The organism is Micromonospora xinjiangensis, from assembly GCF_056150165.1.
The window spans coordinates 114,875-172,545 of the sequence record NZ_JAXCFO010000004.1 but is presented as its reverse complement, the minus strand read 5'-3'; the positions used below and the strand labels follow the sequence as shown (position 1 = coordinate 172,545).

The following is a 57,671-nucleotide window of genomic DNA, read 5'->3' as shown; positions in this document are numbered from 1 at the left end:
AGGTCCCCGGCGAGGACGGTGAAGACGCCCTGGTTGTTGGCGACCGCGATGCTCATGGGGTGGTCGTCGCCCAGTGCGGCCTGCAGAGCCGTCGCCGTCGTCGTCACCAGTTCCCGGGCCGACGCCACCTCGCCCGCGTCCCACCTCGCCACGCCGAGGTTGTTGCGGCAGACCAGCAGGTACGGGTGCCCCTCGCCGAAGACCTCGCGGAGCTGCTCCTCCGTCTCCACCAGCTCGACGCGCGCGCGTTCCTGGTCGCCCTGGAGCATCAGGTTCGCGGCCCGGCTCAGCCGGGCGAGCAGCGTGTCCGGGTTCGTCGGGCCGAACCCGGCGAGCAGGTGCAGGTAGGCGTCGTCGAGCAACCGCGACGCCTCACCGATCTCGCCGGCGCCGCGCAGCGACGCCGCGAGGTTGGTCTCTGCCGTGAGCACGTTGCGGGACTGGTCGCCGTAGAGGTCGCGGTAGCCGGCCACCACCGTCTGCAGCAGCGTCACCGAGGCCTCGTAGTCACCGGCCTCCCGCAGGTCCCGGGCCAGGTTGTTGGCGGTGAGCAGGGTCCGCGGGTGCTCGGGACCGAGCACCACGCGCAGCCGCCGGTAGGTGTTCTCGCCGACGTCGAGGGCCCGCCGGAAGTCACCCATCAGCCGGTACGACGCGGCGAGGTTGTTGGCGGCGGTCAGCGTGCGGCGGTGGTCCTCGCCGAACACCTCCACCGAGGCGGCGTAGGTGCGCAGGTCCCGCTCCAGCGCCTCCTGGTAGCGGCCGATGGCGCGCAGGTCGCCGCCGTAGCCGCCAGCGGTCATCAGCGAGTACGGGTGGGTCGCGCCGATCAGCTTCTCCTGCGCGGCCAGCGTCTCCTCGTCCAGGCGCAGCGCGTCCTCGAATCGGCCGAGGCTGCGCAGCAGGTTGGCCCGGTTGAACCGCAGGTGCAGCAGCTGCACCTGCAGCGCCCGGTGCTCGGGGCTGTCCGCGGGCAACTGCCCGAGCAGCCGCGACCACGCCACGTCCGCCTGCTCGGCGTAGCGGTGGCCCTGGGCGTAGCCGCCGTTGAGGTAGATGTAGCGGACCCGGTCGATGATCAGCTGCCGGACGTCGTCGTCGGGCGAGGAGAGCGCGTCGGCCCCGTCGAGGTGCGGCCAGAGCAGCCGCAGCCGCCGCTCGATGGCCGGGTCCTCGACCTCGCCCGGCGGCCGCGCCCCGGCGAGGATCCGGTGCACGTCGTGCCGGATGCCCGCCAGCTCCTCCTCCGACATGCGGGCCCGCAGCGCCGCCTGGAGCAGCCGGTGCACCTGCACCTGCTGGGAGTGCAGGTCCACCTTCACCAGCGCCAGCCGGTTGATGCGCTGCACCAGGGCGGCAGCGATGTCCCGCTCGGAGACGCGGTCGGCCACCCGCGCCGCCACCACCGGGTCGTGGTCGGCGATGACCTTCGCCACCTCGTCGTTGTAGAGCAGCTCCAACGCGATCTCCGGTGCGAGCACGGAGGCGAGCTGCAGCAGGCGGTAGGCGCCGGCCGAACCCTCCTTCAGCCGCTCCAGGGAGATGTCCCAGATGTGCTCGCTCGGGCCGCTGCGCTCCAGCCCGGCCAGGTAGTCCGGGACGGGCGTGCCGGTGTCCGCCAACCAGGCGCCCGCCATCGCGACGAAGATCGGCACGTCCACCACGGCCTCGGCGACCTGCTCCGCCTCGGCCACCGTGATCGACTGCTCGCCGATGCGGGCCCGCAGGTGCGCCACGCTCTCCGCCCGCTGGAACGCCTCCACGTCCAGCGCCCGGGCCAGGTCCCCCCAGTCCGGGTTGCGGGTCGTGACCAGCACGTGCCCGTTGCCCTGCGGCAGGTAGTCCCGCACGTGCTCGTACTGGTCGACGTTGTCGAAGACGATGAGCCACTGCTCGGGCGCGCCCGTGTCGGGCCGCCGCTCCGGGCGGCTCAACCGCTGCCGCACCGCACGGGTCATCTCGGGGATCGTGGGCTGGCGGGGAAGGCCGAGTTCGGCGCCGAGGTCGGCGATGCGCACGTCCACGAACTGCGGCGGGTCGGCCTGCACCCACCACACGACGTCGTACGCGCCGCGGAACCGGTGGGCGTACTCGATGGCCAGCTGCGTCTTGCCGATGCCGGGACCACCGCGCAACGCCACCGGGATCCCGTCCGCGGCGCCGGCCTTGAGCTCCTCGCGCAGCTGCCGCAGCAGGTGCTCCCGGCCGGTGAACCGGATGTTGCGGCTCGGCGGGTTGAACACGGTGGCCCACGTCCCGGGGAACCGTGCGGCCCGCACCGGGGGCAGCACCCCGCCCGGCATGGCGACGCCGAGCAGCTGCACCAACCGCTGCGCCGCCTCCTCAGCGGACAGCTCGTGCAGCGACACCCACGCCCCGGCCGGCACGTCAGGGGCGGGGGTGGTGGCGTCCACGTAGACCGTCAACGCGTTGCCGGCCCCGGACCGGCGCACGTCCGCGTGCTCGCCGTGCGCGGCCCGGTAGGAGCGGGACACGAGCGTGAGGTCGCGGGTCACGGTGCCCTGCCGCACCTGTGCCGGGGCGTCCACCGCGGCGATCACGACCCGCAGGTCGACCTCGGTCAGCACCGCCTGCACCCACTCCGCCCAGGCCTGGTCCTCCGGCACGTGGCGCAGCACGATCACCTCGTCGGCCACGGCCGGCTTCCGCTCGAACCGGGCGACGGTCTTGCGGCGCAGCGCCTCGTCGATGCGGGGCAGCGCGGTGATCCGGCCGCCGGTGATGTGCCCGGTCAGCGTCTCGTACGCCGACAGCAGCGTGGTGCGGCTGCCCGGCACGTCGCCGAACGTCGCCAGGGTCTCCTCGTACGCGTAGTAAGCCCGGTACGGCACCTCGACGGTGAGCCAGTACTCCCGCCGCTCGGCGTCCGTCATGCCGCCCGGCAGCCCCGCGAACCGCTGCATGGCGAGGGCGCGGCCGGCGTCGGCCTTGCCCTTCTCCCCCTCGTCGACCCGCATCGGCACCGGCAGCACCCGCCGCGCCCGCCGCCCCTCGTAGCTGCGTACCCGGCCGGCCACCGTGGCGGCTCCCTCGATGCCCTGGTCGCTGAGGGTGAAGCAGTCGACCAGCACGTCCGGCAGGTGGATGGTGCAGATCTCGGCGACGTCGCTGATCCCGGTGCGGCTGTCGATCAGCGTGTAGTCGTAGTGCCGCTTCATGTCCTCGCGCAGGGCGTCGAAGAAGAGCGCCCCGCCGAGCCGGTTGTAGAAGTTGTCCCAGTTCAGCCCGGTCACGCTGGTGGCGTAGTCGGGGTTGTTCCGCCCGGCGAGCAGCAGGTCGAGGCTGCCGCCGCCGGGGAACTCCCAGTTCACCGAGAAGGCGTACTTCTGCACCTTGGCCAGGTGGCGGTGCCAGTCGCCGGGCCGGGTCTCCGCGGGCTCCGCCTGCCCCGCCTCCCGGGCCTCGCGGCGGCGTTTGAGGTTGGCCCACTCGTACTCGAGGATCAGGTCCATCACGCCGCCGGTGGAGGCCACCTGCTCCGGGTCCAGGAACGGCGTGAGGAACCGGTGCAGCCCGGGTGACTCCAGGTCCCAGTCGGCCACCAGCACGCGCTGGCCGTTGGCCGCCAGGATCCACGCCGTGTTGGCCAGGGCCATCGTGCGTCCGGTGCCACCCTTGTACGAGTAGAAGGTGACGACCTGACCGTCTCGCTGCTGTGTCATCGGTCCTCTTCCCGTGGTCGCCGGAGATCGGATGCGTCGGTGGGCCGCAGGCTCGGCCTCGGCGTGCCCGGGCCGTCCTGCGGATAGAGCGGGCCGTGCCGCAGGAACTGCTTGCGGGCCTCGATCACCAGCAACGGCGCGCTCTGCTCGAACTCGTCGACCCCCCGCACCGGGCGCACGTCGGGGAACCGCGCCGCGCGCAGGGCCGCGCCGATCTCCTCCGCGGCGTCGACGTCCGGCCCGGCCACCACGAGCGGCACCACCCAGCGGGGCAACCCGGCCACCGCCTCCCGCACGGCCGCGGTGCCCAGCCCCGCGTCGACCAGGAGCACGGTGGGGCTCTCCGGGGCGCGCTCGCGGGCGCCCGCGAACTCGACGACCCGGGTGGGCAGCCCCAGCCGCTGGGCGGTGGCGGCCACGTAGTCGGCGATGGTCAGCGCGTGCTGCCCGGCGAAGGGCCGCCACCGGCGCCCGTCGGCCGTGCTGAGCGCCGCGACGACCAGCGCCGCCTCGTCCGGGTCCGCCACCGGCGCGCTGGTGAGGGGGGCGGCCCGGGAGCGGCGCAGCGGCGCGGTCTCGGTCACCGCGATGATGCGCTCGGCCAGCGCGGCGAGGACGTCCTGGTACTGCCGCCGGTAGGCGCTGAGCTTGCACAGCGCCCGCAGCCCGTTCTCGGCGTACTCGGGGGACGCGCCCACCAGCTCCAGCGCCTCGGCCATCTCCGGCCGATCGTCCCACGGCGGAAACGGGATCCACAGCACCGGCAGGACGTGCCGGTGCGCGTCGCGCGGGGGCAGCCGGTCCAGCCGGGAGCGGAACGACGCCCGCTCCCCGACCGCCCAGGCGTTGCTGAAGTAGTTGGGCGAGTAGAGGGGCACGAACACGTGCGCGAGGCTGAGCGCGTCGGTGAGGGCCTGCCGCAGGTCGGCGCCGGGGTCGACGAGCCCGTCGAAGAAGCCGATGTCGAGGTCCCCGGCGCGGCGGGCGCCCCGCTGCACGGCGGCGTTCAGGTCCTGGAAGAAGCGGGTGACCCAGTAGTCGGTGTCCGGCCGTTCGGTCGCGGACAGGGGCACGGAGTGGGCGTAGCTCAGGAAGAAGTACGTCTCCCGCCCGGGCACGGTCGGCGCGGTGTCAGTCCAGCTCATCGCCGACCTCCTCGAACCCGTCGCCGAGCTCCTCGATCTCCGACACGTACGGCGCCACCCAGTGCGTGTCCACCGCGCGGACCACCCGCTGCGCCAACCGCCACACCACCGCGTCGTAGGCGTCCTTGCCGTTGCGGCCGAGGCTGAGCAGGCCGTAGATGCCCTCCTGCTCGTACTGCGGCGCGATGTCGGGCGGCAGCCCCGTCGGGGTGAACATCTGCGGCCGCCGGACCGCCTCGGGCAGCTGCCGCCGGCGCACCACCGACCAGTTCACCGGGATGATCGGCCGCTCCCCCGGTGTCGCCCGCGCGTCCGGCCGGCGGGTCTGCCGGCGGCGGACGAAGGCGTTCCACTCCCGCGCGCACCACTGGCTGCGCAGGTACTGCGGTGAGATCAGCGGGATGAAGACCTGACAGTGACCGGCGGCGAAGGCCAGGTCGTCGGCCCACATCTGCCCGCCGTCGAGGACCCGGTCCATGAATCCGGCGCTGCTGCCAGCCGGCAGCCCCAGCAGCTCGGCGACGTGGTCGGACAGGTCGACGTAGAGCTGGAAGACCTTCTGGTTCGTGTCCCGGGGCGGCTCCGCCGGCCGGCGCTTGGCCCGGGCGTAGCTGAGGAAGAACACGGGGGCACGCGGGTCCACCCGGTATTCATCCTCGGTCACCCGCCGCTCCCGTCCGATGGGGACACCTGCTCCGCACCACAGTATCGGCAGCGGCAAACCCCCGGCGGCCCTCGACGCTCGGCGCGGTGCAGGCTCATCCACGTGCCGGCGAAGTCGACGGCAGGGCGGATCCGGAACGTGCGGCCGGCGCCGTTGCCCACGGGCCCGCGCGCCACGACCGGCTCGTCGTCCAGCGCCGCCCCGATGCGCGGGAAGTCGCTGTCGTCGAGGTCGAGGGCGAGGAAGTCGCGGCGGACGCGCCGGCCGGTCGCGTCACGGACGTAGCAGCGGTACGCCCGCCGCGCGGGCGGGCGGGCGAGGTGGTACTCGGCGAGGTGGAACGCCGTGCAGGCGGCGTAGCCGACGCCGAGCAGCAGCACGACCGCGTCGGCCGCGTGCAGCGCGCCGATCGGGGACCGGTCCCCGAGGTGGCAGTCCAGGTCGTGCACGGCGGTCAGCCGCGCCGCGGCCGGGCCGAGCGCGGCGAACGAGGTCTGCGGGTGCGCGCTGCGGACCGCCCCGGGGTGCCGCCGGACGTGCTCGGCGAGCACTCCCATCCCCTCGCACGGGCTGCGCCGCGGGTCGTACGGCGCGATCGCGGCCTCGACCCGCGCCGCCTCCCGCGCGCTCAGGCCGGCCGTGGCGGCGCGGAAGGCGGGTGACGTGACGGAGTTGCCGGCGGTGTGGGTGGGCACCACCACCGTGCCGGATGGGCCCAGCACGTCGCGCAGCGCGGCCAGTACGGTCGCCGGGCCGCCCCGCACCGGCCCGATCCGGGACAGCGAGGAGTGCACCAGCACGGTGTCACCGGGGGCGAGCCCCAGCGCCCGCAGGTCCGCGGCGAGCCGCGCACGCCCGACCGGCCGCGCGGTCACGACCAGCTGTCCACCGTCGCCCGCATCCGACGCGCGAAGCGCTCACCCACCGGGGTGAGCACGCCCAGGTCGAGCAGCGTGTCGAGGGCGCCGTCGGTCCAGTCGCGGTAGCGCCGGTAGTGCGCCGCGTCGGCCACACCCACGCGGCGGCGCCACACGTCCGCCACGCCGAGGTGGGCGTACGTGCCGTGGAGCACCCCCTCGACCGGGCGCGGATCCTCCCGCCACGGCACCCGCACCAGCCGGGAGTCCCCGCGGTCGACCAGGTCGCACACGTCGAGCACGCCGTCGAGCTTGAGGTGCTGCACCTCGTGCACCAGCAGCACCGCGAGCGCGGATTCGTCCTGCGGCGGCGTGACGGCCACGGCGCCGAACGCGCTGGCCGCGGCGGCGCTGCGCTGGCGACCGGCGCGGTCGGGGCGCAGCGGGACCACGGCACGCAGGAGCGCGCGGACGCCGGGGTCGTACTCGCCGGCCTCGGCGGCGATCCGCCGCACCGCCCCGGCCACCGTGCGGACCCAGCCGGCGGCCCGCTCGTCGGAGAGCCGGGGCGTCACCGGGAGGTCCTGGTAGGCGTCCCGATAGGGGTCGGTGTCCTCGATCAGCAGCGGCCGGTCGCCGAACGGCACGCCGCGCACCGGCCGCCAGCCCGGCGGCTGACCAGCCGTGTCGGGGCGCACCGTCACGGTGGTGTCGCCGGTGCGGACCCGGAAGGCGCCCGCCGCGGTGGAGAGGGTGGCGACGGCGTCGGGGGTCGGCAGGTGGAGCGCGCCCAGGGTCGGGAGGCTCAGGACGCCGTCGCGGACCGGCACGGCGATGTCGACGGTGACACCGGCGTGCAGGGCGGCGGACGCCGCGACGGCGGCCAGGTGATCCAGGTCGGCCGGGAACGGGCGGTCGTGGCACCGGTGCGCCCAGCGGCGCACGAACGGGTGGGCCAGCACCTCCCGCACCGCCTGCGGCGCGGCGACGTCGAGCTCGACCAGCAGGTCCCAGCCGGCCGCGGCGACCGGCGACCCGGCGGCGGCCGGGCTGAGCGCGACCAGCAGCGCGCGGGTCTTCGCCAGGTGGACGGCGGCGAGTTGGCCGACCGACACGTCGGTGCCGTGGCCGGTGCCCAGGTCGTCGAGGACCGTGGGGGCCAGCGAGTCGGCGGCCGGGGACGCCTCGGCGGGCCGGCGCGGCGCGGGCACGACCGTCGGCGCCGGGACCACCGGGACCGCCATCGAGCGGATCAGCTGCGCCAGGTCGACGCAGTAGGCCGACGGGTTGTCGAAGCCGGTGCCGGGGCGGTAGCGGTGGGCGAAGAGGCCACCGCCGCACTGCGCGACCACGGGGCAGGCCCGGCAGGTGTCGCAGAGCCCGTCGAGCCCCGCCTGCCGCACGGCGATCATCGGGTGCGCGGCCACCTCGTCGATGCGGTGGGTGAAGACGTCGAGGCCGGTGGCGGGGGCGCCGTCGAAGGCGGACTTGAGCGAGTCGACCTGCTCGTAGCTGCCGTCGGTCTCGATCACCGCGAGGTCGGCGGCGGCGAGGCCCACCGCCTCCGTCCCGCTGGTGCCGCCGGCCGCCGTAGCGAGCAGCGAGTCGAGCAACCGGACGGGCACCGGTCGGCCGTCCGCCGTCCAGGCCTGGTGCACCGCGAGCAGCCAGTCGGCGTAGGGGGTGGGGACGCCGGCCGGGCGCGGCGGGGGGCGTTCCCAGTTGGCGTGCGGCAGGAGGAAGTCGATGTGCGGCGGGTCCTCGGCCAGCAGCGCGCGGTAGACCCGGACCGGGTCGTTGGCGAGGTCGACGGTGCACAGCAGGCCGGCGTAGGCGGGCCGGTATTCGGGGCGGCGCAGCAGCGCGAGCGCCCGCAACACCTGCTTGTGGCTGCTCGCGCCGTTGGCGTAGCGCCGGTGCCGGTCGTTGGCCGCGCGGTCGCCGTCGAGGGAGATGCCGACCGTCACGCCGTGGCCGACCAGCACCTCGGCGATCTCCTCGGTCAGGAGCACCCCGTTGGACTGCATGCGCAGGTCGAGTCGGGTCACGGGGTCGATCTGCCGGCGCAGCTCGGCGGCGGTGGCGGCCAGCCCGGCCGCTCCGGCGAGCAGCGGCTCGCCTCCGTGCAGGACCACCCGGACGGCGTCGAGCCGGTGGGCGGCGGCGTGCTCGGCGATGCGGTGTGCGGCCGCCGTCACGGTCGCCGGCGCCATGGTGCGCGGCTGTCGACGCCAGGTCTGGTCGGGGTGTTCGTAGACGTAGCAGTGGTCGCAGGAGAGGTCGCACCGGCTGACGATCTTGAGAACGTACTGGCTCAGAGCGCCGGCCGGTGCGGACCTCCCGGGAGCCGCTAGCTGGCCAGGATCAGATGGACGAGCCGAAGGCTGCGACATCGAGGCGGGTCGGCCGGTCCGTGGCACGGGTGTCGGACAGCGCCACGTTGCGGGCGCGGCTGAGCGGGATCTTGCCGAGCGGAGTGTGCCGAAGGTCGTCCAGCGGAGCGGTGGTCGGAGTCGACTGGCCTGGGTTGCGATCCACGTGGGTCCCCCCATCGGACTTGGTGGGTCAACGAGAGCCGCCTCCGACGGCGGCCCAGACAATTGTCGATGAGTCTACCGCACTGTGCGTAGTGTCAGCGGCGCGGAACGCCATCTTCTTCAAGGGTTCTGGCCATCCATGCCTCATTGGACAGTGAGATGATCCGCTCCACCTCGCCCACGAACGCGTCGTCGTCCGTCCAGCCCAGGCCGTCCCGCCGCAGGCGCGCCAACCGGGACAGCTGGTCGGCCGTACGGGCGTACTCCAGCTGGTGGTGCTCGAACTGCTGGGCCGCCCCGTAGCCGACCAGCGCCGTCGTCACCGTGGCGACCACGCCGACCCAGGCGGTCAACCCGAGGCCGTCGCCCAGCACCCCGACCACCGCGGAGAGCACCGCCCCGACGGCGGTCAGCGCGGTGGTCACCACCCGGATCCGGGTCGCCCGTCGGGCCATCAGCCGGGCCCCGGGCAGGTAGTACCGCTCGACCTGCGGTTGCAGCCGGTGGGTCAGGTACGAGTCCACGTCACCGACCGCCGGCAACGGCCGCGGGGTCGGTGTCACGTCCAGGGTCAGCCCGACCAGGTCACCCGCGTCGTCCACCAGGGCGTCGAGCCGGCGCAGCAGCACGGCGTCGCGTTCCGGCCCGGCGAAGGGGCCCACCCGGGCCAGGTAGGAGTAGATCTCGGCCTTCAACGCCTCGGAGACCGACCGCAGCCGCGTCCACACCTGCACGGCCTCCCGCGCGGTCGCCCGGGCGGCGAGCGGGACCAGCGCCAGCGCGGCACCGGCGAGCACCGCGAGCACGCGGCCGGCCACGTCGTGCACCGACTGGAGCTGGGCGGCGGCCGTGCCGGCCACGGCGGCGACGACGGTCAGCGCGGCGACCGCCCGCCGGGCCCGCACGATCCGCCGCTTCGCCACGCCCGCCGCCGCCGACCAGACCGCCTGCTGCCGCCAGACCGCCTCGGCCGCGGTCGACGCATCGACATCCGCCACGCCCGCATGGTAGGTCACCGGCGCCGCCCGCCGGACCACCCGCGAACGCCGCGCCGGCCGGCGGGTCAGCCCGCGGCGAGGTGGGTGCGCCGGGCCTTGCGGCCCGTCTCGTAGTCGGCCCGGGCGGCCTGCGCCGCCGCCGTGCGGGACACCTCGGCGACCGGCACGTCCCACCAGGCGCCGCCGTCCGGGCCGGCCTCCCACCGGTCGGTCGCCACGTGGATGACCGTGGTGCGCTCGGCCGCCCGCGCGGCCGCCAGGGCCTCGCGCAGCTGTGCCGTGGTGGCGACCCGGATCAGGTCCGCGCCGAAGCTCGCCGCGTTGGCGCCCAGGTCGACCGGGAGCGGATCGCCGGCGCGGTCGGTGTAGGCGGTGCCCAGCCGCTGCGCCCCGACGCTCTCCGACAGCCGGCCGATCGAGGCGAACCCCTGGTTGTCGACGAGCACCACGATCAGCTTCACCCCGTCGGCCACCGCCGTCACCAGCTCACTCGGCAGCATCAGGTACGAGCCGTCACCCACCAGCACGAACACCTCGCGGTCCGGGGCGGCCAGCTTCACCCCTATCCCGCCGGCGATCTCGTAGCCCATGCACGAGTAGCCGTACTCGACGTGGTAGCTCTTCGGGTCGGCGCTGCGCCAGAGCCGGTGCAGGTCACCCGGCATCGACCCGGCCGCGCAGACCACCACGTCGCGCGGGCCGGCGGCCTCGTTGACGGCGCCGATGACGGCGGTCTGGGTGGGCCGCGCCGCCGGCGCCGACGACCGGGCGGCGTCGGCGACCTCCGTCCACCGCGCGGTCAGCTCCCGCACGCGAGCGCGGTACGCCGCGTCGGTGGCCCAGCCCGCGCACGCCTCGTCGAGCGCGGCGAGGCTCTCCCGCGCGTCCCCGACCACCTGCACCCCGGAGAGCTTCGCCGCGTCGAAACCGGTGACGTTGAGGTTGACGAAGCGGACGCCGTCGCGGAAGAGGGTGCCCGAGGCGGTGGTGAAGTCGCTGTAGCGGGTGCCCACCCCGAGCACCAGGTCCGCGTCGGCGGCGACGGCGTTCGCCGCGGTGGTGCCGGTGACCCCGACGGCGCCCAGCGACAGCGGGTGGTCGTAGGGCAGCGCGCCCTTGCCCGCCTGCGTCTCCGCGACCGGCACCCCGTGCGTCTCGGCGAAGCGGCGCAGCGCGTCACCGGCGCCGCTGTAGATGACCCCGCCACCGGCGACGAGCAGCGGCCGGCGCGCCCGCGTCACCACCCGGGCGGCCCGCGCGACCGCCGCGGCGTCCGGGCGGGGCCGAGGCACGTGCCAGACCCGATCGGCGAAGAGGTCCGCCGGCCAGTCGTACGCCTCGGCCTGCACGTCCTGCGGGAGGGCGAGGGTGACGGCACCGGTCTCCACCGGGTCGGTCAGCACCCGCATCGCGGCCAGCAGCGCCGCGGGCAGCTGCTGCGGGCGGTTGATCCGGTCCCAGTAGCGGGAGACCGGGCGCAGGGCGTCGGTGACGCTCACGTCGTACGAGCGGGGATCCTCCAGCTCCTGCAGCACCGGGTTGGCCACCCGGGTGGCGAAGATGTCGCCGGGGAGCAGCAGCACCGGCAGCCGGTTGATGGTGGCCCCGGCGGCGCCGGTCACCAGGTTCGTCGCGCCCGGGCCGATCGAGGTGGTGCAGGCCAGGGTGCTCAGGCGGTCGGTCATCCGGGCGTACGCGGCGGCGGTGTGCACCATGCCCTGCTCGGTGCGGCACAGGTGGTACGGCAGGTCGACGTCGGCGCCGGCCAGCGCCTCGCCGAGCCCGGCGACGTTGCCATGCCCGAAGATCCCGAAGCAGGCCGGGACGAGCCGGCGGCGCACCCCGTCGCGTTCGGACCACTGCCGGGCGAGGAAGGTCACCACGGCCTGGGCCACCGTCAGTCTCGGCATCACGCCTCCCGTGTCGTCGGGCCGGTCAACGGCAGCCGCGGGTCGACCGGCTGGCCGGCCCAGCTGTCCCGGATCCAGCCGTGCCGCGGGTCGTCCACGCTGGCCATGGTCCGGGTCGGGCCGGGACCGGCCAGCACGTTGAGGTAGTAGAGGTGGTAGCCGGGTGCGGCCATCGACGGGCCGTGGTAGCCGTGGGGCACCAGCACCACGTCGCCGCCGCGCACCTCGGCGAGCACGTCGATCGGGCGCTGGTCGGTGCCGTAGACCCGCTGGTAGCCGACCGGTCCGGCCGGGTCGCCGGGCTCGCCGCCGGCCACCTCGAAGTAGTAGATCTCCTCCAGCTCCGCCTCGGTGTGCCCGTCGTCGTGGACCCGGTCGTCCTCGTGCTTGTGGGGCGGGTAGGACGACCAGTTGCCGGCGGGGGTGAGCACCTCGACGGCGACCAGGCGGTCGCACGCGAAGGCGTCCGGGGCGCAGAAGTTGTTGACCTGCCGGCTCGCCGGGCCGGCACCGCGCAGCTCCACCGACACGTCTCGCGCGGCGCCGTAGCGGGGCGACAGCCGCCGGGTGGCCCGCGCCGAGGGCAGCGCGAACCGCCCCTGCCCCGAGACCGTGACCGTCGCGTCCCGGGGGACGTAGGCGAAGTCGGTGACCGCGGCGAAGACGGACGTCCGGCCGGCCAGGGCGAACCTCGCGCCGTCGCAGTGGACGGTGGCGGCGCCGGCGAGCGGCAGCACCAGCATCTCCTCCCCGCCGGTGTCGAAGGTGACCGTGCCGCCCGGTGGGAGCGTGAGCACCCGCAGGCCGCTGTAGCGCCAGCCGGCCCGTTCGGGGGTGACCTCCAGCGCCCACGGCGTGCGGGCCGTGCCGCCCCAGGGCAGGTGCGCGTCGGCGGTCCTCACGCGTCCTGCCCGGTGGGGAGCAGAGAGCCGGCCAGGTCCACCGCGGCGGCCACGTCGTCGTCCGGTGGGTAGAGCAGCGCCCGGCCCACGACCAGCCCCCGCACGCCGGGCAGGCGCAGCGCCCGCTCCCAGCGGGCGTACACCACGTCGGGCGCCTCCACCGGATCGCCGCCGAGCAGCAGCACCGGCAATGTGGTCGCGGCCATCACCTGCTCCATCTCGTCGATGGCGGGCAGCTTCAACCAGGTGTACGCGCTGGTGGACCCGAGCGCCTGGCCGACGCTGACCCCCTTGACGACCGCCTCGGGCCGCAGGTCGGCGTGGACCCGGCCGTCGGTGCGCGCCACCCACAGCGGCTCGACCAGCGCCACCGTGCGGTGGGCGGCGAGGGCGGTGACCGCCCGGGCGCACGCGTGCAGGGTGGAGGCGGTCGCCGGGTCGTCCGGGTCGATGCGGCAGAGCATCTTGCCGCCGTCGTACCGCATGGCGGCGATGCTCTCGGCGTCGTACGCGGTGAACCGGTCGTCGAGCTCGAACCGGGCGCCGGAGAGGCCGCCACGGTTCATCGACCCGATGGCCAGCCGGTTCTCCAGCGCGCCGAGCAGCAGCAGGTCCTCCAGGACGTCCGGTGTGCCGAGCACCCCGTCGACGCCGGGTCGGGACAGCGCCAGGCGCAGCCGGTCGAGCAGGTCGGCGCGGCCGGCCATGGCCATCGGACGGTCCCGGACCCCGAGGGCGCCCCGGGCCGGATGGTCGGCCGCGATGATGAACAACGGCCGCGGCGGCTCGGGCCAGGGCCGGCGGGTACGCCGGGCGGCCGCCTCGGCGATCGCGTGTGGACGGTGGGCGCGGGTGTGGGTCAGGGCTTGGTACTCGGTGCTCACCGGTCTTCTCCTCCTCCGGCGGCGGGCGACGACGCCGGTCGCGGTGGGGCGGCGTGCAGCAATGCCAGGGTCTCGGCGTGGTCCGGCATGGCCGAGGAGCACGCCAGGCGGGAGGCGACGATCGCGCCGGCGGCGTTGGCGAAGCGCAGCGTCCGCTCCAGCGGCCAGCCGCGCAGCAGCCCCAGGCAGAGCGCCCCGCCGAACGCGTCGCCGGCACCCAACCCGTTGACGATCCGCACCGGCACCGGCGGCACGCGGACGGTCTCGGCGGCGGTGCGGGCCAGCACGCCGTCCGGGCCGAGCTTCACCACGGCCAGCGTCGGCCCACGCTCCAGCAGCAGCCCGGCGGCCCGTTCCGGGTCGCGCGTGCCGACCGCGACCTCCACCTCGTCGAGGTTGCCGACGGTCACGGTGACGTGCGGCAGCACGTCGGCGACGGCCGCGGTCGCGGTGGCCGGGTCCGGCCAGAACATCGGCCGGTAGTCGAGGTCGAGGACGGTGTGCTCCCGCCGGCCGCGCACGGCGAGTGCGGCGGCGTGCGCCGCGCGGCTGGGTTGCTGGCACAGGCCGGTGCCGGTGAGCCAGAAGATCCGGGCCGACGCGATCGCCTCCGCGTCCAGCTCCTCGGCACGGATCTGCAGGTCGGGGGCGGTCGGGGTGCGGTAGAACCAGAGCGGGAAATGGTCCGGCGGGAAGATCTCGCAGAAGGTCACCGGGGTGGGCAGCCCCTCGACGGGGCGGACCTGGCTGTCGTCGACGCCGAACTCGCGCAGCGCGCGGTGCACGTAGCCGGCGAACGCGTCGGCGCCGGTGCGCGTGATCACGCCGGCCCGCAGACCCTGCCGGCTCGCCGCCACCGCCACGTTGGTGGGGCTGCCGCCGAGGAACCTGCCGAACGTCTCCACCTCGGCCAGCGGCGTGCCGATCTGCAGCGGGTAGATGTCCACCCCGACGCGGCCGATGGTGAGCACATCCAGCATGCGGCGTCCTCCGTCCCGGCCGGCGAGGGCGCGCCCGCCAGCGCTGTCCCTGATTGGTAACAGCGCTAGTGGGTTGTGTCAATGTGTTGTCCTGACATCCGCCCTCTGCGCTCGGTGACCACTTCGGTACAGTGACGCTCGTCGTCGCACCCCGAGAATCCGCGTGGCCCCAGCGAGGAGGTGCCGTGAGCAGCCCCGAGATCGCGGTCGACCGGAGCAGCCCGGTCCCGCTCTACTTCCAGGTCGCCGAGCAGTTCGCCGCCGCCATCCAGCGCGGCGAGCTGGCGCCGGGCGACCGGTTGGACAGCGAGCTGCAGCTCGCCGACCGGCTCGGGCTGTCCCGGCCAACCGTCCGCCAGGCGATCCAGCACCTGGTCGACAAGGGGCTCATCGTGCGCCGGCGCGGTGTCGGCACCCAGGTGGTCCGCGGTGAGGTGCGCCGCTCGGTGGAGCTGACCAGCCTGCACGACGACCTCGTGCGCGCCGGCCAGCGACCGTCCACGTCGGTGCTGGAGCTGGCCACCGTGCCCTGCCCGACCGCGGTCGCCGCGGCACTGGACGTGCCGCCGGGAAGCGAGGTGTGGCACCTGCGCCGGCTGCGGTTCTCCGACGGCGACCCGCTCGCCGTGATGGAGAACTGGCTCCCGGCCGGCCTGGTGCGGCTCAACCTGGACGCGCTGCAGGCCAACGGCCTGTACGCGATCCTGCGCGCCGGGGGGATGCGGATCCGGGGCGCGCACCAGCGCATCGGGGCGCGCGCCGCGACCGCGGCCGAGGCGCAGATGCTCGGCGAGCGGCGCGGCGCGCCGCTGCTCACCATGACCCGCACCGCGTACGACGACCAGGGGCGCTACGTGGAGCACGGCGCGCACATCTACCGGGGCACCCGCTACTCGCTGGAGGTGACCGTCGCGGAACGGTGACCGTGGATGTGTTTCGGGCTCATTTCAGTGACAGGTATTTACGTCGTCAGGCTGTCATGACATTGTGGCCGCTAAGCACCGCCGGTTCGTGACCTGCGGCCGGCGGGCGACCCGCGAGTCTCTTCGAAGTCTCTCCTTGCGAAGGGAAGCAGCCCATGTCAGCCAAGCCGAGACACGCCGCGGGCGTGCTCGCCGCATTCACCGCCGTCGCCCTCGCCGCCACGGCCTGCGGTGACTCGTCCGAGCCCGCCGGCAAGGACGCCAAGAACATCACCCTCACCATCGCCGCCAACTCCATCGTCGGCGGCAAGAGCTCCGCCGGTGCCGAGTGGATCGAGAAGTGGGTCATCCCCCGGTTCGTCGAGGCCCAGAAGGCCAAGGGGGTCACCGCCAAGGTGACCTTCGTGCCCAGCGGCGTCGACGACGAGCAGTACAAGACCAAGCAGGCCCTCGACCTGCGCTCCAAGGGCGGCGCCGACGTCATCGCCCTCGACGGCATCTGGGTCGGTGAGTTCGTCCAGGCCGGCTACCTCAAGCCGCTGTCCGACGTGGCCGGCGCCGAGGTCGACTCGTGGGAGGGCTGGTCGCAGATCCCGGAGACCGTGCAGGGCCTCGGTTCGTTCGAGGGCAAGCGGTACGGCATCCCGCTCGGCACCGACGGGCGGGTCCTCTACTACAACAAGAAGCTCTTCGCCCAGGCCGGCCTGCCGGCCGAGTGGCAGCCGACGAGCTGGCAGGAGATCCTCGACGCCGGCGCCAAGCTCAAGGCGCTGCCCGGGGTGACCCCGATCCAGATCAACGCCGGCACCGCGATGGGCGAGGCCACCACCATGCAGGGCGCCCTGCCGCTCCTGGCCGGCGCGGGCGGGGAGATCTACGCCGACGGCAAGTGGGCCGGCGCGACGCAGCCGGTCAAGGACGTGCTCGACTTCTACACCAAGGTGTACGGCGGCGGCCTCGGCGACCCGAAGCTCCAGCAGGAGGCGAAGGGGCGCGACAAGTCCTTCGCGGAGTTCGCCGCCGGCAAGATCGGCATTCTCGCCGAGGGCGACTACTTCTGGCGCAGCGTCGTCAACCCGAGCGTCGGCATCGCCAAGATGGCCGACCGGGACACCACCGTCGGGTTCGCCATGATCCCCGCGAAGCAGCCGGGCGCGGGCATCCGCGGGCAGGACTTCGTGAGCATGTCCGGCGGCGGGGTGCGGGTGCTCAACCCGAACTCCAAGTTCCCGTCCCAGGCGTGGGAGCTGCTGTCCTTCATGCACTCGGCGGAGGCGGTCAAGGCCGAGCTCGCCGGCGAGAAGCGGATCACCGCGCGCACGGACGTCAACAAGGAGGTCCTCGCGGGCGACCCGATGCTGAGCTTCATCACCGAGAAGGTGCTGCCGATCACCGCGTACCGGCCGCCGCTGGCGGTCTACCCGCAGGTGTCGGTGGCGCTGCAGGAGGCGACCGCGGACGCGGCGTCCGGCAAGAGCGCCGACGAGGCGGCCTCCGCGTACCAGAAGAAGGTCGAAGGGATCGTCGGTGGCCCAGGCAACGTCACCTCCTGACCAGGTCGTGAAGGGGAGGCGCCCGGACTCGGGCGCCTCCCCCGCCCCCGACGCCGCCGGGCTCGGCCGGGGCCGGGCCGCCGGGTTCCTCGTGCCCAGCATGGTGCTCATCCTGCTCTTCCTCGTGGTCCCCGCCGCCTGGACGATCTACCTCGGCGTCACCAACTACCGCCTCACCGGCCTGGCCGCCGCCAACCCCGAGATCGTCGGCCTGGACAACTACACCCGGGCGCTCGGCGACGAGCGGTTCCGCACCTCGCTGCTGCTGACCCTGCAGTTCGTGCTCGGCTCGGCCGTCATCGGCCAGGCCTGCCTCGGCTTCGCCATCGCGTACGCCCTGCGTGACCGCCGCGGCCCCCTGCGCCGGCTGGTCGAGGGCTTCGTCCTGCTCTCCTGGATCCTGCCCAGCTCGGTCGTGGCCTTCCTCTGGATCGCCCTGCTCGACCGCGACGGCGGCACCCTCAACGCGTTGCTCGGCATTCCGGGCACCGCGTGGCTGCTCGACCATCCGATGCTGTCGATCATCGTCTTCAACACGTGGCGTGGCACCGCGTTCTCGATGATGCTCTACGCCGCGGCGCTGGAGAACGTGCCGCGCTCGCATCTGGAGACCGCCCGCCTGGCCGGGGCCTCCACCTGGCAGCAGCTGCGCGACGTGGTGTTCCCCCGCATCCGGGGGCACGTGCTGACCAACCTGCTGCTGATCAGCCTGTGGACGTTCAACGACTTCGCCCCGTTCCTCATCACCGCCGGCGGCCCCGAGCAGCGCTCCGAGATCCTGCCCGTCTACGTCTACAAGGTGGCGCTCTCCGGCGGGGAACTCGGCTTCGGCGCCGCCATCTCGTTCGTCATGCTGCTGATCAACCTGGTCATCGCCCTGGTCTACCTGCGCATGCTGGGCCGGCGGAAGGAGACGGCGTGAGCACCGCGACCACCACCGCCCCCGCGCCCGCGAGCGGCGGCCCGGCCGGCGACGGCGGGCGCGTGGCCGTACGGCACGTGCTGGCCCGCATCGGGCGCTACGTCTTCCTCTGCGCCGTACTCGGGTTCTTCGCCCTACCGCTGCTCTGGCTGGCCACGGCCCCGTTCGACGACAACCCGACGATCACGGCGTCGCTGCCCCGGTTCACGCTGGACAACTTCCGCGCCCTGCTCGACAACCCGTACGCGCTCAGCTCACTGCTCAACTCCGTCTACCTGGCCGCCGGCACCGCGGCGCTGGTGGTGACGTTCGCGGCGTTGGCCGCGTACGCGCTGAGCCGGGTGCGGGTCCCCGGCCGGGACGCGCTGCTCTACGGGCTGCTGCTGCTCTCCTCGATCGTCACCGGCACCGCGACCATGGTGCCCCTGTTCGAGCTGGCCTTCCGGCTCAACCTGATCGACTCCCGCCTCGGCGTCATCCTCATCCTCAGCGGCGGCCTGCTGCCCGCGGCGATCTTCATCCTCAAGGACTTCATGGACGCCACACCGACGTCCTACGAGGAGTCCGCGCGGGTGTTCGGCGCGAGCCCCCTCCAGATCATGCGGCACATCGTCGTGCCGATGGTCCGCCCCGGCCTCGCCACCGTCGGCGTGTGGGCGGTGGCCAACGTCTGGGGCAACTTCCTGGTGCCGTTCCTGCTGCTGCGCGGGCCGGACAAGGCTCCCGCCGCCGTGATCATGTACACCCTCTACACCGAGGGCGGCCAGGCCGACCTGCGGCTGCTCTCCACGTTCTCCCTGCTCTACTCGCTGCCGGTGGCGCTCATGTTCGTCTTCGTCAGCAGCCGGTACGGGTTCCGCTTCCACGGAGGGATCAAGCGCTGATGTCCGCCATCACCATGCGCGAGCTGACCAAGGTCTACCCCAACGGGGTACGCGCGCTGGACGCCCTCGACCTGGAGATCGCCGACGGTGAGTTCTTCGCCCTGCTCGGCCCCTCCGGCTGCGGCAAGACCACGCTGCTGCGCACCATCGCCGGCCTGGAGGTCGCCTCCGGCGGCAGCGTGCGCATCGGCGCGCACGACGTCACGAACCTGCCGCCCGGGAAGCGCGACGTGGCGATGGTCTTCCAGGACTACGCCCTCTTCCCGCACATGACGGTGCAGGACAACATCGCGTACCCGCTGCGGATCAAGAAGGTCGACCGCCGGTCCCGCGCCGGCAAGGCCGCCGAGACCGCCGAGGAGCTGGGGCTGGAGAACCTGCTGCGGCGGCGCCCCGGGCAGCTCTCCGGCGGCCAGCAGCAGCGCGTCGCCCTCGCCCGGGCGATGGCCTGCCACCCGCGGGTCTTCCTCCTCGACGAGCCGCTGTCCAACCTGGACGCCCGGCTGCGGCTGGAGGCCCGCACCTTCCTCAAGCGCCTGCAACGCGAACTCGGCGTCACCACCGTGTTCGTCACCCACGACCAGGCCGAGGCGCTCGCCCTCGCCGACCGGATCGCCGTCATGGAGGGCGGCCGGATCCGGCAGGTCGGCACCCCCACCGAGGTCTTCCGCCGCCCCGCCAACACCTTCGTGGCCGGCTTCATCGGCTCCACCCCCATGAACCTCGTCGACGCCGAGGTACGCGACGGCCGCCTCGTGGTGGCCGGCACGCCCCTGCCGGTGCCGGACGGCACCCCCGTGACGGCCGGCGAGAAGCTCGTCTACGGCGTACGCCCCGAGTACCTCGACTACACCGCCGAGGCGGCGCCGGACGCCCTGCACGGGCGGGTGGTCGTCGTGGAGAACCTGGGCAGCTTCTCGCTGGTCTCCCTCGACCTGACCGGCGACGCCGACGCCGCCACCATCCAGGTCGTGGTGCCCGAGGGGCGAGAGCCGCAGCCCGGCGACAGCGGATGGGTGGTGCCCCGGCCCGGCCGGTCCCTGCTCTACCGGGACGGTGAACTCGTCACCCCCGCCACCGCCCCGGCCGTGCCCGCCGCCCGCGCCGCGGCCGCCGCGGAGCAGTGACCGTGACCGTGCACCGGGGCCGGTGGACGCTCGCCGACCGCGCCGACGCCGTCCTGCGCACCCTCCCGGTCACCGTGCCGCCGGGCACCGCCGCGCTCACCGTGCGGCTCGCGTACCCGCGTGAGGCCGGGGTGCTCGACCTCGGCTGCCTCGGCCCCGACGGCTTCCGCGGCTGGTCCGGGGGCGCCCGCGACGGGTACACGATCACCGCCGGCTGGGCCACCCCCGGTTACCTGCCGGGAGAGCTGGAACCCGGCGAATGGCGGGTGCTGCTGCGGCTGCACCGGATCCCGCCCGACGGTCTCCCGTACGAGGTGACCGCCGCGACCGCCACCACCCCGCCGCCCGCGCCTCCGGCATCGCCGGCACCACCCCGCCCGCAGCGGCCGCCCCGCCGCGCCCTGCCCGGCCTGGACGGCCGGCAGTGGCTCGCCGGTGACCTCCACGCGCACACCGTGCACAGCGACGGCGCGAGCACCATCGACGAGTTGGCCGCCCTCGCGGCCGGCCGGGGCCTGGACTTCCTGGCCGTCACCGACCACAACACGGTGAGCCACCACCCCTGGCTGCCGGCCGCGTCGGCCCGCTACGGCACCGCCCTCGTGCCCGGGCAGGAGGTCACCACCGACCGCGGCCACGCCAACGTGTTCGGCCCGGTCGGCTGGGTCGACTTCCGCGAGCCTCCCGACGAGTGGCTCGCCACGGCGGAACGGGCCGGCGGGCTGATGTCCGTCAACCACCCGCTCGGCGGCGACTGCGCCTGGCGCCAGCCGCTCACCACCCGCACCCGGCTGGCCGAGGTGTGGCACTCCGGCTGGTGGGACCGCACCTGGGGCGCACCCCTCGCGTGGGCCCGCGCCTGGCGGCCGGACGTGGTGCCGGTCGGCGGCAGCGACTTCCACCGCCCCGGCGACGACGCCCCACCCGGCTCGCCCACGACCTGGGTGCTGGCCGACACCGACCGGCCGGTCGAGGTCGCGGTGCTGGACGCGCTGCGCGCCGGGCGTACCGCCGTGTCGGCCGGCCCGGACGCGCCGCTGCTGGTCCGCCTCGGTGACGACCTGCTGGCCCTCGACGCGGACGGCGCGCTGCTCGGCTACCCCGACGGACGCCACCGCGTGGTCCACGGCGACCGGTGCCGGTTCCCCGCCGGCGACGGCCTGCACGTCCTGGAGTCCCACCGCATGGAGGTGATCGCACTGTGCAGCTGACCGGACGCACCCGGGTGGCGGGCGCACCCGTCAACCACGGCATCTACCAGCCCGACGAGCCGGAGTTCCACGCCGAGGATCTGCTGGCGTCCCTGGCCCGGGACGGGTACGACGGCATCGACTCCGGGCCGATCGGCTACCTCGGCACCGGCGATACCCTGGCCCGCCGCCTGTCCACTGCGGGTCTCGGGCTCGCCGGCGGCTGGGTCGACCTGCGTTACGACGACCCGGACGGGTTCGCGGCCGACCTCGTGGGGCTCGACGCGGCGCTCGACGCGTTCACCGCCGTACCCGTCGACGATTCCCGCTTCGCGCCCCGGCCGACCCTCGCCTGCCCCGGCGATCCGGACCGGATGGCCCGGCCGGGCGTCCCCCGCGACCACGGCTCCGGCCTGCCGGCCGACGCCTGGCCGGGCTTCGCCGCCCGCGTCCAGCGGGCCGCCGACCGCTGCCGGGAACGCGGCCTGGAACCCGTCTTCCACTACCACCTCGGCACCGTCGTCGAGAGCGAGGCGGAAGCCGACCAGCTGCTCGACCTCACCGACATCGCCGTCTGCCTGGACACCGGGCACCTCCTGCTGGCCGGCGGCGACCCGGTGTCGGCCGCCCGTCGCTGGGCCGGGCGGATCGGCCAGGTGCACCTCAAGGACGCCGACCTCGCGGTCCACGAACGCGTCCGGGCGGCCGGCGGCGGGCTCACCGAGATCGTTGCCGCCGGCGGGTTCTGCCCCCTGGGCGCCGGCGACGTCGACTTCCCGGCCGTCCTCGCCGCCCTGGACGAGACCGGCTACACCGGCTGGCTGGTCATCGAACAGGACGCGCCGGCGCGGGGCCGCGACCTCGACCGTACCCGCGCCGACCAGGCCGCCAACCGCCGCTGGCTCGACGGGGTACGGCGATGACCGAGGCGGGCAAGCGCATCCGGATCGCGGTGGCCGGGCTGGGTGTCATCAGCCGTACGGTGCACCTGCCGCTGCTGCAACGCCGCGGCGACCTGTTCGAGGTCGTCGCCCTCTGCGACCTCTCCCCCAGCCGGGCCGGCGAGCTGGGCGGCCGGTATGGAGTGGAGCCCGCCCGCCGGTACACCGACGCGTCGGCCATGCTCGCCGACGGCGGGTACGACGCGGTGCTGCTCGCGACCTCCGGCTCCCACGGCGAACTGGCCGCGCAGGCCCTGCGCGCCGGCCTGCCGGTGCTGTGCGAGAAGCCGCTCGCCTACACCCGGGCCGAGGCGCACCGGCTGGCCGACCTGGCCGGCGGTGCGCCCGCGCTGATGGTCGGCTACATGAAGCAGTACGACCCGGCGGTCGCCGAGGCGGCCCGGCTGCTCGACGACCTGGGCGGGCCGGAGCGGGTGCACGCGGTCGAGGTGACCGTGCTGCACTCCGGCAGCGACCGGCAACTGGCCTTCGCCAACCTGCCGGCGGCCCCCGCGGACGTGCCGGCCGGCGAGGCGGCCCGGCTGCGGGCCGGCGACGCCGCGCTGCTCGACGCGGCGGTCGGGGACCATCCCGGCGCCCGCACCCTCTACCAGATCCTGATCAACAGCATCTGCCACGACCTGTCCCTGCTGCGGCTCCTCACCGGCGCGCCGGCCACCGTCCAGCACGTCGCCACCTGGCCCGTACGCCCCGACGGCCCACCCGAACCGTCGGTGGACATCAGCGGCCAACTGCCCGGCGGCGGCCGGTACGGCATCCGCTGGCTCAACCTGCCGCACTACCCGGCCTACCGGGAGATCGTGACCCTGCACCACGCGCACGGCTCGCTGGAGCTGGTGTTCCCGTCGCCGTACCTGCTCAACGCGCCGACCAGGCTGACCGTGGTCGACGCGCACGGCGGCGGCGAACGGCGGGCGGTGTTCCGGTCGGTGACCGAGGCGTTCGAGCAGGAGCTGGTGGCGTTCCACGCGATGGTCACCGCGGGCACGGCCCCGCTCACCGGCATCGCCGAGGGCGCGGCCGACGTACGGACCAGTCAACAGGTGGTGCGCCGCTACGGTGAGCTGACCGGGGCGGCGATCGGCGGAGAGGCGGCGGACTCATGACGCGACCGACCCAGATCATCGTGGTGCCGCACACCCACTGGGACCGCGAGTGGTACGAGCCGTTCCAGCGGTTCCGGCTGCGGCTGGTGGCGCTGCTGGACGACGTGTTCGAGCGGATGGCGCACGACGAGCGGCAACGGTTCACCCTCGACGGGCAGCTCGCCGCGGTCGATGACTACCTCGAGGTCCGCCCCGAGCGACGTGAGCAGGTGGTCGCCCTCGTCCGCGCCGGGCGGCTGGCCGTCGGCCCGTGGCAGATCCTGCTCGACGAGTTCCTGTGCAGCGGGGAGACGATCGTCCGCAACCTGGAGCGCGGCCTGACCCGCAGCGCCGACCTGGGCGGGGCCATGCCGGTCGGCTACCTGCCCGACATGTTCGGCCACATCGCGCAGATGCCACAGATCCTCACCGGCGCGGGGCTCGCCCACGCCTGCGTGTTCCGCGGCGTACCCGAGCGGGTGCGGACCCACGCGTTCGCCTGGCAGGCGCCGGACGGCACCACGATCCGCACCGAGTACCTGCCCGGCGGGTACGGCAACGCGGCCGGCATCATGGACGACGCCCACCTGGTCACCCGCCGCGCCACCGACCTGGCCGCGAAACTCGCCGCCTGGCGGCTCGACGGCGACGCCGGGCCGGTCCTCGCCATGTACGGCACCGACCACGCGGCACCCGCGCCGGACGCGCCCGACCTGCTGGCCGCCGCCGACGTCGACGGTGTCGAGCTGCGGCTCGGTACGCTCGCCGAGTACTTCGCCACCCAGCCGGGCGACGTCGACGGGCTGCCCACCGTGCGCGGCGAGCTGCGGTCGCACGCGCGGGCCAACATCCTGCCCGGTGTCATCTCGGTGCGGGCCCACCTCAAGCAGGCTATGGGCCGTGCCGAACGGCGGGTCGAACGGTACGCCGAACCGCTCGCCGCGCTGTTCCACGATGCCTCGGTGCAGCGTTTCCTCGACATGGCGTGGAGCCGGCTGATCGACTCCAGCTGCCACGACTCCGTGACCGGGTGCGGCTGCGACGAGACGGCCGAGCAGGTGGCCGCCCGCCTCGCCGAGGCCGACCAGCTCGGCCGGGCGGTCTGCGACCTGGTCGGTGCCCGGCTCGCCGCCGCCGTGCCACGCGACGCGTACCTGGTGTTCAACCCGAGCCCGACCCCGCGTACCGCGCTGGTGCGCCTCGACGTGGAGGCGCCCGGCGACGACCTGGCGCTGGCCACCGCGGACGGCCGGACGCTGCCCGCGCAGATCCTCGACCGGGCCCGGACGCTGCTCGCCGACGAGGTGGTGCCCGCCGCCGACCTGCCGGCGGTGCTCACCCGCGTGCACGGCACGGAACTCTACGGTCAGGAGGTCACCGCCTGGTCGGTGTCGCCGGCCGACGCCACCCTCACCTTCGAGGCGGCCCGCCACGGCGACCCGGCCTTCGACGTGGAGGACGTCCGGCTGGCGCTGGCCCGCGCCGAGCACGCCGGCCGGTGGCGGGTCCGCATCGTGGCCGCGCCCCGGGCGACCGTCGCGGCCCTGGTCGACGTGCCGGCGCTCGGCCACGCCGCGGTGCGGCCCGTGGTGGGCGTGCCCGCCCAGGCGGGGGCCGGGCCGCTCGCGGGCGCCCCCGCCGGTGCCCCGCGACCGCCGGCCGTGTCGACGGTCGACGACCGCGCCCTGGACAACGGCCTGCTCCGCGTCGACGTGGCCGCCGACGGCACGCTGCGACTGTCCACGCCGGACGGCCTCACCGTGGACGGGGTCGGGCGGATCGTGGACGGCGGCGACGTGGGGGACAGCTACAACTACGCGCCGCCGGAAGCCGATGAAATGGTCGACAAGCCCAAGGCGGTCCGCGTCGTACCGCGACACCGCGGGCCGCTGGTCGCCGTCCTCGACGTGGTACGCGAGTACCGCTGGCCCGTGGCGGCCGACGTCGATGCCGGCTCCCGGGCAGTGGACCGGGAGGCGATCGTCGTCACCACCCGGGTGGAGTTGCGGGCCGGCGAGCCGTTCGTCCGCCTGCGGGTGGAGTTCGACAACCGCTGCGACGATCACCGCGTACGCCTGCACCTGCCGCTGCCGTCACCCGCCTCCGGGTCGTACGCCGAGGGACAGTTCGCGGTCGTGGAGCGCGGGTTGACCGCGGAGGGCGGCGGCGGCGAGGTGCCGCTGCCCACGTTCCCGGCCTCCGGGTTCGTGGCCGCCGGCGGGCCGGACGGGTCGCTCGCGGCGCTGCTGACCCAGCCCACCGAGTACGAGCTGACCGACTCCGGACGGGAGCTGGCGGTCACGGTCCTGCGGTCGATCGGGATGCTGTCGCGCAACCGGCACGCGCTGCGTGACGAGCCCGCCGGACCGCAGTTGCCCACGCCGCAGGCGCAGTGCCGCGGCGCGCGCAGCGTGGAGCTGGCCGTGCTGCCGTTCCGCGGGGACTGGCACACGGCGGGGGTGGTCGAGGCCGCCGAGCGCTACCGGCACGAGCTGCTGTCCTTCGCGGGCACGGCCGGTCCGGCCGGCGCGCTGCCGGAGCCGGTCGCCGGGCTGGCGGTGACCGGGGCGGGGGTGGCGTTGACCAGCGTCCGGGCCCGGGACGGCCGGATCGAGGTGCGGGTGGTGGCCGAGACGCCGGAGGCGACGACGGCGGTGATCGGCGCGGGCCGGGCCGTACGCGGCGCCCGCCGCGCCGACCTGCTCGGCCGGCCGGGTGAGCCCCTGCCCGTCGAGGCCGACGGCCGGCTCCGGCTGCCGCTGCGCCCGTGGGAGATCGCCACCGTGCAGCTCGACCTGACCTGACTCGGCCGGCACCCGCTGCGGTGCCGCCCGGGATCGGAGGTCACCTCCGGGTAGCAGATCCCGAGCTGGTCGATGTCGACGTAGCCCGTCTGGATCCCCGACCGGACCAGGTCCTCGTAGATCTCCCAGCCGACCGCCGTCTTGCCGACGCCCGGCGGGCCGGGACAACCACAGCACAGGAACCGTCCGGTCGGGACGCCTCACCGCGCACCGCCTCGGGTCACCCGCCGGTTGACCGCCAGCAGGTACTCCTTCCGGTCGGTCGGGTTGTGGTCTCCCCGCGCGCGCCGTGGCGGCTCGCCGCGGACCGGCCGGTGGTGGTCGAAGGTGGACTCGAAGATCCCCTCGCCCCGGGTCAGCCCGGGCAGCCGGCGCTCCACGGCGTGCACCTGCCGCGCCGGCACCACCCCCTCCACCACGGCCGACCCGCCCCGCGTCACCGTCGTGTGCGGCACCGCGTCCAGCCGGGCGAGCACCGGCAGCACGGCGGCGAGGACGTCGTCGGGTGTCTCCAGCCGGAACCGGTGCACCGGCTCCTCCACCCGCGTGCCGGCCTCCCGCAGCGCCGCCATGAGCACGAGCGGGGTCAGGTTGCGGAAGTCGCCGGCCGTGCTCGACATGCTCTTGTCGAAGGTGCCGTGCGCGTGACTCTGCCGGGCCCAGTACCCCGAGTGCGTCATCGTCACGACGCAGTCGAGCACCTGCCAGCCGTGGAGGCCCTGGCTCAGCGTCTCGGCGACCGTCTCCTCCACCGCGGTGAAGAAGGCCGGCGGCATCGACCCGAGTTCGACGCCGAGCCGGAACGCCGTCCCGCCGCCGGGGCGGCCGGGCGACACCCGCAGTCCCACCGTCGCCAGGAACGGGTTCGGCGGCACGCCGATCAGCTCGACCGCCGCGCCCGTTCCCACCACCCGTTCCACGTGGACGGTGGTCGTCTCGCGGAACGTCACCGCGAGCCCGTACTCACCGGCGAGCGTCGCCTCGATCACCTCCTTCTGCACCTCGCCGTAGAGCGAGACGCTGATCTCCCGGCGGGCGGCGTCCCGGCGCACGTTGATCAACGGATCCTGCTCGGCCAGCTCGCTCAGCGCCGCGTACAGCGCCGCCTGGTCCGACGGCCGCCGGGGCACCACGACGGTCTCGAGGCTGGGCAGGGCGAAGTGCCGGGCCGGCGCGCCCGTCCGGGCGACGCCCACCGGATCGCCGATCCGGACGTCGCCGAGGCCGCGCAGCAACGCGATCCGTCCGGCGCCCACGGCATCAGCGCGTACGGTGGCGCCGCGGTCGAAGACGTCGATCCCCGTCACCGTGGCGGTCCGCTCCCCGACCGGCACCCGGTCGCGGACCCGGACCGTGCCGCCGAACATGCGCACGTAGGCGACCTTCTCGCCGGACGGCGCCCGCTCGACCTTGAAGACGGTGCCCGACGCCGCGCCGTCCGCGCTCTGCTCAGTCACCGGCAGCAGCCCGGTGAGGGCGCCGACCAGGGCCGCCACGCCCGCGCCGGTGATCGCCGAGCCGGCGAGCACCGGGTGCACCACCGCCCGGCGGGTCTGGTCCGCGAGCGCGGCGCGCAGCCGCCGGCCGGTGAGCCGGCCGGGGTCCTCGACGTACGCCGCGAGCAGCCCGTCGTCGTGCCCGGTGAGCAGGTCCAGCAGCCGTCCGGCGTACGCCGGGTCGGTGTCGGGGTGCGGCCGGAAGCGGGCCGCCGTCGTGCCGGCCGCCGGCACGACGCCGGTCGCCAGGACCGCCGGCGTGAGCCGGTCGGCGATCTCGCGCAGCACCCGGTCAGGGTCGGCGCCGGCCCGATCGATCTTGTTGATGAACAGCAGGGTGGGCAGACGTAGGCGCTGGAGCGTGCGCCACAGCACGCGGGTCTGCGCCTGGACGCCCTCCACCGCGGAGACCACGAGCACCACGCCGTCGAGCAGGTCGAGGACCCGCTCCACCTCGGCGATGAAGTCCGGGTGGCCGGGTGTGTCGATGAGGTTGACCGTGACGCCGTCGACGACGAACGAGACGACGGCCGAGCGGATCGTGATGCCGCGTTGCCGCTCCAGCGTGAGACTGTCGGTGCGGGTCGTCCCGTCGTCCACGCTGCCGATCTCGTCGATGACGCCGACGGTGTGCAGCAGACGTTCGGTCAGGCTGGTCTTTCCGGCGTCAACATGCGCCAGGATCCCGACGTTGAGGGTCTTCACGGAGCGTCATGTCCTTCGGGTAGATGAGCATTCCCAGGCGGTTGGACATGAACGCAGCGCGCATCTCTCGTCTCCCTCTCGTCGGTTGCCGGTGCCCACCCAGTCGACCAGGGGTCGACCGGGGCGGGCAACCGAAATAGCCGCCCGGGCCGCGGCCCCACCGGTGCCGGGTGGGGCCGCGAGCTCGGGCGGCGGGTTAGCGCCGTGGGCGGTCGCGTCAGGCGGCGCCTCGGTCGTGCGGCACGGTCACGGTCACGGTGCAGCCGACGGGCCGGCCGATCTCGTCGTGCCCGCCGTACGTCAGGGTGTAGACGCGGTCTCCGCCGTTGCCCGGCCGTTCGGCGCGGAGCCGGCCGGTCGTGTCCGGGGTGCCGGTGGTGAAGTCGCTGACGTCCGCGGCGTCGCCGCCGGTCACGCCGGTCAGGGCGAAGGCGTTCGGGCCGAGGATCCCGTCGGGCAGGTCCACGGTCACGGCGACGTCGACCAGTTCGTGGTTCGGCGGCCACAGCACCGGCCGGTCCACCGTGCAGTCCAGCTGCCGGGTGGGCACCGGCTCGGGCAGGGTCGCCACGGCGTGGCCGATCGTCGCGCTGAGCCGCCCGCCGGCCTCGTAGTACATGTGCGCCGTGCGGCCGTCGAAGTAGAACGTCGGGGCCGCCGACCGGCCCAGGTCCGGCGCGGCCGTCATCGAGTCGTGGACGACGCCGAGGTGGATCTCCTGGTCGAAGTTCTCGCCGACGTCGACCGCGTGCATGTTGCCGTCGGCGGCGTGGTAAATCACCAGGTTGCGGTCCTGCCAGCGCAGGAAGAACGGACCGGAGGCGTTCGGGCCCTCGTCGCCCTGCGGGGTGACCAGCGGCTCCGGCTGGATCGTCCAGCTGCGGGCGTCCGGGGAGACCGCCCAGCGGATGCGGCGGGAGACCGGCCCGGTCGGGCCGGGCAGGGCCGCGGTCGGGTTGTCCATGAAGACCATGAGGTAGCGGCTGCCGAGCCGGGGAACCGCCTGCTCGAACACCCGGGCGTAGGAGGTCTCGCCGCCGGTGGTGGCGTCCCGGCTCACCGCCGTGCCGCCGTAGGTGAAGTGGATTCCGTCCTCGGAGGTGGCGTACCGGGTGATCGAGTTCTCGCCGTGGAAGTAGAGGAAGAGCTTGCCCTCGCCCTCGACCCAGACGGCGTGCGGCGAGGAGACGTGGCTGACGGTCGGGTAGTGCGGCAGCCAGGTGTTGCTGATCAGCGGGTTGCCGGTGTACTCGGTCCACGGGCCGCCGATGGAGTCGGCGTACGCCAGCGCGATCCCGCCCGGCCGCTCGTGCGGCGCGTAGTACAGGTAGTAGGTGCCGAGGGGGTTCGGGAAGTAGTCGGCCGCCCGGATGACGCTGGGGAAGATGAACTCGTTGGTGGGGTTGTAGTCCAGCGTCGCCTTGTCGAACGCGGTGCCCACGTAGCTGAACCGGGGGAAGTCGATCCCGGGCTCGTCGGCGGCCGCGGGGGCTCCGGCCACGGCGGCGGCCAACAGACCGACACCGACCGCGGCGGCGGCGCGGCGCGGCGGTGCGAGACGGGCTCTGGTCATGCGTCTTCCTCTTCTCGGGACGGGATGGGACCCGGCCGGTGGCGGACGACCGGGGTGACGCCCGCGCCGCCGACGGTCGCGGACGCGGGCGGACGACGGACGGGCGACAGTGGACGGTCGGTGGCCCGGTCCGGGGGGGCCGGGGCGTCGGGGTCACGGTCGGTGATGCAGGGAACGGTGAGCTCGCCGAGCGCCGTGCCAGGCTCGGCCTTGCTAATACGTATTAGCAACCGTGTTTCTCGAATGTTGCGCGCTGCCGGGCTCGGCTGTCAAGAGGCGGCCCCGATTCCGCCCGCGACGCGTCGCTGATCGACGGCTCAGCGATGCGCGATTCGGCTAATACGCATTACTCCTGCCGGTTCATCTCGACGAAATCCGCGTTCACCCTCTTGACACCGGGCGGGTCGGCCGGCCAGAGTCCTCCCTACACCGAGCGCTAATGCGTATTAGCGCCGTCGGAAGGACCCCCGTGACCGCAACTCCCCGACGCGTCACTCAACGTGACATCGCCCGGTTGGCCGGCGTCAGCCAGGCGACCGTCTCCCTGGTGCTCAACAACCGGGCCGACGCCGACGTCCGGATCGCCCCGGAGACCCGCGACCGGGTGCTGCGCGCGATCGCCGAGACCGGCTACGCCGCCGACCCGGTCGCGCGCCGGCTCGCCGCCCGCTTCAACCGGATCATCGGCGTGTTCACCTACGAGCCCGCGTTCCCCAGCGGCAGCCGGGACTTCTTCCACCCGTTCCTGCTCGGCATCGAGGAGTACGCCGAGCGGGTCGGCTGCGACCTGCTGCTGTTCACCAGCGCCCCGGTGGTCGACGGTCGGCGACGGATCTTCCACCAGGACAACCGGCTGCGCCTGGCCGACGGCTGCCTCCTGTTGGGGCGCGAGGTCGACGCGGCGGAGCTGCACCGGCTCAACCGCGACGGCTACCCCTACGTCGCGGTCGGCCGCCGGGACGACGCCGGCGGCCCCGTACCGTACGTCGGCGCCGACTACGCCGCCGCGGTCGGCCGGCTCGTCGAACGGGCCGTCGCCCGCGGCCACCGCCGGCTGACCTACCTGAGCATGGGCACCACCGCCGAGTCCTCCGAGGACCGCCGGCGCGGCTACCTCGCGGCGGCCTCCGCCGCGGAGAGCGCCCGGCAGCGTTCCGCCTCGGCCGCCGACGCCGAGGCGGTCCTCGACGACCTGCTCGCCGACGGCAGCACGGTGGCCCTCGTGGAGGACTTCGCCACCGCGGTGGCACTGGAGCGGGCCGCGCGGCGGCGCGGGCTCGCGGTGCCCGGCGACCTGTCGCTGATCACCCTCGGCGACCCGACGGTGCCCGTCCCCACCGACCTGACCTTCACCGGGTTCCGCATTCCGCGCGAGGAGATGGGCCGGCAGGCGGTCGAGGTGCTCACCCAGGTCATCGACGGCAGCGCCAGCGGGCTCCCGCAACGGCTGCTGCCCTGCGAACTCGTCGAGGGCGACACCCTCGGCGCCCCTGAACCGGCGGCCGACCGCCCCTGAGGCGGCGACCGCGCAACCGGAAGGAAGCAAGTGGTACAGATGCGTGCGGACGTCCTCGTCGTCGGTGGCGGGTTGGGCGGGGTCGCGGCGGCCCTCGCGGCAGCCCGCGCCGGCCGGTCGGTCATCCTGACCGAGGAGTTCGACTGGCTCGGTGGGCAGCTCACCAGCCAGGCCGTCCCGCCGGACGAGCACTCCTGGATCGAGCAGTTCGGCGCCACCGCGAGCTACCGGGCGCTGCGCAACGGCATCCGGGACTACTACCGCCGGCACTACCCGCTCACCGAACGCTCCCGCGCCTGGACCGACCTCAACCCCGGCGCCGGCTGGGTCAGCCGGCTCTGCCACGAGCCCCGGGTGGCCGTCGCCGTCCTGGAGGGCATGCTCGCCCCGTACCGGGGCGCGGGCCGGCTCACCGTCCTCCAGCCGTACCGGCCGGTCGCCGTGGAGACCGACGGGGACCGCGTCGTCGGGGTGACCGTGGCCCACCGCGACCGCGACGAGCGGATCGAGCTCTCCGCCCCGTACGTGCTCGACGCGACCGAGACCGGCGAGCTGCTGCCGCTCTCCGGCACCGAGTACGTCACCGGCTTCGAGTCGCAGGCGCAGACCGGCGAGCCCAGCGCCCCGGCCGAGGCGCAGCCGCTCAACATGCAGGCCGTGTCGGTCTGCTTCGCCATCGACCACGTCGACGGCGACCACACCATCGACCGTCCCGCCGCGTACGACTTCTGGCGCGACTACAAGCCGGACTTCTGGGGCGACCGGCTGCTCTCCTGGCGTTCCCCGCACCCGCGCACGCTGGAGATCGTCGAGCGCAGCTTCACCCCCAACCCGGACGACGACCCCCTGGAGGTCAACGCCGACCAGCGGCTCAACCCGGGCGACGGCAACCTGTGGACGTTCCGACGCATCGCGGCCCGGCGCAACTTCACCAACGGGGCGTACGGCAGCGACATCACGCTGGTCAACTGGCCGATGATCGACTACTTCGAGGGGCCGGTCATCGACGTGCCGAACGCGTCCTGGCACCTGGCCAAGGCGCGCGAGCTGTCCCTGTCGGTCCTGTACTGGCTGCAGACCGAGGCGCCCCGGCCCGACGGCGGCACCGGCTTCCCCGGCCTGCGGCTGCGCGGCGACGTGACCGGCAGCGCGGACGGGCTGGCCCAGGCGCCGTACATCCGCGAGTCGCGCCGCATCCGCGCCGAGTACACGGTCGTGGAGCAGGACCTCTCGCTGGCCGTCCGCGGCGAGCACGGCGCGGTGCGGTACCCGGACTCGGTGGGCGTGGGCATGTACCGCATCGACCTGCACCCGTCCACGGGCGGCGACAACTACATCGACGTGGGCTCCTGCCCGTTCGAGATCCCGCTCGGCGCGCTCATCCCGCAGCGGGTGGAGAACCTGCTGCCCGCCGGCAAGAACATCGGCACCACACACGTCACCAACGGCAGCTACCGGCTGCACCCGGTCGAGTGGAACGTCGGCGAGGTCGCCGGCCTGCTCGCCGACTTCTGCCTGGCGCGGGGCGAGTCCCCGCGCGCGGTCCGCGGCACCCCCCGTCTGCTGGCCGAGTTCCAGGACCGCATCGCGTCGGCCGGCGTGGAGCTGCGCTGGCCGACGATCGCGGGCTACTGAGAAACCCCCGATGAGGAGATGACTGTGAAACCAGGAAAGGTCCTGCGGGTCGCCGCCGCGGCGCTGGCCGGCGTGCTCGCGCTCTCCGCCTGCGGTGGCGGCGACGAGGGCGGCGACGGGCCGGCCAGCCTCCGGATGACGGTCTGGTCGGCCAACGAGGCGCACCTGAAGCTGCTCAACGAGATCGCCGACGAGTACCGCAAGAACCACCCGGACGTCAGCACCATCACCTTCGACCCGCTGCCGTTCGAGAACTACACCACCACCTTGACCACCCAGATCGCCGGCGGCAACGCCCCCGACCTGGCCTGGATCTTTGAGAACTCGGCCCCCGACTTCGTCGCCTCCGGTGCCCTGCTGCCGCTGGACGACACCCTGAAGAAGGCCGAGGGCTACGAGTACGACGACCTCTCCCCCGCGACCCTCAAGCTGTGGCAGGACGGCGGCAAGCTCTACGCGTACCCGTTCTCCACCTCGCCGTTCGGCGTGTTCGTCAACACCGACCTGCTGAAGGAGGCCGGGCAGAAGACGCCCGCCGAGCTGATCGCCGCGGGCCAGTGGACCTGGGACGCCGCCCTCGCCGCCGCCGGCGCCACGCAGCGGGCGACCGGGAAGGCGGGCCTGGTCATCCGCGACTTCGACTACAAGGGCTGGGACAACCTCTCCACCTTCTGGACCGGCTGGGGAGCCCGGGCGTGGAGCGAGGACGGGAAGTCCTGCGGCTTCGCCGCCCCGGAGATGGTCGACGCGATGACCGCCCTGCACAAGGCGATCTTCACCGACAAGGCCCTGCCCGGCCCGGGCACCACGGCCGACTTCTTCGCCGGGGACGCGGCCATGACGATCACCCAGATCTCCCGCGCCTCGTTGCTGAAGGACGACGGCTTCGCCTGGGACCTGGTGCCGCTGCCGGCCGGCCCGAAAGGCACCTACGCGGTGGTCGGCCAGGCCGGCATCGGGGTGCTGAAGAAGAGCCCGCACGCCGAGGAGGCGGCCGACTTCCTGGCGTTCCTCAGCAACCCCACCAACTCGGCGAAGCTCGCCCAGTTCTTCCCGCCGCCGCGGCAGTCCCAGCTCACCGCGGAGACGCTGGCGAAGACCAACCCGAAGCTCAAGCCGGAGCAGCTGCAGAAGGTCGTCATCGACGGCATCACCTCGGGCGTGGTGAAGCCCAACCACGCCGGGCAGGCCGAGCTGAGCCAGCAGGTGCGCGCCGGCCTGGACCCGCTGTGGAAGGCGGACGCGGACGTGAAGGCCGTCCTGGAGGGCGTCTGCGCCAAGATCCAGCCGATGCTGGCGAAGTAGGGAAGCAGGACCATGTCCCAGACGGACATCCGGGTGGGCGGGGCGCAGGCCCCGCCCACCCCGGCCGGGGCCCGGCCGTGGTGGACCAGCCGCCGCCGCGACCACCTCGCCGGCTACCTGTTCATCGCACCCCAGCTGCTCGGCAGCCTGCTCTTCGTCTTCCTGCCGCTGGTGCTGGTCGTGTGGTACAGCCTGCACGAGTGGAACGTGCTGGCCGGCACGTTCGACTTCGTGGGGGCCGACAACTACACGGCGCTGGCCGACGACCCGAACCTCGGGTCGGTGCTGCGGGCCACCGGGCTCTTCTCCGTGGGCCTGGTGGTGCTCAACCTGAGCCTGGCGCTGCTGCTGGCCGTCCTGCTCAACCAGCGGCTGCGCGGCAGCATCGTCTTCCGCACCGTCTTCTTCTCCCCCGTGGTCGTCTCGCTGGTGGCCTGGACCATCGTGTGGGGCTTCCTGTTGCAGGACAACGGCGGCGTCAACGGCCTGCTCGACACCATCGGCGTGGACGGGCCGAACTGGCTGCGCGGCGAGGGCACCGCCATGCTCTCGGTGATCGTGGTGCAGGTCTTCAAGAACGTGGGCCTCAACATGGTGCTGTTCCTGGCCGCGTTGCAAGGTGTCCCCGCCGAGCTGTACGAGGCGGCCGAGGTCGACGGCGCCAGCCGGATGCGGCAGTTCTGGCGGATCACCGTGCCGCTGATCAGCCCGACGATCCTGCTCACCTCGATCATCACCGTGGTCGGCTCGTTGCAGGTCTTCGCGCAGATCGCGGTGCTCACCCAGGGCGGGCCGGGCAGCTCCACCACCGTGCTCGTCTACTACCTGTACCAGCAGGCGTTCCAGTTCCATCACTTCGGCTACGGCGCGACCCTGTCGATCCTGCTGTTCGGCATCGTGCTCGCGCTCACCGTGCTGCAGTGGCAGATGCGCAAGAGATGGGTCTTCCATGAGTCGTGACCTGTCGCCCCGGACCAAGCTGGTGCTCTACGGAGTGCTGCTGGTGCTGGCGATCCCGTTCGTCTTCCCGACCTGGTGGATGGTCACCTCGTCGCTGAAGCCGGTGGCGGACATCTTCGCCTTCCCGCCGCAGCTGCTGCCCGTGCACCCGCAGCTGGAGGCGTACCAGCGGGTGTTCGAGCTGCAGCCGTTCGGCCGGCAGTACCTGAACAGCCTCTACATCGCCCTGGTGGTCACCGTCGGCACGCTCGCGGTGTCCGCGCTGTCCGGGTACGCCTTCGCCCGGATCCGGTTCCGCGGCCAGAACGTGCTCTTCCTGGTCGTCCTCACCGGCCTGCTCATCCCGAGCGAGGTCACGATCGTGCCGCTGTTCCAGATGTTCTTCAAGCTCGGCCTGATCGACACCCACTGGCCGCTGGTCCTGGTGCCGATCCTGGGCGCGCCGAGCGTGCTGGCGACGTTCATCATGCGGCAGTTCTTCATCAGCCTCCCCGGTGAGCTGGAGGAGGCCGCGCGGGTCGACGGGCTCGGTCGCTTCGCCACGTTCCGGCGGATCGCCCTGCCGCTGTCCCGGCCCGCGCTGGGCGCGGTGGCCATCTTCACCTTCCTGCACAGCTGGAACCTCTACCTGGAGCCGATCGTGTTCCTCTCCTCACCGGAGAAGTTCACCCTGCCCCAGGCGCTCACCCAGTTCGTCGACGCCTACGGCGGACCGATGTGGAACGTGCAGCTGGCCGCGGCCTCGATGACCGCGCTGCCGGTGCTGGTGGTGTTCGTGCTCGCCCAGAAGCAGTTCGTCGAGGGCCTGGCGCACACCGGCCTCAAGGGATGAGCGGTCCGGCGGTGGTCGGCCTGGACATCGGGGGCACCAAGACGGCGGCTGCCCTGGTCGACCCGGACGGCGTCGTGCACGACCGGCGGCTCGCGCCGACCCCCGCCCGGTCCGGCCCGGAGGCGGTGCTGGACACCGCCGCGCGGCTGGCCGCACAGCTGCTGCCCGCCGCCGGCGACGGGCCGGTCGGGGTGGGCACGGCGGGCACCGTCGACCCGGCGACCGGCGCCATCCGGTACGCGACCGACACGCTTCCCGAATGGACGGGCACCCCGGTCGCCGCCGCGCTGGCCCGGCGGCTCGGCCGGCCGGTCCGGGTCGCCAACGACGTGCACGCCGCCGCGCTCGGCGAGAGCTGGGCCGGCGCCGGCCGGGCCGGGCGCGACCTGCTGCTGGTCGCGGTCGGCACGGGGCTGGGCGGGGCGCTGGTCCGGGGCGGCCGGATCGACGCCGGGGCGCGGGGCGCCGCCGGCGCGCTCGGCCACCTCCCCGCGCCGGGCGCCGAGCGGCTGCGCTGCGGCTGCGGCCGGCACGGGCACCTCGAAGGGCTGGTCTCGGGCACCGGGCTGGCCGCCGCGTACGCCCGGGAGACCGGTGAGCGGGCCAGCGGGCGGGCCGTGGCCGAACGGGCCGCCGCCGGTGACCCGGCCGCGCGCGCGGTGGTCGAGCGGGCCGGGGCAGCGCTCGGCCGGGCCCTCGCCGGGCTGGCGGCCCTGCTCGACCCGGCCGTCGTGCTGCTGGCCGGTGGGGCCGCCGAGACCCTGCTGCCCGCCGCGACGGCCGCGTACGCCGACGAGCTGCCCCCGGCGTGGGCCGACGTGCCCCTGCGGGCCGCCGCTCTCGGCGCGGACGCCGTGGCCGTCGGCGCGGCCCGGCTGGCGCTGGAGGGACGACCGTGACATCGACGCCGACGAGGAGGAGCGAACCCGTGAGCGTGCTCGACGACCTGGCGGGCGGACTGGTGGTGTCCTGCCAGCCGCTGCCCGACGACCCGGGCGACCCGATGCGCGACCCGTACGTGCAGGCCCGCGTGGCCGCCGCCGTGGTCCGCGGCGGCGCGGTGGGAATCCGGGCCAACGGTCCCGCCGACGTCCGGGCCGTCCGCGCCGAGGTCGACGTGCCGGTGATCGGCCTGTACAAGCACGGCGCCGCCGACGTCTTCATCACGCCGACGGCCGAGCACGCGGTCGAGGTCGCGCTCGCCGGGGCGCCGATCGTGGCCGTGGACGCCACCGACCGGCCCCGGCCGGACGGGCGTACCTTCGCCGACACCGTCCGCGCGCTGCGGGACCGGACCGACGCCCTCGTCCTGGCCGACGTCTCGACGGTGGCGGAGGGTGTCGCGGCCGTCGCCGCCGGGGCGGACGCGGTCGCCACCACGTTGTCGGGCTACACGGCGGCGAGCCCGGCCACCGACGGCCCGGACCTGGACCTGCTCCGCCGGCTGGTCGGCGCGGTGTCCGTCCCGGTGTTCGCCGAGGGCCGCTACCGCGAAGCGGAGCAGATCGGACGCGCCTTCGCGGCCGGCGCCCACACCGTCGTGGTCGGCAACGCGATCACCTCCCCGCTGTGGCTCACCCGCCGGCTGGTGTCGGCCCTCGCGCGGGCGGGCGGGCCCGCCCGGGCGTGACGCCACCGGCCGGAGGTCTGCGCGGGCGCACCGCACGGCCCCTCAGCCGGTCAGCTTCTCGAAGCGCTCGAACTGCGTGTTTGCCGTCGGGAGTCGCGGGAAGACGCGGCGGACCGGGGCGGCCGACGGGACCCGCCGCGCCCGGCGTCCGGCGATGCCGTCCGGGCGGACCTGAGGAGGAGCGACGATGACCGCAGGCAGGAGTGCCGTCCCGCCGGGCAGCCGCCCGACCGGGGCCCGGAAGGCCACCGGCGCGAAGAAGGCGCCGATGAACCGGAAGGCGGCCGCGAAGAAGGTCGCCACGGCCACGAAGCGCGCGACGGGCGCGAGCGCGGCGAAGTCTCCCGGGGAGAAACCCACGGCGACCACGGCCCGGGTCGCGCGGAAGAAGGACACCTCGGCCACCACCGCCACACCGACCCGCAGGCCGACGGCGAAGGCGGCCGCCGCCAAGAACGCGCCCCCGAAGAAGGCCACGGCCGCGCGCGCGGCGGCGAAGAAGGCCGCCACGACGGCCTCGGCGCGCACCCGCACCACGTCCGCCACCCGGGCGCCGGCGAAGAAGGCGACCACCATGGAGAACTTCGGCAACCGGCGTACGCCCCGCAAGGCCTGACCGGCGGGCCGGACCCGCGGCGGACACGGCAGTGCCGGGCACGGAGGGTGGGTCCTCCGTGCCCGGCACGCGGTGGTTACAGCTCGCGGACCCTCACGTCACGGATCTCGATCAGGTCGTTGGTGCCGTGGTTCTGCAGACCCACGAACCCGCTGAGGAACTGCCGCAGATCCGTGGGCGGGTCGCCCGCGCGGGACGAGTTCTTGCCCGGCGTGTTGTCGAACTCGTTGATCACCACGCCGTTGCGGATGATCGTGTAGTGCTGCCCGACCACCCGGACCTCGTACTCGTTCCACTGGCCCTTCGGGGTCACCCGGGCCTGGTCCAGCCCCACCGGGTCGAAGTTGTAGACCGAACCGGTCTTCTGCGGCTCACCGGTCGGCCCGTCGTAGATCTGGATCTCGTGACCGCAGTAGATCGCCACCCACGCCTGTGAGCCGGCGGCGGAGCCGACCCGCCCGCACTCGGGCCGCTGGTCGACCGGCGTCCGCGGGTCCGGGAACCGGGTGAAGACTCCACCGTTGGCGTACGTGCTGCCGGAGGAGACGTCCCGGAACTTCAGCCGGATGGAGAAGTCCGCGAACTCCTTGCCGGCGTACCAGAGCATGCCCAGACCGCCGGAGCTGCGGATCGAGCCGTCGCCGCGCAGCCCGAACGAGCCGCTGGGCGCCTGCCGCCAGTCGACGAGGGACTGCGCGGTCCCGTCGAAGATCGGCCGGTAGCCGGGGCTGTTGCCGACGTCCGACTGGCGGGCCGCCCGGTTGAGCCGGTTCGCGTCCTGCTTGTCGATCTCGCCGTCGGCCAGCAGCTGCGCCACCACGTCCTCGACGTGCCGCACGAACTGGGTGTGGTTGCCCCAGTCACGCTCGTCGTCGATGAGGTCGTTGACGGTGCAACCGCCGCCCACCGCGTAGTTCGTCACGTACGTGTCGGTGTCGAGCATTCGCACGGTGGAGCGGGTGTCGGGTGCCACGCAGCCGACGCTCACCGTCAGGACGGTGGTCGCCACCTCGCCGTTGGCGTACCTCACCCTGAGGGTGACCGAGTAGGAGCCGTAGTCGGCGTACCGGTGGGTGGGGTTGGCCTCGGTCGACGGCGCGCTGCCGTCACCGAAGTTCCACTCCCACGCCACGCCGCCGGCCCGGGCGCTGGAGAACTGCACCAGCGTCGGGTCGCTCTGCACCACGGCCCGCGCGCCGGCGTCGGCCGGGTTCGGCGTGGCCGGCCCGCCGGTGTAGGCGATCCGGATCAGCTTCTGGTTCGGGTGGAGGCTGAAGAACCCGCCGGCGTAGTCGAGCATGTAGAGCGCGCCGTCGGGGCCGAACTTCGCGTCCATCCAGGACTGGAGCTGGTTGCCGCCGTTGCCCGAGCGGATGATGGCCCGCAGGTCCTCGGCGAACGCCGGCTTGCCGGCGGTGGCGACCGTCTTCGGGTCGACGGTCACCGCGATCCGGTTGTTGGCGTTGGACTGGTCACCGATGAACCACTTGTTGTCCCAGTACTCCGGCCAGGCGACACCGCTGGTGGTGTCGACGTTCTCCCGCTGGTAGGTCGGGCCGTCCATGATGGCCTGGCCGCCACCCTTGAGGTACGGCTGGGTGAAGGTCTCGTCACCGACCTTGTAGGTCGGCAGGCCGCTTCCGTCGGTGCGCTTCGGGAAGACCGGACCGCCACCCTGCGGCGAGTACCAGATCATGTTGTCCCGGGCCGGCGGGATGTTGACCAGACCCGTGTTGCGCGGCGACTCGTTGCGCAGGTTGTCGCAGTCGTACCAGCCCGTGAGCACGCTCGCGTCGGTGTTGCTGCGGTCCCGGTACGGCTGCCGGTTGCCCATGCAGTACGGCCACCCCTGGTTGCCGGCTGAGGTGATGATGGTCGCCGTCTCGTACTTCGCCGGGCCGAGCTCCGGGTTCGGGGCGCCGGCGTCCGGGCCGACCCACGCGGCGGTCAGCCAGTCGTTGACCGGGTCCCAGGCGATGCGGGCGATGTTGCGCACGCCCATCACGTAGATCTCCGGGCGGGTCTTGCCGCCGCCCTCCTCCTCGCCGGTGAAGAGGTTGCCCGGCGGGATCGTGTAGGTGCCGTCGGGCTCCGGGTGGATGCGCAGGATCTTGCCGTTGAGGTCGTTGGTGTTGCCGGAGGTGCGCCGGGCGTCCTGGAACGAGACGCCCTTGTAGTCCTGCGTCCAGTTGTTGCCCGAGTAGCCGTCCGAGCCACCGGAGGAGTTGCTGTCACCGGTGCCGATGTAGAGGTTGCCGGACTCGTCGAAGGTCATGCCGCCACCGGCGTGGCAGCAGCTGTGGATCTGCGTGTCCCAGCTCAGCAGGTCCTTGCGGGTGCCCTGGTCGATGGTCTGCTGCGCCCGGTCGTAGGTGAACCGGGAGATGGTCCGCTTGCCGATGCGGCGGTCACGGTCGATCGACTCGTGCGGCATCCAGTAGACGTAGATCCAGCCGTTCTCGGCGAACTTCGGGTCCAGCGTGATGCCGACCAGACCCTCCTCGTTCTTGACCAGCTCGCTGCCGCTGCCCCGGTTGCCCATCACGGGCAGGGTGGTCAGCAGCTTGACCTGGCTGGTCCTCGGGTTCCACTGGTGGATGGTGCCGCACCCGAGACCCACGTTCGGGTCGTTCCAGTCCGGGATCGGCCCGGTCGCGCAGGCGGCCTTGCCGATGTAGAAGACCGTTCCGTCCTCGGCGATCGTGAGGCCGTGCGGCTCACCGATCTGGTCGAGCTGGCCCGCCTGGTTGGTCGCGGTCAGCCGGTCGATGCGGTAGTTCGAGGCGACGGTCGCCTGGCAGTCACCGCGTACCATGCCGGCGGCCCACTTGATGGCCCCGGTCAGGTGCTTCTGGAACTGGGTGTCGGTGGTCCAGCTGTCCGCGGTGCGGCCCATGCCGGTGTAGAACGAACGGCCCCCGTCGTAGTCCTGGCACCACGAGATCGGGTGGAAGGCGCCGTTGCCGCTCAGGCCCGGGTTGTACGTGCCCTCCTCGACCTGGGCGACGGTGTGGACCCGGCCGGTGGGGCTGGGGTCCCAGTTGATCCACTGGTCGGAGCGGGTCCACGTCAGCGGCAGGCCCTTGTTGGCCGGGTGCTGCCGGTCGGTCAGGTCCACGACGGCCTGCTGCACGGTGGCGTCCGGCGGCGGGCCGGCGTCCGGGCCGATCAGCCACAGCTCGGCCAACTGGGTCAACGGCTCGCCGCTGTTGGCCGTGACGTTGAGCCGGTAGTGCTGGTAGGCCGTGGTGTTGGTGAAGCTGTACTGCTTGGTGAGGAACCGCTGCGGGAACGTCTCGTCGGTGCGGGTGTCCAGGTCGGTCCAGTTGGTGCCGTCCTGGGAGCCCTGCAGGGTCCAGTTCTTCGGGTCCCGGCCGGGGAAGTCGTTGGCCGAGGTGAGCGCGTAGCGGCTCACGACGACCGGCTGCGCGAGCTTCGCCGCCAGCCAGCCGGTGGGCGTACGGGTGAGCCACTTGGTGCCGGTCGAGCCGTCGATCGCGTGCGCCGCGGTCTCGTTCGGCGGGTTCTCGCCGCTCGCGGTGGCCGAGACGGGCCGCTCGGCGTTCGGCAGGCCGGCCGCCGGGCGGGTGCCGATGAGTCCGGTGAACCAGGAGGAGTCCGGCTGGGCCCGGGCCGCGTCGTGGACACCGACGAAGCCGCCGCCGCCCTTGACGTACGCCTGGAAGGCCGCCTCCTGGGCGTCGTCGAGGGTGACGCCGTTGGCGGACAGGAACACGACGCCGCGGTAGCGGGCCAGGTTGGCGTAGGTGAACACGGTCGGGTCGGCGGAGACGTCGACGGTGAAGCCGTTCTGCCTGCCGAGCTTCTTGATGGCCGTGGCGGCCCCGGCGACCGGGTCGTCCTGCTGTTCGGCCGGGCCGTGGAAGACGAGCACCCGCACGGCGGCGTCGGCGGCGGGGGCGGGGTTGGGCGCCGCGGCCCGGGCCGGCACGGTCAGCGTGCCGATCGCGAGCAGGGCGCCGGCGGCCAGGGCGCCGAGCCGGCGGGGCGCCCCGGTGCGGCGTGGAACGGGGGGTAGGGGGTCGGGGCGGGTTGCGGTCGGGTCGGACCGGAACCGCCTGAACCATGGGGAGATCCGGGAATGGCGTCGGTGAGCCATCTCGACTCCTTCTCAGGGTGAACGGACCTGGGATGACGAGGGTCGGGCGGGGGCGGTGGCCGCTGGAGGTGGATCCGCGGCCACCGTTCCCCCGTCGCCGGTGCCGCCCGGGGGCGACACCGGCGTCAGTTGTGCTGGTGGGCTCCGGCGACCGCCGGCTGACCCGCCGTGGCGCCCTTGGCGGCGGCGTGGTCGTGCCCGCCGGGCGGCATCTGCCCGTTCTCGTCGAGGACGTGGAGGGTCGTGGACATGCCGAGGTCGGAGTGGAACTGCATGTGGCAGTGCAGCATCCAGTGGCCCGGGCCGACGGAGTCACCGGCGATGATCTGGACGCCGAACGAGTCGCCCGGCCCGAGCGTCTTGTTGTCGATGATCTGCACCTGGTCGACCTCGGCGTTGGTGCCGCTCACCGTCCCGGTGCGGGTGTCCGCCCAGGAGTGGCCGTGCACGTGGAAGGTGTGCATGTCGTTGCCGATGCCGACGACGATGAACTCGACCCGCTCCCCCTTCTTCGCCACGAGGCAGGTGGGGCCGGGCTGCGGGTTCTCCCGGTCGCAGGTGTCGATGGCCGCGCCCCGGCGCAGGTTGATGCTCTGCAGGTCGCCGAAGACGGTGGTGTAGGTCCGGTCCGGCCGCACGTCTCCCGGCCGCCGTACGACCAGGCCGCCGAAGAGGCCGGCGCCCAGGCCCTGGGTGCCGTGCGGGCCGCCCACCACGTGGTCGTGGTACCACCAGTAGCCGGCCGTGCCCGGGGTGCCGGTGGTGCGGTCGCGCTTCTTCGCGTACCAGGTGTAGGTGCGCGACTGGCCCGGCGGAACGTACGAGTAGCTCTGCGCGGTGCCGTCGGAGAGCTGGGTGTACTTCACCCCGTGCACGTGCAGCGAGACCCCCAGCGGGTGGGTCGGGTCGGTGCGCAGCTGCTCCAGGGTCGCGGCCGGCACCTGGTTGTACAGGGTGATGGCGAGGCACTCCCCCTCGGTCATCTCCATGGTCGGGCCCGGGTAGGAGGCCGTCTCCGGCGTGAGGCCGTAGCCGAGCCGGATCTGGTTGCCGTCGCGGGGAAGCTCCACCGCGTACAGCTTGATGCTGCGGTCCGGCTGGTCGCAGCCGTCGGGCCGCTCCGCGAGCAGGGCGGTGGCGTTGCCGGCGACCGCGAACCCGCCCGCGCCGAGGAGCGTCAGCACCACGACCGCGGCCACCACGAGCATCCGGCGGGTGGTGGAGCCGGAGCGGGCGACCCCCTCCGCCCCCGGTTCCGGGGCGGCGTCACCCTCGGTCAGCCGCCACGCGGACGACGTCATTTGGTCCCCCTCAGGTTGCGCATGCGGCGGTAGCTGCGGGCGGCGGCGCCGAGCGAGCCGGGCGGGTTGGGCTGGGCGCCGGGCGCGCTGTCCTGCTCCCACAGGTACTCGAACCGGCCCCGGTGCTTCAGCTCACCGAAGAACTCGGTGAACGGGATGACCCCGGCGCCGAACTCCACGTCGAGGTAGGAGTTGCCCTGCTGCGGGTCGGGCAGCGGGACGCCGTCCTTGACGTGGAACATCGGGTACCGGTCCGGGTGGGCGTTGACGTAGTCCACCGGCCGGAAGCCCGGGTACTTGCGGGCGCCGCCGTACGCCCACAGGATGTCCATCTCCAGGAACACGTACCGCGGGTCGGTCAGCTCCAGGAACAGGTCGTACAGCCGGACGTCCGGCCGGTCGGTCGCGAACGCGAACTCGATGGTGTGGTTGTGCTGGTAGAGCTTGATGCCCCGGGCGGCCGCGGCGGCGCCCCAGGTGTTGAACTCCTCGGCCGCCCGCTGGTACCCGCTGATGGTGCGGTCGCCGGTGGGCGCCTGGGCGGTGCCGAGGCACGGCATGCCGAGCGTCTCGGCGATGTCCAGCTCCTGCTCCAGGTTCGCGCGGAAGTCGCCCAGCCCCCGGTGGCTGCCGGCCGCCTTGAGCCCGTTGACGTCGAGCAGCCGGCGGATCTGCTGCGGGGTGATCGTGCCGACGTCGCCCTGGGTGTAGCCGGCGAACTCGACCTCCCGGTAACCCATCCGGGACAGCTCGTCGAAGACGTACGCGAACCCGAACTCGTTGATCTTGTCTCGAACGCTGTAGAGCTGGATGCCGATGCGCCCCTGGGGGATCAGCCGGCCCTTGCCCGCCTCGGCGGGCAGCGCCCCGGCGAGGCTGGCGGCGCCCACCGCCACCGTGGTGCCGGCGAGACCGCGCAGCAGCGCGCGCCGGTCGATTCTCTGCTTTGCCATGGTGTTCCCTTCGCTCAGGAGCCGGACGAGGCCGGCGTCAGCGGGGCGATGCGGACGTCACGGAAGCTGATGACGTCGCCGGCGCCGTGGTTCTGCAGGCCGATGTAGCCCGTGGCGCTCTGCCGCCCGGCCCCACCCGGGTCGTCGGACCGGGGCGGGTCGAACACGGCGTCCGCCGGGTTCAGGTACTCGTTGATCAGCTCACCGTTGCGGAAGATCGACCAGTGCTGACCGACCACCCGGATCTCGTAGTCGTTCCAGGTGCCCTTCGGGGTGACCTGCGCCCCGGACAGGTCGATCTCGTCGAAGCCGTACACCGAGCCGCTCTTGTACCGGTCGCCCGCCGCGTTGTCGAAGATCTGCAGCTCGTGGCCGTACTTGATGGCCACCCACTCCGGCCGCGACTCCTCCGGGTGCTGGTGGACGTTCGGGAAGCGGACGAAGACACCGCTGTTGGCGCGGCCGTCGCCGGGGGCGTCGTCACGCCACTGCAGCTTCAAGGAGAAGTCCCCGTACGCCTGGTTCGGGAACCAGAGCATGCCCATGCCCGCCACGGCCCGACTGGTGATCGACCCGTCGGCGTTGCGGACGAAGCCGCCCCCGCCGACGTGCTCCCACTGCCGGAACGACGCCGCCGTGGAGTCCAGCAGCGGCTGGTATCCGGCCTTGCCCTCCGGCTTGCCCACCGGGGAGCGACGGGCCGCGTCGACCAGGGCGTTGCGCTCCTTGCGGGTCAGCACCTCCAGGTCGACCAGGTGGTCGCCGACCACCTTGACGTGGTTGACGAACTCGGCGTGGTTGAGCCAGGTCCGCCGGCCGTCGAAGAGGTTGTTGATGGTGCACTCACCCTCGACGGTCCGGTTGGGCACGCCGCTGTCCAGGGTGCCGAACCAGACGGTGGGCCGGGTGTCGGGCACGCGGCAGTTCACGCCCGACCCGCTGGCGATCACGGTGAAGGTGAACGACCCGGTGCCGGAGGTGTTGCCGGCCTTGTCGGTGGCCCGGAAGCTGAGCGTGTGGTCACCGGGCTCGTCGACGGTGAGCGGGCGGGCGTAGCGGGTGTACTCGGCGCCGTCGAGGGCGTACTCGATCCGGTCGACGCCGGTGCCGGTGTCCGAGGCGAACAGGGTCACGGTGGCGCTACCCAGGTAGGCGCCCTCGCCGTCGACCTGGCCGCTGACCGACGCGGTCACCGTGGGCGGGGTGGTGTCGTCCGACGGCGTCGGCGCCACCGTGAACGACACGGTCTTCACCGCCGCCGTGTTGCCCGCCTTGTCGGTGGCCCGGTAGGCGACCGTGTGCGCGCCCGGCTGGTTCACCGTGACCGGCGCGGAGTAGAGGGCGTACGCGGCGCCGTCGAGCGAGTACTCGATCCGGTCCACGCCGGAGCCGCTGTCCGAGGCCGTCACCACGACCGTGGCGCTGCCGACGAACGCCCCGTCGGCGTTCTTCTGGCCGTGCAGCACGGCCGAGGTGGTCGGCGCGGTGGTGTCCTGCGGCGGCGTCGCGACGACGGTGAACGACACCGACTGCACGGCCGAGGTGTTACCGGCCTTGTCGGTCGCCCGGTACGACAGCGTGTGCTGGCCCAGGGCGTTCACGCTCACCGGGGCGGAGTAGACGGCGTAGGCGGCCCCGTCGAGCGAGTACTCGATCCGGTCCACCCCCGACTCCGTGTCGGTGGCCGACAGCGTCACCGTGGCGTTGCCCACGTACGCGCCCTCGGGGTTCTGCTGACCCGTCACCGACGCCGAGGCGGTCGGCGCGGTCGTGTCGTCCGGCGTCGGCTGCGCCACCGTGAACGACACCGACTGCACCGCCGAGGTGTTGCCCGCGTTGTCCGTCGCCCGGTAGCTCACCGTGTGCGCGCCCGGCTGGTCGACCAGCAGCGGGGCGGAGTAGACGGCGTACGCGCCGCCGTCGAGCGAGTACTCGATCGTGTCGACGCCGGAGCCGCTGTCCGTGGCCGACAGCGTCACGGTCGCCCCGTCGACGTACGCGCCGTCGCCGTCCCGCTCCCCGGTGACCTCGGCCGCCACGGTCGGCGCCGTGGTGTCGTCGGACGAGGGCGGCACGACCGTGAACGACACCGACTGCGGTGCCGAGGTGTTGCCCGCCTTGTCGGTCGCCCGGTACGTCACCGTGTGGTCGCCCGCGGTGTTGACGCTGACGGGCGCGGAGTAGAGCGCGTATTCGCCCCCGTCGAGCGAGTACTCGATCCGGTCCACCCCCGACTCCGTGTCGGTGGCCGACAGCGTCACCGTGGCGTTGCCCACGTACGCGCCCTCGGGGTTCTGCTGACCCGTCACCGACGCCGAGGCGGTCGGCGCGGTCGTGTCGTCCGGCGTCGGCTGCGCCACCGTGAACGACACCGACTGCACCGCCGAGGTGTTGCCCGCGTTGTCCGTCGCCCGGTAGCTCACCGTGTGCGCGCCCGGCTCGTTCACCGTCACCGGCGCCGAGTAGACGCCGTACGGGCCGCCGTCGAGCGAGTACTCGACCTTGTCGACCCCCGAGTCGTCGTCGGTCGCCGACAGCGTCACCGTGGCGCTGCCCACGTACGCGCCGTTGTCGTCCCGCTCGCCGGTCACCTCGGCCGACACGGTCGGCGCCGTGGTGTCCGAGCCTCCGGGCGACACCTCCAGCAGGCCGGTCATCGTGCCGTGGCCGGGGATCGCGCAGAAGTACCGGTACGTGCCCGGGGACAGCACGACGTCGACGCTCCACCGGCCGCCGTTGGCGTCGTTCGGGTCGGCCAGGATGTTCACGTTGACGTCGTTGTTGTACGCCGGGTTGCCGGTGTCGAAGGTCAGGGTGTGCTGCATCCCGGTGGTGTTACCGGTCGCGGCGCTGTTCTCGAAGACGATCGTGGTCGGGCCGGCGACCGCGGTCGTCGGCGCCGAGCGGTAGGCGAGGATGTCGTTGCCCGCGGTCCAGGTGAGCACCTGGGCCTGCGTCTGGCGCGGCTGCGTCGCGGCGGCGGCCGCGGTCGACCGTTCCGGATCGACCGGGCGCGCGCTCGCGGGCGCCGCCACCGAGCCGGCGGCCACCCACATGAGGGCGGCCGTCGCCACGGCAGCGATCGATCTCCGGAGCCGGCCGGGGGGTGAGTACCCGTTCATGAATGCCTCTCTCCCAGGTCCGAGGCGCGCACCGGCAGGGCAGGTCCCCACCGATGTCAGGCCACCTCACATCGAGATGTGCCGCCGAGCGGCGACCGAGCGGCCCCTCCCAGGCCGCGCGGGATCTCCGGCCGTGGCGGGGCCACGGTCGTCCTTCGCGGATGGAGCCCGTCGAGGTCAGCGGGCGAGCCGGATCGCCCGCCTCGTCGGGCAGGTGTCAACGTCGGAGCTGCGGGGTTGGTGGTGGCGCCTCGAAGCGGGCGAGGCGTCGCCGACAGCGGGATGTGGGGGCGCCATCCCTCGTCGGGTCGGTGACGCCGGACCAGTTGCGCCACCGGGGTCGTCCATCGAGACCAACCGCGCCGCCGGTTCATCTCGATGAAACATATCGATGGTTCCCGACCCTACTAAGTTGGTCTATGCCTGTCCAGACCTTTCGTCGACCCCACCGGTACTTTTCTCCGGACAAACGAAAGTCGCGTGCCGTCGGCGCGAAGGCGCAGCTCAGGCCGACCGGAAAGTCCGGTGTGGAGGGATCGTGAGGACGCTCGCGGACGCCTGTCAGACCGTGGAGTCGGGGCAGCACACGGTGAGCGCACCGGGCACCGAGCGGACCGTCAGCTTGCGGACCGCACCACGCGCCCCGCCGTCCAGCTCGTACGTCCGCGGCTCGGCGAGACGGACCTTCACCTTCCGGCCCCGAGTGATCCGCACGAACGGCGACTCGGCCGAGCGACCGGCGACCATCCGGCCGAGCGTACGGGCCCAGTCGATCGCCCCGTCGGCCGTCGACACACCGACCTCCAGGTAGCCGTCGTCCGGACGGGCGTCGTCGAAGGCGGGAATGCCGCCCGTGATCGTGCCGACGTTGCCGAAGAGCACGCAGCTCGCCTCGCCGTCGAACCAGGTGACGCCGTCGACGCGGATCCGGGTCCGGACGAGTTCGCCCCGCACGTGCCGCAGACCGGTCCAGACGTACGCCAACCGCCCGAGCCGGCCCTTGAGGTTCCGGTCCGCCTCCCGGATCAGGTCGCCGTCGAACCCGGCGCCGGCCATCACCGCGAAGTGCTCACCGTTGAGCCGGCCCAGGTCGAGCCGGCGACGCCGGCCGTGCAGACCGATCCGCACCGCCTCGGCCAGGTCCTCCGGGACGCCGAGATTCGCGGCGAAGAGGTTCGCCGTGCCGGCGGGCAGGACGGCCATCGCGGTCCCCGAGCCGGCCAGCGCGTCCGCACACCGCTGCACCATGCCGTCCCCGCCCCACACGAAGATCAGCTCAGCGCCCTTCCGCACCGCCTTGCGCACCTTCTTCGGCGCCTTGCGGCTCTTCGGCACCTCGTACCAGAGCAGGTCCTCGACACCAGCGCCCGCGAGGGTCGCGCGCAGCTCGTCGAGGCCCCCGCCGAGGCTCTTGCGGCGGTGGGCGACGACCGCGACCGTCCCCAGCCGGTCGGCGGCCGCGGGCTCGGTGGGCGCGGCGCTGGTGCTCATGGCCGCCGTTGGTACCCCGCCGGCCGACGTCCCACGCCTACGGCCGGTGGGGTCGGGCCCCACCGGCCGTCCGGGCGCGGTGTCAGAGGGTACGGGTGAGCCGATCGGCGAGGATCCGGGTGAAACGGGACGGGTCGGCCAGCTCGCCGCCCTCGGCGAGCAGCGCCATCCCGTACAGCAGCTCCGCGGTGTCCCGCAGCTCGGCCTGGTCGCCGCCCTGCTCGTGGGCCTTGCGCAGCCCGGCGACGAGCGGGTGACCCGGGTTGAGTTCGAGGATGCGCTTGACCGACGGCACCTCGTGCCCCATCGCCCGGTACATCTTCTCCAGCGTCGGGGTGAGGTCGTGCGCGTCGCCGACGACGCAGGCCGGCGAGGTGGTCAGGCGGGACGACAGGCGGACCTCCTTCACGCTGTCGGTCAGGGCCTCGCCCATCCAGGTCAGCAGCTCGGCGTAGTCCCTGCGCTGCCGCTCCCGCTCGGCCTCGGCCTCCTCGCGCTCCTCGTCGGTGTCCAGGTCGACCTGGCCCTTGGCGATCGAGCGCAGCGGCCGGCCGTCGTACTCGCCGACGCGCTCCACCCACACCTCGTCGACCGGGTCGGTGAGCAGCAGCACCTCCAGCCCGCGGGCACGGAACGCCTCCATGTGCGGCGAGTTCTCCAGCATGGCCCGGGACTCGCCGGTCGCGTACCAGATCTCGCTCTGGCCGTCCCTCATCCGCTCGACGTAACCCCGCAGGTCGGTGAGCTCGGCCGCGTCGTGGGTCGAGGCGGCGCTCACCAGCTCCAGGAGGGTCTCCCGGTTCTCGGCGTCGTCGATCAGGCCCTCCTTGACCACCGCGCCGAACTCGGACCAGAACGTCCGGTACCGCTCGGCGTGGTTGGTCTTCAGGTCCTTCACCGTGGCGAGGATCTTCTTGACCAGGCGCCGCCGGACCACCTGGATCTGGCGGTCCTGCTGGAGGATCTCCCGCGAGATGTTCAGCGACAGGTCGTGCGCGTCCACGACGCCCTTGACGAAGCGCAGGTAGCCCGGCATCAACGCCTCGCAGTCGTCCATGATGAACACCCGCTTGACGTAGAGCTGGACGCCGCGACGGCCCTGCGGGGCGAAGAGGTCCAGGGGCGCGTGGGCCGGGATGAACAGCAGCGCCTCGTACTCGAAGGTGCCCTCACCCCGCATGTGCACGATCTCCAGCGGATCGGCCCAGTCGTGCGCGACGTGCTTGTAGAACTCGTGGTACTCGGCCTGGTCGACCTCGTCGCGCGGACGGGCCCAGAGCGCCTTCATCGAGTTGAGCGTCTGCACCTCGCGGGTGGTCGCCCCGCCCTCGCCCGGGCGCTCCACCGTCATCCGGATCGGCCAGGCGATGAAGTCGGAGTAGCGCTTGACGATCTCGCGGATCGTCCACTCGGCGGTGTAGTCGTGCAGGCTGTCCTCGGTGTCGGCCGGCTTCAGGTGCAGGGTGACCGCCGTGCCCTGCGGGGCGGTGTCGACCGACTCGACCGAGAAGGTGCCCTCGCCGGTCGACGACCAGCGGGTGCCGCCCGGCTCGCCGGCCTTGCGCGTCAGCAGCTCCACCCGGTCGGCGACCATGAACGCGGCGTAGAAGCCCACGCCGAACTGCCCGATCAGCTCCTGCGAGGCCGCGGAGTCGGCCGACTCCCGCAGCGTACGCAGCAGCTCGGCGGTGCCCGACTTCGCGATGGTGCCGATCACCGAGACGACCTCGTCGCGGGTCATCCCGATGCCGTTGTCGCGGACGGTCAGGGTGCGCGCGTCCCGGTCGACCTCGATCTCGATGTGCAGGTCGGAGGTGTCGACCTCGAGGTCCTTGTCGACCAGGGCGGCCAGGCGCAGCTTGTCCAGCGCGTCCGAGGCGTTCGAGATCAGCTCGCGGAGGAAGACGTCCTTGTTCGAGTAGATCGAGTGGACCATCAGCTGGAGCAGCTGACGCGCCTCGGCCTGGAACTCCAACGTCTCGACCTGGTTGCCCACACCGTCTCCCTTCTGCCTCACGTGGGGGTTCGCGCACAGGATACGAGCCGTCACGCCGGCCCCTCGGGCGGGCGTCCGCGCCGGCGGACCGCGCCGCGCGGGCGACAGTCGGGTGTGCCGTGGGATCGGCGGGCGGGGCGGCATCGAGGCGGCGGGCGGCGTATTCCCGGCCCGTATTCCCGGTTCCGCCGGCCGGTCCCGTGACATGGCTGACTTTGCAATACCTAAGTCAGCCTCGGTAACGTGGCCGGCATGACGGATCTGCTCGCCAACCGGGACGCCTGGCTCACGACCAACTGCTCGATCGCCCGGGCGCTCGACGTGGTCGGCAACCGCTCGACGCTCCTGCTGCTGCGCGAGGCTTCCCTCGGCACCCGCCGCTTCGACGACTTCGCCGCCCGGGTGGGCATCAGCGAGCCGGTCGCGGCGGCCCGGCTGAAGCAGCTCGTCGGCGACGGGCTGCTGGAGCGGCGCCCCTACCGCGAGCCCGGGCAGCGCACCCGGGACGAGTACGTCCTCACCGACAAGGGCGCCCAACTGCTGCCCGTCCTCTTCGCGCTGCGCCAGTGGGGCGACGCGTGGGCGGCCGACGACGCCGGGCCGTCGATCCGGGTCGCGCACCACGACTGCGGCGCCGAGGTGCGCGCCGTGCTCCGCTGCGCCGCCGGGCACGACGTCGAGCCGGAAGGCGTCGACGTGCTCCCCGGCCCCGGCCTACGCCGCACCGGCACCGAATGACCTCGCCGGGCGACGCCCGTCGCCCGGACTCCTCACCGAGCACCAGGAGCGCACACATGAAGATCGCCGGAAGCACCGCCCTCGTCACGGGCGCCAACCGCGGCTTCGGTCGAAGCCTCGCCGCCGAGCTGACCGCCCGCGGCGCCACCGTCTACGCCGCCGCGCGCAACCCCGAGACCGTCGACCTGCCCGGCGTCACTCCGGTGCGGCTCGACATCACCGACCCCGCCTCCGTGGCGGCGGCCGCCGCGCTGGCCCAGGACGTGAACCTGCTGATCAACAACGCCGGCGTGGACACCGGCACCGACCTGCTCGAGGGCGACCTCGACCGCATCCACCTCGAGATGAACACGCACTACTTCGGCACGCTGTCGATGGTGCGGGCGTTCGCGCCGGTCATCGCCGCCAACGGCGGCGGCTCGATCCTGAACGTGCACTCCGTGCTCTCGTGGTTCACCTTCGCCCGCAGCGGCGCGTACGGCGCGGCCAAGGCCGCCCAGTGGGCGATGACCAACGCCCTGCGACTGCAGCTCGCCGAGCGGAACATCCGCGTGGCCGGCCTGCACGTCGGTTACATGGACACCGACATGACGGCGCACGTCACCGACGCCAAGTCCGACCCGGCCGACATCGCCCGGATCGCGATCGACGCGATCGAGGCGGACGCGTACGAGATCGTCGCCGACGAGGTCAGCCGGCAGGTCCAGGCCGGGCTCGCCGGCGGGGTCGCCGCGCTCTACCCGCAGCTGCGCTGACCACACGGTCACCCGTGAGCGGGCGCGGACTCGCCGCGCCCGCTCACGCCGCTCAGCCCGCCTGGAGCGTCACGTCGTCGACCACGAAGCTCGTCTGCAGCGACGCGTCCTCCGTGCCGGTGAACGTCAGGGCGAGCGTCTGACCGGCGTACGCCCCGACGGCGAGGGTGCGCTGGACGTAGCCGGCCGCGGCATGGAGGTTGGACCAGGTGGCGAGCGTGGCACCGCCCAGCCGCACGGTGAGCCGGTCGTAGGCCGTGGACGTCGTGGTCTCGGCGGTGTCTATGTGCAGCCAGAACGACAGGGTCGAGCCGGCGCAGCCGGCCGGCAGGGTGACCGTCTGCGACAGGGTGTCCGTGCGGGTACCCCCGTGCCCGCCCAGCCACGCCTTCCAGCTGCCCGTCCGGGCCGGTTGGCCGGTGGCGCTGGTGATCACTCCGGAGGTGGCGGTCCACGGGCTGCTGCCGTTCTCGAAACCGCCGTTAGCGATCAGCTGCCCGCCCGGGCAGCTACCACCGACCGCCAGCTGCCACAGGGCGTACGCGACGCCGTCCGCCGCCCGGTTGAGCACCGTCGCGCTGATGTTGGCCGTCGTGTCGCAGGACCGGTGGTAGCACGGGTCGTACGCCGCGTTGGCCGTGCCGCCCCACTTGGCGGCCTGCGCACTGGTCTTGCGAGCGCTCGCACCGGCCGCGTAGCCCGAGGTGGGGATGCCGGCCTGCTGGAACGGGTAGTCGTCGGAGCGGCCCTGCCCCTCGACGTTCTCCTCCGGCTGCAACCCCAGCGAGTCCCAGTACGCCTTCAGCGGCGCCGCCGTCGTCGAGGTAATCCGGTTGATGAAGTAACCGCCGTTGGTCGAGCCGACCATGTCGAAGTTGTAGTACCCCTTGATGTAGCCGCGCTGGGTGGCGCTCAGCGAGTTGACGTAGAAGCGCGAGCCGTTGAGCCCCTGCTCCTCGTCGGTCCACCAGGCGAACCGCACCCGCTTGGTCATCGTCGGGTTCTGGGCGGCGAGCACCAGCGCGTTCTCCAGCAGCACCGCCGAGCCGGAGGCGTTGTCGTTGATGCCCGGTCCGGCGGAGACGCCGTCGAGGTGGGCGCCGAACATGACCACCTGGTCGGCCGGGCCGCCCGGCCACTCGGCGATCAGGTTGTTCGACGGGTACCGGCACGAGGTGCAGCGCTGCTCGGTGACGGTGTAGCCGACCGCCTGGAGCCGGCTCCTGACGTACGCCACGGACGCGGTGTAGCCGGCGGACCCGGCTCTCCGGTTGCCGCCGTTGCTGCTGGCGATGCTGCCGAACTGGGCCAGGTGCGCCTGCACGTTGGCGACGGGAATGTCGGGGGCGGCGAGCGGGGCCGCGACGAGGGGGCGGGCGGTCGACGACGCGACGACCGGTTGGGCCGCCAACGTCATCGAGATCGCGGCACACCCGACGAGCACGGTCCGCGCGACCAAGGCACTACCTCTCATGGGGACTCCTCGGGGTAGGAGGGGATATGACAGTGACACTTGTCGATGTCTGAGGGCAATGGCCGATCGTCTGGAACCACGACCGGTTCGCCGATGGCAACAGACCCGCCGGGGGCGGTCGTGCGGGTGACCCGCCTCCCCCGCCGCTGTCGAGCTGCCCCGGCCACGGGGCACTCCGCCCGCGAACACCGGCGTGCTCGGCTAACAAGCTCGGCACCGGTCGTTAACCCTTTGCCGAGGAACTGACAGGCCAGCTAGATTCCCCCAGCCGTCCGCGTCGTCGCGGACCGGCGCTGTCGACGAGGAGGTGTGCAGCACATGCGCACGAGTGCCCAGCAGGTGAGCCCGCGTACCGACCTTTGCCACCTTCCGACGACGGAGACACCTTGTCGCTTCGCATCACCCCACTGACCGACCCCGCGCACGGGCCGCACAGCCGGCGTCTCGCATGGCTGGCGTCCGACGCCGACTCCATCCCTGTCGGGACGGCCTTCCTGCGGCTGTTCACCGACCCTGGACAGGCGCACCTGGCCGAACTGGCCCTCCACGTCCATCCCGCCGAGCGACGCAAGCACGTCGGTTCCCGGCTCCTCGACGCCGCCGTGGCCGGCGCCCGGAACGATGCCCGGCGCCGCGTCGTAGCGCAGGCCGGGGCCGGGTCGCCCGGCGACCACTTCCTGCGGGCGCGCGGTTTCCGCCGGGTCCTCACCCTGCGGTTCGCCCGCCTGGCGCTGGCCGATGTCGACACCACCGCCCTCGCCGAGATCATCGACCGGCCGCATCGGGGCTACCGGCTGGTGTCCTGGCAGGGAACCGTCCCCGACAGCCTCGCCGAGACGTTCGCCGCGTCACGCCGGGCCATGGACGACATGCCCATGGACGACACCGACCACGGCACCGTGTCCTGGGACGTGGACCGTGTCCGGGCCGTGGCGAAGGCTGTCGAACAGCGCGGCGACCGGTTGCACACCGTCGCCGCCGTCGAAGCCTCCGACGGCTCGATCGCCGGGTTCACCGAACTCGTCGTCCCCGGCGACGGCACAGGTGACGGTCGGCACTACGGCACCGGGGTGCTGCCCGAGCACCGTGGACGCGGCCTCGGCCGATGGATGAAGGCCGAGGCGATCCGACAGGTCCGCCTGCGCTATCCGGGCCTCGGTGGCCTCGCGACCGACACCGCCGACAGCAACACGCATATGAGACAGATCAACGACAGTCTCGGCTACACACCCACACACACGATCCACCAGCACCAGCTCGACATCTAGCGACCGACGGACGGGCCGGACCTGACATCACCTCGTCCGGCCCGTCGACGCCCTCGAAAATCGCCCTGGGGCGGTGTCTCCGGTTCACGACCATGGGAGAGCGCGGCGATCCCGGTCGCCCCGACCGGCGCGCGATCGGTGCAGGCCGCGCCCGTGGGCCAGGCCGTGACCTTCGGGCGTGGCTGCGCCCAGCCGCGTGGCATCAGACCGAGCCGGCCCCAGGTCCCCGAACCTCCTCGCCGCCGCAGGGAGCGAGCCGGGTCGGGTTCGGGTGGCGGGGGCACGTCCCGGGGGACCGTCCGGTACCGGACCGGATGTCCGGCTGGGAAGGCGCGCGTTTGGGCGGGTTGTCCGGTTCGGGCCCGACCGTCCCGTGGCCGGCGCCACCGCCGGGGCGGAATCACGGCCCGGCCCCGGTCGTTGAACATGGTCGAGCCGCGCGACCTCCGGCCACCGGCCCGGAGCCGCCGGGAATCACCGCCACCCCCGGTTCGTTGACACCCCCCGGCAGCATCACGCCGGGCCCCGCGCCGGAATCACCGGCCGGCCCGCGTCGTTACACCCCGGGTCGCCCGAGCAGGACCACAACGCCGGGCCGAATCCGCCACCCGAACTTCCCGTGCGACGCCCCGCGTCCGCACGTCCACACCCCCGAACAGAGAGGCACACATCATGCGTACCGATCTGATCCGCAAGACCGTCCTGACCGCAGCCGGTATCGCCGCCGCCGGCGGCGGCATCGCCGGCCCCGCCATCGCCGCCCACGCCGCCCCCGCCGACAGCAAGCCCACCACCCAGGTCCAGAACCGAAAGAACGGCGGCGAGCGCGAACTCAACGTCCGCTACGAGGCCCAGCCGAACTTCTACTACTGCGGCCCCGCCGCCACCCGCAACGCCCTCTCCGTCCAGGGCAAGGACATCAACGTCGACGCCATGGCCAAGGAAATGGGCACCACCGAAGCCGGCACCAACTCCATCAACGACATCACCCCCGTGCTGAACAAGGAGACCGGCAAGAACGCCTACCACTCCGTCGAAATCAGCACCCCCAAGGCCGACGACAAGCAGACCGACACCCTGCGCAAGGACATCGTCGAAACCATCGACGACGGCCGCGCCGTGGTCGCCAACATCGCCGGCACCGCCACCGACACCGACGGCAACACCCACTCGTTCGAGGGCGGGCACTACATCAGCGTCATCGGCTACCGCGACGGCGGACACACCGTCACCATCGCCGACAGCGCCGACCCCAACATGGCCTCCTACCGCATGAGCGTCGACAACCTCGCCGACTGGATCGCCACCCGCGGCTACTCGGCCAGCTGACCCGAGCAACACACACCAACCGAAAGGGCCGGCCCCCACCACGGGGCCGGCCCTTTCGTCGTCCGTGCCCAAACATCGGGGCACGTATTGACAATTGTCGACTTCCGTCTGACCCTGGGGTCTGAGAGCGCTCTCTCATCCGAGCCGCAACCACCACCAACCCGGCCCGGGGACCTCTGATGCCTTCGGCGGCGGTGCCGGAAGAGTCCCCGGCCCACCCCGACAGGAGTACGAGATGGAAAGGGCCGCACCCCGCTCCGGCACCCGCCACCGGCTGCGCCTCGCCACGGCGATGGCCGCCCTGCTCACGCTTCTCGGCACGTACGTCGTGTCCGCCGGCTCCCGGGCCGACGCCGACCCGGGCACCAACGTGATCCGCGTGGCCGAGTTCCCCGCCGACTGCGCCTTCAGCCACCGACTGCCGGACGACCCGATCATCTTCCCGGGCCTGCCCGGCGCCTCGCACATGCACAGCTTCTTCGGCAGCACGGTGACGAACGCCTTCACCACCCTGCCCGACCTGGTGAACTCCACGACCACCTGCAACCCGCAGGTGGACGTCTCGTCGTACTGGGTCCCGACCCTGTACCGCAACAACGTCGCCGTGGAGCCGCAGATCGTCACGTTCTACTACCTCGGTGAGGGCGTACGCAGCGACGTCGTCGCCCGCACCCAGCCGATCCCCCAGGGACTGCGCATCGTGGCGGGCAACGCCCGGGCGACCGGCCCGAACGACAGCATCGCCCGCTGGTCGTGCCTGCACGCCGGGCACGTCCCACCGTCGAAGGACTTCGTCAACTGTCCGTCGGGCACGATGCTGGAGTCGTACCTCGACTTCCCGCAGTG

At 73.2% G+C, this 57,671-nt stretch carries 42 protein-coding genes (2 of these 42 running past the window's edge); 21 read left to right on the top strand and 21 right to left on the bottom strand.

Translation table 11 applies throughout. The features are described from left to right. The 11 genes from fxsT to iolC all read right to left on the bottom strand — a co-directional run. A protein-coding gene (fxsT, locus tag SM573_RS16255) for an FxSxx-COOH system tetratricopeptide repeat protein (protein WP_474616433.1) crosses the window boundary here: on the bottom strand, positions 1 to 3,683 show its 5' portion. It extends 256 nt beyond the left edge of the window; the window shows 3,683 of its 3,939 coding nt (coding positions 1-3,683); the start codon lies at positions 3,681 to 3,683; its stop codon lies beyond the left edge, outside the window. Beyond that, entirely contained in the window at positions 3,680 to 4,828 is a 1,149-nt protein-coding gene (locus SM573_RS16250; RefSeq protein WP_474616432.1) for a TIR-like protein FxsC, read from the bottom strand. The genes fxsT and SM573_RS16250 overlap by 4 nt, the downstream gene beginning before the upstream one ends. Continuing rightward, complete coding sequence (locus SM573_RS16245) at positions 4,815 to 5,492, bottom strand: TIR-like protein FxsC (RefSeq protein ID WP_474610152.1); 678 nt, start codon at positions 5,490 to 5,492, stop codon at positions 4,815 to 4,817. Before SM573_RS16245 ends, SM573_RS16250 begins: the two co-directional genes overlap by 14 nt. Further along, positions 5,489 to 6,367 (bottom strand): AAC(3) family N-acetyltransferase, encoded by an 879-nt coding sequence (locus SM573_RS16240; RefSeq protein ID WP_474610153.1) that lies wholly within the window; start codon positions 6,365 to 6,367, stop codon positions 5,489 to 5,491. Before SM573_RS16240 ends, SM573_RS16245 begins: the two co-directional genes overlap by 4 nt. Beyond that, positions 6,364 to 8,742, bottom strand: coding sequence for an FxsB family cyclophane-forming radical SAM/SPASM peptide maturase (locus tag SM573_RS16235; RefSeq protein WP_474616431.1), 2,379 nt, complete (start codon positions 8,740 to 8,742; stop codon positions 6,364 to 6,366). The genes SM573_RS16240 and SM573_RS16235 overlap by 4 nt, the downstream gene beginning before the upstream one ends. Beyond that, complete coding sequence (locus tag SM573_RS16230) at positions 8,714 to 8,887, bottom strand: FxSxx-COOH cyclophane-containing RiPP peptide (protein WP_474616430.1); 174 nt, start codon at positions 8,885 to 8,887, stop codon at positions 8,714 to 8,716. Before SM573_RS16230 ends, SM573_RS16235 begins: the two co-directional genes overlap by 29 nt. Before the next feature lie 94 nt (positions 8,888 to 8,981). Beyond that, on the bottom strand, positions 8,982 to 9,884 hold the full coding sequence (locus SM573_RS16225; RefSeq protein ID WP_474616429.1) for a DUF4231 domain-containing protein: 903 nt from the start codon (positions 9,882 to 9,884) through the stop codon (positions 8,982 to 8,984). A 65-nt stretch (positions 9,885 to 9,949) separates the two neighbouring features. Next, on the bottom strand, positions 9,950 to 11,794 hold the full coding sequence (gene iolD, locus SM573_RS16220) for a 3D-(3,5/4)-trihydroxycyclohexane-1,2-dione acylhydrolase (decyclizing) (RefSeq protein ID WP_474610157.1): 1,845 nt from the start codon (positions 11,792 to 11,794) through the stop codon (positions 9,950 to 9,952). Then, positions 11,794 to 12,696 (bottom strand): 5-deoxy-glucuronate isomerase, encoded by a 903-nt coding sequence (iolB, locus tag SM573_RS16215; RefSeq protein ID WP_474616428.1) that lies wholly within the window; start codon positions 12,694 to 12,696, stop codon positions 11,794 to 11,796. The genes iolD and iolB overlap by 1 nt, the downstream gene beginning before the upstream one ends. Further along, positions 12,693 to 13,580 carry a Cgl0159 family (beta/alpha)8-fold protein gene (locus tag SM573_RS16210; RefSeq protein WP_474610159.1) on the bottom strand — a complete coding sequence of 296 codons (888 nt, stop codon included), beginning with the start codon at positions 13,578 to 13,580 and terminating at the stop codon, positions 12,693 to 12,695. The genes iolB and SM573_RS16210 overlap by 4 nt, the downstream gene beginning before the upstream one ends. Then, positions 13,577 to 14,560 carry a 5-dehydro-2-deoxygluconokinase gene (gene iolC, locus SM573_RS16205; protein ID WP_474616427.1) on the bottom strand — a complete coding sequence of 328 codons (984 nt, stop codon included), beginning with the start codon at positions 14,558 to 14,560 and terminating at the stop codon, positions 13,577 to 13,579. The genes SM573_RS16210 and iolC overlap by 4 nt, the downstream gene beginning before the upstream one ends. A 185-nt stretch (positions 14,561 to 14,745) precedes the next feature. Here iolC and SM573_RS16200 point away from each other — a divergent pair, with 185 nt between their 5' ends. The 9 genes from SM573_RS16200 to SM573_RS16160 all read left to right on the top strand — a co-directional run bounded on the left by SM573_RS16200 (position 14,746) and on the right by SM573_RS16160 (position 26,010). Further along, a complete protein-coding gene (locus SM573_RS16200) occupies positions 14,746 to 15,483 on the top strand; it encodes a GntR family transcriptional regulator (protein ID WP_474610161.1) in 738 nt (245 codons plus the stop codon). 155 nt (positions 15,484 to 15,638) lie between these two features. Beyond that, complete coding sequence (locus SM573_RS16195; RefSeq protein WP_474610162.1) at positions 15,639 to 17,036, top strand: extracellular solute-binding protein; 1,398 nt, start codon at positions 15,639 to 15,641, stop codon at positions 17,034 to 17,036. Continuing rightward, positions 17,011 to 17,958 (top strand): carbohydrate ABC transporter permease, encoded by a 948-nt coding sequence (locus SM573_RS16190; RefSeq protein WP_474610163.1) that lies wholly within the window; start codon positions 17,011 to 17,013, stop codon positions 17,956 to 17,958. Before SM573_RS16195 ends, SM573_RS16190 begins: the two co-directional genes overlap by 26 nt. Further along, positions 17,955 to 18,842 (top strand): carbohydrate ABC transporter permease, encoded by an 888-nt coding sequence (locus SM573_RS16185; protein WP_474610164.1) that lies wholly within the window; start codon positions 17,955 to 17,957, stop codon positions 18,840 to 18,842. Before SM573_RS16190 ends, SM573_RS16185 begins: the two co-directional genes overlap by 4 nt. Further along, complete coding sequence (locus SM573_RS16180; protein WP_474616426.1) at positions 18,842 to 19,969, top strand: ABC transporter ATP-binding protein; 1,128 nt, start codon at positions 18,842 to 18,844, stop codon at positions 19,967 to 19,969. The genes SM573_RS16185 and SM573_RS16180 overlap by 1 nt, the downstream gene beginning before the upstream one ends. A gap of 2 nt (positions 19,970 to 19,971) precedes the next feature. Further along, the gene (locus SM573_RS16175) at positions 19,972 to 21,180 is read left to right on the top strand and encodes a CehA/McbA family metallohydrolase (RefSeq protein ID WP_474616425.1); all 1,209 of its coding nucleotides are present in this window, start codon (positions 19,972 to 19,974) and stop codon (positions 21,178 to 21,180) included. Further along, the gene (locus SM573_RS16170; RefSeq protein WP_474616424.1) at positions 21,171 to 22,082 is read left to right on the top strand and encodes a sugar phosphate isomerase/epimerase family protein; all 912 of its coding nucleotides are present in this window, start codon (positions 21,171 to 21,173) and stop codon (positions 22,080 to 22,082) included. The genes SM573_RS16175 and SM573_RS16170 overlap by 10 nt, the downstream gene beginning before the upstream one ends. Beyond that, the gene (locus SM573_RS16165) at positions 22,079 to 23,227 is read left to right on the top strand and encodes a Gfo/Idh/MocA family protein (RefSeq protein WP_474616423.1); all 1,149 of its coding nucleotides are present in this window, start codon (positions 22,079 to 22,081) and stop codon (positions 23,225 to 23,227) included. Before SM573_RS16170 ends, SM573_RS16165 begins: the two co-directional genes overlap by 4 nt. Beyond that, positions 23,224 to 26,010: a glycoside hydrolase family 38 N-terminal domain-containing protein gene (locus SM573_RS16160; protein ID WP_474616422.1), complete on the top strand. Its 2,787-nt coding sequence runs from the start codon at positions 23,224 to 23,226 to the stop codon at positions 26,008 to 26,010. Before SM573_RS16165 ends, SM573_RS16160 begins: the two co-directional genes overlap by 4 nt. A 200-nt stretch (positions 26,011 to 26,210) precedes the next feature. On the opposite strand, the gene SM573_RS16155 is transcribed toward SM573_RS16160, so the two are convergent. Beyond that, the gene (locus tag SM573_RS16155) at positions 26,211 to 28,211 is read right to left on the bottom strand and encodes a GTP-binding protein (protein ID WP_474610170.1); all 2,001 of its coding nucleotides are present in this window, start codon (positions 28,209 to 28,211) and stop codon (positions 26,211 to 26,213) included. A 217-nt stretch (positions 28,212 to 28,428) separates the two neighbouring features. Continuing rightward, the gene (locus SM573_RS16150) at positions 28,429 to 29,784 is read right to left on the bottom strand and encodes a glycoside hydrolase family protein (RefSeq protein ID WP_474616421.1); all 1,356 of its coding nucleotides are present in this window, start codon (positions 29,782 to 29,784) and stop codon (positions 28,429 to 28,431) included. Positions 29,785 to 30,253: 469 nt separating this feature from the next. Between SM573_RS16150 and SM573_RS16145 the strand changes: the two genes are divergently transcribed. From SM573_RS16145 to SM573_RS16115, 7 genes are read left to right on the top strand one after another with little or no spacing between them, the layout of a single operon-like run. Next, complete coding sequence (locus tag SM573_RS16145; protein ID WP_474610172.1) at positions 30,254 to 31,300, top strand: LacI family DNA-binding transcriptional regulator; 1,047 nt, start codon at positions 30,254 to 30,256, stop codon at positions 31,298 to 31,300. A gap of 39 nt (positions 31,301 to 31,339) precedes the next feature. Further along, positions 31,340 to 32,935, top strand: a complete 1,596-nt coding sequence (locus SM573_RS16140; protein WP_474610173.1) for an FAD-dependent oxidoreductase — start codon at positions 31,340 to 31,342, stop codon at positions 32,933 to 32,935. A gap of 18 nt (positions 32,936 to 32,953) precedes the next feature. After that, positions 32,954 to 34,240, top strand: a complete 1,287-nt coding sequence (locus SM573_RS16135) for an ABC transporter substrate-binding protein (protein WP_474616420.1) — start codon at positions 32,954 to 32,956, stop codon at positions 34,238 to 34,240. Positions 34,241 to 34,252: 12 nt separating this feature from the next. Continuing rightward, positions 34,253 to 35,200: a carbohydrate ABC transporter permease gene (locus tag SM573_RS16130; protein ID WP_474616419.1), complete on the top strand. Its 948-nt coding sequence runs from the start codon at positions 34,253 to 34,255 to the stop codon at positions 35,198 to 35,200. Then, positions 35,190 to 36,032 carry a carbohydrate ABC transporter permease gene (locus SM573_RS16125; RefSeq protein ID WP_474610176.1) on the top strand — a complete coding sequence of 281 codons (843 nt, stop codon included), beginning with the start codon at positions 35,190 to 35,192 and terminating at the stop codon, positions 36,030 to 36,032. Before SM573_RS16130 ends, SM573_RS16125 begins: the two co-directional genes overlap by 11 nt. Continuing rightward, the gene (locus SM573_RS16120) at positions 36,029 to 36,931 is read left to right on the top strand and encodes an ROK family protein (protein ID WP_474616418.1); all 903 of its coding nucleotides are present in this window, start codon (positions 36,029 to 36,031) and stop codon (positions 36,929 to 36,931) included. Before SM573_RS16125 ends, SM573_RS16120 begins: the two co-directional genes overlap by 4 nt. Before the next feature lie 29 nt (positions 36,932 to 36,960). Continuing rightward, positions 36,961 to 37,662 (top strand): N-acetylmannosamine-6-phosphate 2-epimerase, encoded by a 702-nt coding sequence (locus tag SM573_RS16115; protein ID WP_474616417.1) that lies wholly within the window; start codon positions 36,961 to 36,963, stop codon positions 37,660 to 37,662. A gap of 42 nt (positions 37,663 to 37,704) precedes the next feature. Here SM573_RS16115 and SM573_RS16110 read toward each other — a convergent pair whose 3' ends face one another. The 7 genes from SM573_RS16110 to htpG form a co-directional block, all read right to left on the bottom strand. After that, entirely contained in the window at positions 37,705 to 38,271 is a 567-nt protein-coding gene (locus SM573_RS16110) for a hypothetical protein (protein WP_474616416.1), read from the bottom strand. A gap of 83 nt (positions 38,272 to 38,354) precedes the next feature. Beyond that, positions 38,355 to 42,398: a ThuA domain-containing protein gene (locus SM573_RS16105; protein WP_474610180.1), complete on the bottom strand. Its 4,044-nt coding sequence runs from the start codon at positions 42,396 to 42,398 to the stop codon at positions 38,355 to 38,357. A gap of 125 nt (positions 42,399 to 42,523) precedes the next feature. After that, a complete protein-coding gene (locus SM573_RS16100; protein ID WP_474610181.1) occupies positions 42,524 to 43,699 on the bottom strand; it encodes a multicopper oxidase domain-containing protein in 1,176 nt (391 codons plus the stop codon). Continuing rightward, entirely contained in the window at positions 43,696 to 44,652 is a 957-nt protein-coding gene (locus SM573_RS16095) for a sugar phosphate isomerase/epimerase family protein (RefSeq protein ID WP_474616415.1), read from the bottom strand. Before SM573_RS16095 ends, SM573_RS16100 begins: the two co-directional genes overlap by 4 nt. A 14-nt stretch (positions 44,653 to 44,666) precedes the next feature. Continuing rightward, a complete protein-coding gene (locus tag SM573_RS16090) occupies positions 44,667 to 47,774 on the bottom strand; it encodes an OmpL47-type beta-barrel domain-containing protein (protein WP_474610183.1) in 3,108 nt (1,035 codons plus the stop codon). 561 nt (positions 47,775 to 48,335) lie between these two features. Beyond that, on the bottom strand, positions 48,336 to 49,265 hold the full coding sequence (locus SM573_RS16085; protein WP_474610184.1) for a diacylglycerol/lipid kinase family protein: 930 nt from the start codon (positions 49,263 to 49,265) through the stop codon (positions 48,336 to 48,338). 82 nt (positions 49,266 to 49,347) lie between these two features. Further along, positions 49,348 to 51,261 carry a molecular chaperone HtpG gene (gene htpG / locus SM573_RS16080; protein ID WP_474610185.1) on the bottom strand — a complete coding sequence of 638 codons (1,914 nt, stop codon included), beginning with the start codon at positions 51,259 to 51,261 and terminating at the stop codon, positions 49,348 to 49,350. Between the two features lie 252 nt (positions 51,262 to 51,513). On the opposite strand from htpG, the gene SM573_RS16075 reads away from it, so the two are divergent. Both SM573_RS16075 and SM573_RS16070 read left to right on the top strand, forming a co-directional pair. Beyond that, the gene (locus tag SM573_RS16075) at positions 51,514 to 51,999 is read left to right on the top strand and encodes a winged helix-turn-helix transcriptional regulator (protein WP_474610186.1); all 486 of its coding nucleotides are present in this window, start codon (positions 51,514 to 51,516) and stop codon (positions 51,997 to 51,999) included. A 56-nt stretch (positions 52,000 to 52,055) separates the two neighbouring features. Continuing rightward, positions 52,056 to 52,754 carry an SDR family oxidoreductase gene (locus tag SM573_RS16070; RefSeq protein ID WP_474610187.1) on the top strand — a complete coding sequence of 233 codons (699 nt, stop codon included), beginning with the start codon at positions 52,056 to 52,058 and terminating at the stop codon, positions 52,752 to 52,754. Between the two features lie 52 nt (positions 52,755 to 52,806). On the opposite strand, the gene SM573_RS16065 is transcribed toward SM573_RS16070, so the two are convergent. Continuing rightward, on the bottom strand, positions 52,807 to 54,228 hold the full coding sequence (locus SM573_RS16065) for a M28 family metallopeptidase (protein WP_474610188.1): 1,422 nt from the start codon (positions 54,226 to 54,228) through the stop codon (positions 52,807 to 52,809). 386 nt (positions 54,229 to 54,614) lie between these two features. Here SM573_RS16065 and SM573_RS16060 point away from each other — a divergent pair, with 386 nt between their 5' ends. From SM573_RS16060 to SM573_RS16050, 3 genes are all read left to right on the top strand, one after another. Then, the gene (locus SM573_RS16060; RefSeq protein WP_474610189.1) at positions 54,615 to 55,496 is read left to right on the top strand and encodes a GNAT family N-acetyltransferase; all 882 of its coding nucleotides are present in this window, start codon (positions 54,615 to 54,617) and stop codon (positions 55,494 to 55,496) included. Between the two features lie 672 nt (positions 55,497 to 56,168). Continuing rightward, positions 56,169 to 56,825 carry a C39 family peptidase gene (locus tag SM573_RS16055; RefSeq protein WP_474610190.1) on the top strand — a complete coding sequence of 219 codons (657 nt, stop codon included), beginning with the start codon at positions 56,169 to 56,171 and terminating at the stop codon, positions 56,823 to 56,825. Between the two features lie 235 nt (positions 56,826 to 57,060). Next, positions 57,061 to 57,671: the 5' portion of a DUF1996 domain-containing protein gene (locus tag SM573_RS16050; protein WP_474610191.1), read on the top strand. The gene runs 283 nt beyond the window's last position; the window shows 611 of its 894 coding nt (coding positions 1-611); its start codon is at positions 57,061 to 57,063; its stop codon lies off the right edge, out of view.

Bases quoted from the DNA above. Each gene is read 5' to 3' on its own strand.
- SM573_RS16250 (WP_474616432.1), bottom strand. From the start codon at position 4,828: ATGAGCTGGACTGACACCGCGCCGACCGTGCCCGGGCGGGAGACGTAC.
- SM573_RS16235 (WP_474616431.1), bottom strand. From the start codon at position 8,742: ATGTCGCAGCCTTCGGCTCGTCCATCTGATCCTGGCCAGCTAGCGGCT.
- iolD (WP_474610157.1), bottom strand. From the start codon at position 11,794: ATGCCGAGACTGACGGTGGCCCAGGCCGTGGTGACCTTCCTCGCCCGG.
- iolC (WP_474616427.1), bottom strand. From the start codon at position 14,560: ATGCTGGATGTGCTCACCATCGGCCGCGTCGGGGTGGACATCTACCCG.
- SM573_RS16195 (WP_474610162.1), top strand. From the start codon at position 15,639: ATGTCAGCCAAGCCGAGACACGCCGCGGGCGTGCTCGCCGCATTCACC.
- SM573_RS16180 (WP_474616426.1), top strand. From the start codon at position 18,842: ATGTCCGCCATCACCATGCGCGAGCTGACCAAGGTCTACCCCAACGGG.
- SM573_RS16165 (WP_474616423.1), top strand. From the start codon at position 22,079: ATGACCGAGGCGGGCAAGCGCATCCGGATCGCGGTGGCCGGGCTGGGT.
- SM573_RS16160 (WP_474616422.1), top strand. From the start codon at position 23,224: ATGACGCGACCGACCCAGATCATCGTGGTGCCGCACACCCACTGGGAC.
- SM573_RS16150 (WP_474616421.1), bottom strand. From the start codon at position 29,784: ATGACCAGAGCCCGTCTCGCACCGCCGCGCCGCGCCGCCGCCGCGGTC.
- SM573_RS16140 (WP_474610173.1), top strand. From the start codon at position 31,340: ATGCGTGCGGACGTCCTCGTCGTCGGTGGCGGGTTGGGCGGGGTCGCG.
- SM573_RS16135 (WP_474616420.1), top strand. From the start codon at position 32,954: ATGACTGTGAAACCAGGAAAGGTCCTGCGGGTCGCCGCCGCGGCGCTG.
- SM573_RS16130 (WP_474616419.1), top strand. From the start codon at position 34,253: ATGTCCCAGACGGACATCCGGGTGGGCGGGGCGCAGGCCCCGCCCACC.
- SM573_RS16125 (WP_474610176.1), top strand. From the start codon at position 35,190: ATGAGTCGTGACCTGTCGCCCCGGACCAAGCTGGTGCTCTACGGAGTG.
- SM573_RS16120 (WP_474616418.1), top strand. From the start codon at position 36,029: ATGAGCGGTCCGGCGGTGGTCGGCCTGGACATCGGGGGCACCAAGACG.
- SM573_RS16105 (WP_474610180.1), bottom strand. From the start codon at position 42,398: ATGGCTCACCGACGCCATTCCCGGATCTCCCCATGGTTCAGGCGGTTC.
- SM573_RS16100 (WP_474610181.1), bottom strand. From the start codon at position 43,699: ATGACGTCGTCCGCGTGGCGGCTGACCGAGGGTGACGCCGCCCCGGAA.
- SM573_RS16095 (WP_474616415.1), bottom strand. From the start codon at position 44,652: ATGGCAAAGCAGAGAATCGACCGGCGCGCGCTGCTGCGCGGTCTCGCC.
- SM573_RS16090 (WP_474610183.1), bottom strand. From the start codon at position 47,774: ATGAACGGGTACTCACCCCCCGGCCGGCTCCGGAGATCGATCGCTGCC.
- SM573_RS16085 (WP_474610184.1), bottom strand. From the start codon at position 49,265: ATGAGCACCAGCGCCGCGCCCACCGAGCCCGCGGCCGCCGACCGGCTG.
- SM573_RS16075 (WP_474610186.1), top strand. From the start codon at position 51,514: ATGACGGATCTGCTCGCCAACCGGGACGCCTGGCTCACGACCAACTGC.
- SM573_RS16070 (WP_474610187.1), top strand. From the start codon at position 52,056: ATGAAGATCGCCGGAAGCACCGCCCTCGTCACGGGCGCCAACCGCGGC.
- SM573_RS16065 (WP_474610188.1), bottom strand. From the start codon at position 54,228: ATGAGAGGTAGTGCCTTGGTCGCGCGGACCGTGCTCGTCGGGTGTGCC.
- SM573_RS16055 (WP_474610190.1), top strand. From the start codon at position 56,169: ATGCGTACCGATCTGATCCGCAAGACCGTCCTGACCGCAGCCGGTATC.